Here is a 55,037-nt window from a genome sequence, read left to right as displayed (position 1 = left end):
GGTACTAATAGGCCGAGGGCTTGTCCCAACCACGTACAAAACCACACACGTGACAACACACGTGCCACGTACGTACACCCGCGCAACCAACGAACACACACACTGTTCGCGTCCACTAAGCAGTTCCCAACCAACAAACCCAACCCACACCAGTGGTGGGGGTTTGAACAGGTTGAAAGAGTTACGGCGGCCATAGCGAAACGGGAAACACCCGGTCCCATACCGAACCCGGAAGTTAAGCCTTTCAGCGCCGATGGTACTGCAACCGAGAGGTTGTGGGAGAGTAGGACGCCGCCGGACAAACATTGTGGAAGTGGGGTCACCTTCGGGTGGCCCCACTTCTGCATTTCCGGACGTCTTCATGCTCGAGCCAAGCCCGTGGGCCGGGGTCGCAATCTGGCCGCTCATCGTCCACAGGGCGCGCCTGTCCGGGGCTTTCCACAGGCCGGGACCGGCTGGGCGGCGAGCTGTCGCACCGAGCCGGGACAGTCGTGTCCAGGAGGTGCACTGTGACCACAACGGACACGACGACTGACACGAACAAGCGCCCGGCGACGGCGCGCAACCGGCGGTCGCGCGACGACTCGACCCGCGAGCGTCGCGCCGGACCGCCTGCCGACGAGGGCGACGAGGGTGCCAACGAGGTGCGGCTCGTGGGTCGGGTCACGAGCGTCCCGATCGTCGTCGACCTGCCGAGCGGAGACGCCCTCGTGAGCTTCCGGATCTCCGTGCCGCGCAGTCCCGGCGCGGCGAGGACGGTGACGACGACGAGCCAGCGCGTCGACTCGATCCCGTGCTCCGCCTGGAGTGCCGCACTGCGCCGGCGGATCGCCGCCTGGAGGCCCGGCGACACGGTCGAGGTCACCGGCGCTGTGTGCTGCCGGTTCTACCAGGCAGGGGGAGCGACACGGTCGCGCGTCGAGGTGGTGGCGTCGTCCGCGCGGATCATCCGTCGTTCACCGGCCGCATGATGACGCCGAGGCTCGGCTTCGGCTGGAACGAGGTGGCCTTCTCGGGCAGGAGCCCCCCGGACTCGACGAGGGCCTTGACCTGCGCAAAGTCCGGGCTCGGGAGGAGCACCGCGGGTGCTGCGGACGAGGTGGCACTCAGTGCGTCCTTCACCGTGTGGTGGTGCTCGAGGCGGGGCGGCGGCTCTGGCAGCCGGGGAAGCACGTGGTCGTGCAGCCACGACACGGCAGCCTCGCGGTCGAGGCCGTGAGGCGCGACGGCGTACCACGTCTCCCCGTCCGTCAGCACCAGGTGCGTGCTGTCGAGGGCGCCGAGCGCCTGCGTCCGTGAACGCTGGGTCACCTCGGCGCCCGCCGCACGCGTCGCCTCGACGAGCACGTCGAGACGCACGGTCGGCAGCGTCCGGTGGATGGCGCCGAGGAACAGGGGAGTGTCGGCCTGGTCGACCAGCATCGCCAGCCCAGCGTCCCACGGCGTTCCCGGGTGTTCCTCTTGGAGGCGCAGGTAGGCGGCGTACCGGTGGTGGCCGTCGGCGAGGAGGCACTGGCTGCCGGAGATGAGCTGCCCGATGCGGGTGATGTCCTTCTCGTCCCGCACGGCCCAGAGCCGCTGTCGCTGTCCCGTCCGGTCGAGGTAGCGCCAGTCCGGCTCGGCGCTCGCGACCTCGTCGACGAGGTCCCGGAGCTCCTGGCTGCCGTGGTGCACCAGGAGGATGGGTGCCGGGTTGAGGTCCATCTGCAGCATCCGCTCGGCCAGCTCGCCGGCCTGCTCAGGATGGATCGCCTCGTGCGGCCAGACCGCGCGCTCGGCCAGCGTGTCGGCGCGCTCGGACATGCGCAGGGCACCGACGAGTCCCCGGACGGTGAGGCCGCCGGCGGTGTACTCGTGGAGGTAGAGGGCGGGTGCGCGGTCAGCACGCGCGTCGCCGCGGTCGATCCACTGGGTGAGGCGCTCGGCGACGTCGCGGTAGGGTCGCGCCAGTGCTCGCGCGGAGGCGGGGTCGCCCACACGGGTCGGGGACAGCATCACCGCCCGGAACGGGAGCAGCTCGAGGGGCTTCGCCACGTACGGAGGCACGACGGTGGCGAGGTCCATCGGAGCATCGTAGGGGGACGCTCGTCACGATCCGGAAAGGGGTGGACCATGCTCGAGGAGTCTGCAGCTGCCCTCGTCGAGGCCCACGACCTGGTCATGTTCGACCTGGACGGCGTGGTCTACGTCGGGGGAGTGGCCATCGACGGTGTCGCGGCGGTGATCGACCGGGTGCGCGAGTCCGGCCGCCACGTGGCGTTCGTGACCAACAACGCCTCGCGCACGCCCGACCAGGTGGCGGCGAAGCTGACCAAGGTCGGCGTGTCGGCCGAGGCACACGACGTGGTCACCTCTGCCCAGGCCTCGGCACGGCTGCTCGCCGAGGAGCACGGCGCGGGTGCGCGGGTGCTGATGCTCGGAGGCGAGGGCCTGCGGGTCGCGCTGGTCGAGGCCGGCCTCGAGCCGGTGGACGACCCCGAGGGTGCGGTGGCGGTGGCGAGCGGCTACGGCCCCGACGTCCGCTGGCGCGACATCATGCGCGCCTCGACCCTCGTGCGGGACGGCCTGCCCTACGTCGCGAGCAACGCTGACCTGACGATCCCGACGCCCTACGGGCTCGCGCCCGGCCACGGCGTCCTCGTGCGGACCATCACCGGCTTCGCCGGCGTCGACGCGATCGTGGCCGGCAAGCCCGAGAGGCCGCTGATGGAGGAGACCGTCCTGCGGGTGGGTGGTGACCGGCCGCTCATGGTCGGCGACCGGCTCGACACCGACATCGAGGGTGCTCATGCGATCGACGCTCCCTCGCTGCTGGTGCTCACCGGCGTGACCTGGCTCGAGGAGCTCGCCGCAGCGCCGCCCCGGTTGCGGCCGACGTACATCTCCCCGACGCTGGCGGGCCTGTTCGAGACGCACCCGGTGCCGTCGGTCGCCGACGCGAGCGTCGAGCTCGGCGGCTGGACCGCGAGCGTCGTGGGCGGCCGGTTGACGGTCGAGGGCGAGGGCGGCGACGCCGACTGGTGGCGCGTCGTGGCGACCGCGTGCTGGCGCCACCTCGATGAGGCGGGCAGCGTGGCCGACGTCTCCGACACGACGCCTCCCGGACCGGTCCGACAGCTCGGCGCCGAGTAGGCTCGCGGCCATGAGCGAGCTGCCCGACCACGAGCCGACCGGCGTCGCGTCGGTCGACCGCGTGCTGGCGGAGGTGGCGGCCCTGGCCGACGCGCCGGTGGCCGAGCACGTCGCGGTTTTCGAGCGTGCCCACGAGCAGCTGCGTCGCGCCCTCGACGCCCGACCCGACGCGTCCGGCGACCAGCGGGGCGCCTGAACGACCGTGCCGCCCAGACGTCTACGGCTGGACCAGGAGCTCGTGCGGCGCGGCCTGGCCCGTTCGCGCGAGCACGCCAGCGAGCTGGTCGCCGCCGGTCGGGTGACGGTCTCGGGGGCGCGAGCGACGAAGCCGGCGACCGGCGTGACGACCGACGTCGCGATCGTGGTCAAGGACGATCCCACGTCGGTCGACTACGTCTCCCGCGGCGGGCACAAGCTCGCCGGGGCGCTGCAGGCGTTCGCCGATCACGGCCTCACCGTCAGCGGCAAGCGCTGCCTGGACGCCGGTGCGTCCACCGGCGGCTTCACCGACGTGCTCCTGCGGGCGGGGGCCCGCGAGGTCGTGGCGGTGGACGTCGGCTACGGACAGCTGGCCTGGTCGTTGCAGAGCGACGAGCGGGTCCAGGTGCACGACCGCACCAATATCCGCGAGCTCACCCTCGACGTCATCGGCGACCCGGTCGACCTCGTCGTGGGCGACCTCTCCTTCATCTCCCTCGCCCTGGTGCTCGACCCGCTGCTGTCCGTGACCCGCGACGACGGCGAGCTGGCGCTGATGGTCAAGCCGCAGTTCGAGGTCGGCAAGGAGCGCGTCGGCAAGGGCGGCGTGGTCCGTGACCTCGCGCTGCGGGCGGAGGCGGTCACCACGATCGCCGACCTCGCCGGCGAGCGCGGCTGGGGCGCGGTGGCCGTCACGGTGAGCCCGCTGCCCGGACCCTCCGGCAACGTCGAGTTCTTCCTCCTGCTGCGTCGGGGTCCGGCGTCGATCGGGGCGGACGCGATCCGCGCCGAGGTCGAGCGCGCCGGGTCGATGGGGGTGGCGGGTGAGAGGGTGGACCCGTGACCACCCCCACCGCCCGGCGCCGCGTCATGGTGCTCGCCCACACCGGTCGGGCCGAGGCGCGGGAGGTCGCTCGGGCCTGCGTCCAGAGCCTGACCGCCCACGGCATCGCCGTACGACTACTCGCCGACGAGGCAGCCGACCTGGGGCTGGCCGACGCCGACGGGCTCGTGGAGACCACGAGACCCGACGACGTGCCCGGTGAGGGGTGCGAGCTGGTGCTGGTCATCGGCGGCGACGGGTCGATCCTCCGCGCCGCCGAGCTGACCCACGCGACGAGCACACCCCTGCTCGGGGTCAACCTCGGGCACGTGGGGTTCCTCGCCGAGGCCGAGCAGGAGGACGTCGAGTCCACCATCGCCGCGATCGTGGCCCGTGACTACACCGCGGAGGACCGGCTCACGCTGGACGTCTGCGTGCTGGTGGGCAAGGAGGTGCGGTTCTCCACCTTCGCCCTCAACGAGGCGAGCGTGGAGAAGGCCGCACGCGAGCGCATGCTCGAGGTCGTCGTCGAGGTCGACGGGCGCCCGCTGTCCCGGTGGGGCTGCGACGGTGTCGTGTGCGCCACCCCGACGGGATCGACCGCCTACAACTTCAGCGCAGGCGGCCCGGTCGTCTGGCCCGAGGTCGAGGCCCTGCTGATGGTCCCGCTGAGCGCGCACGCACTGTTCGCGCGACCGATGGTGGTGGCGCCCACGTCGGTGCTCGCCGTCGAGGTGCTGTCCAACACCGAAGGCTCCGGCGTCCTGTGGTGCGACGGCCGCCGCACGGTCGACCTGCCCCCGGGCGCCCGCATCGAGGTGCGCCGCGGTGCCCGTCCGGTCCGTCTCGTCCGGCTCCAGCACGCACCGTTCACCGACCGGCTGGTGGCCAAGTTCGGCCTGCCCGTCGAGGGCTGGCGCGGGGCCGCCGAGCGTCGACGCCGCGAGAACGGAGACGCCGATGCTTGAGGAGCTCCGGATCAGCCAGCTGGGTGTCATCGAGTCCTCGACGCTCGAGCTCGGCCCCGGCCTGACCGTCATCACGGGCGAGACGGGCGCGGGCAAGACGATGGTCGTGACCGCCCTCGGGCTGCTGCTCGGCGGCCGGGCCGACTCGGGCGCCGTGCGCTCGGGCGCCAAGCAGGCCCGCGTCGAGGGAGTCGTCGCCGCCAGCGACCTCGACGGCTTCCGCACGGCGGTGGAGGACGCCGGCGGTCAGGTGGAGGAGGACCAGGTCGTCCTCGCCCGCAACGTCGCCGCGCAGGGCCGCTCTCGCGCCTGGGTCGGCGGCGCGTCGGTGCCGGTGACGACGCTGGCCGAGGTCGCCGAGCCCCTCGTGGCCGTGCACGGTCAGTCCGACCAGCACCGCCTGCTCCGGTCCGGTGCCCAGCGAGTCTCCCTCGACCGGTTCGGCGGCGAGGCCCTGGCCGCCACCTCGTCGTCGTACGCCGCGCTCTGGGCCGAGCTGGTCCACACCGAGCGGACCCTCGCCGAGGTGGTCGGCTCGGCCCGGGAGCGCGCGCGGGAGGCCGACCAGCTGCGGTTCGGCCTCGGTGAGGTCGAGGCGGTCGACCCGCGCTCCGGGGAGGACGCCGAGCTCGCCGCCGAGGAGACGCGCCTCGGTTTCGCCGACACGCTCCGCACGGCTGCCGAGACGGCCCGTGAGGCGCTCTCCAGCGAGGAGGGCGCACCCGATGCCCTGGCCACGACCAGCGCCGCGCGGCGGGCGCTCGACGGCGTCCGCGACCACGACCCGGCGGCGGGGGAGCTCGCCGACCGGCTCGCCGAGCTGAGCCACCTGCTCGTCGACCTCGCCGGCGACGTCGCGTCCTACGCCGCCTCGCTCGAGACCGACCCCGCCCGGCTCGCCGCCGTGTCGGAGCGACGGGCGGCGCTGACGGCGCTCACCCGCAAGTACGGCGAGACGATCGACGAGGTGCTCGCGTGGGCCGAGGACGGCGCCAAGCGGCTGCTCGACCTCGAGGACACCGACGGGCAGATCGCCGAGCTGGAGTCGCGCCGCGACCGCATCCGCAGCGAGCTCGGGGTCCTCGCCGGCACCCTCAGCGCCCAGCGTCACGACGCCGCGCGACGGCTCGGCCGGGCGGTGAGCGACGAGCTCACCTCGCTGGCCATGCCGCACGCGACGGTGACCATCGCGATCACCCAGCAGGACACACCGGCGCCGGAGACCCCGGCCGGACCACAGCTGCTGGTCGACGGCCGCTGGGTGCGTGCTGGTGTGCACGGCGTGGACGACGTGGAGTTCCTCCTCGCTGCCAACACGGGCGCCGACGCCCGCCCCCTGCACAAGGGTGCGTCCGGCGGTGAGCTCTCCCGCGTGATGCTCGCGCTCGAGGTCTCCCTGGCCGAGACCGGGTCTGTCCCGACGTTCGTCTTCGACGAGGTCGACGCCGGCGTCGGCGGCAAGGCGGCCATCGAGGTCGGGCGCCGCCTCGCCGCCCTGGCGCGCACATCGCAGGTGCTGGTCGTGACGCACCTGCCGCAGGTCGCGGCCTACGCCGACCGCCACGTAGTGGTCCACAAGTCCAGCGACGGCACCGTCACGACCTCGGGTCTCGTCTCGCTGACCGACGACGACCGCGAGCGCGAGCTGTCGCGCATGCTCGCCGGCGTGGAGGACTCCGACAGTGCGCGGGCCCACGCCCGGGAGCTGCTCGAGGCCGCCGCGCCCGAGCGGGCGTGCCTCCCCGAGAGGCCTGCCCGCGGCTGACACCATGGCGCGGTCATGAAGTTCGCAGTCCGCTCCCGCCAAGCCCCCGCCCTCCCCGGCGTGCACGGCCCCGCCCGGGTCCACCGCCGTACGGCCAGCGTCCTCGGCCGCCTGCACCCAGGGGACGTCGCCGTCCTCGACCACCTCGACATGGACCGCGCCAGCGCCCAGGCGCTCGTCGACGCCGGCGTCGTGGCCGTGGTCAACGCCAGCCCGATGATCTCGGGCCGCTTTCCCAACCTGGGCCCGCAGCTGCTCGTCGAGGCCGGGCTCACGGTCGTCGACAGCGTCGGTCCGGAGATCTTCGACCGGGTCCGCGACGGAGCCGTCCTCCGGGTCGACGGGGGCGCGGTGCACGCCGGCGGCACCCAGGTCGCCGACGGCCGGGAGCTGACCGTCGACCTCGTCGCCTCGGAGATGGACCGTGCCCGCTCCGGGCTCTCCGCGCAGCTCGAGAGCTTCACCCACAACAGCACCGAGTTCCTCCGCCGCGAGCAGGACCTCCTGCTCCACGGCCACGGCGTGCCGCGCACCGCCACCGAGATGGCCGGTCGGCCCGTCGTGGTGGCCGTGCGCTCCCACGGGTGGGAGCAGGAGCTGCGCGGCCTCAAGCCCTTCGTGCGTGAGCAGCGGCCGGTCCTCATCGGTGTCGACCGCGGCGCGGACGCCCTGGCCAGCGCCGGCCACCGCCCCGACGTGGTCGTGGTGACCGGCGGCTCCGACGACCTTCCCGCGGCCGCCGTCCTGCGTCGCGCCCGCGACGTGGTCGTCCTCGTCGAGCGTGGCGCTGCGCGCACCGTGACCGAGCCCTTCGAGCGGCTCGGCATCCGACCGCTGCGCTTCGAGACGTCCGCCACGACCGAGGACGCCGCCCTGCTGCTCGCCTCGGCGCACGAGGCCTCGCTGATCGTCGGGGTGGGCATGCACGCCACGCTCGCCGAGTTCCTGGACCGGCGTCGCAGCGGCCTGGCCAGCACCTTCCTGACCCGCCTCAAGCTCGGCCCCGACCTGGTGGACGCGGCGGCCCTGCCGCGGCTCTACGACGGTGCCGTCCGACCACGCCACCTCGTCGGCGCCCTGGTCGCCGGCGTGCTCGCCCTCGCCGCCGCCGTGAGCGTCACACCGGTCGGCCAGCAGTGGGTCGACGAGCTGTCGCCGTCCGTCACCAGCACCACGTCAGACCTGATCGACAACGTCCGAGGAATCCTTCCGTGATCACCCTGCGCCACCACCTGCTCACCATCGTCGCCGTCTTCCTCGCCCTGGCGGCCGGGATCGTCCTCGGCGGCGGCCCGCTCTCCGACGTCGGACCCACCGCGGCGACCTCGTCCGGGGAGACGGAGGCCGCCCCTGCCGCGGACCGGGCACAGACCGACTACACCGAGAGCGTCGTGTCCGCGCTGGGGCCCGCCACGGTCGGCGGGCGCCTCGCTGAACGATCGGTCGCGGTGGTGACCGTCCCCGGGGCCGACGAGCAGGTGGTCACCGCGCTCACCGAGCAGGTGACCGCCGCCGGCGGCACGGTCAGCGCCCGCTACGACCTCTCCGAGGACATCGTCGACCCCGGCCAGAAGTCGCTGGTCGACACGCTCGGCAGCCAGCTGCTGACCCAGCAGGCCGAGGGCGACGTCGCCGCCGAGGCGTCGACGTACGACCGGATCGGGCAGCTGCTCGGCCTCGCGATCGCGACGAAGGAAGCCGGTGGCCAGGACGTGAACGGCAAGGCCCGCGCCGTCGTCGACGCCGTCACCGGCGCCGGCCTGATGGCCGAGCCGGGCGAGGTCGCGCAGCGGTCGCCGCTCGTGCTGGTCGTGCTGGGCACGGACGCCGGGGACGAGGGCTCCGACGCGATCCTCGCCGGGCTCGCCCAGGGGCTTGCCGTCCAGGCGGCCGGGGTGGTCGTCGCAGGCGTCACCTCCGACGGCGGGGAGGGCCAGCTCGGCCGGCTCCGTGCCGACCCGGCCTCCGCCGCCGTGGCGACCCTCGACGGCGTGGACACCGCCGCCGGCCGGGTCGCGACGGTCCTCACCCTGCAGCGCGCGCTGACGACTCCGGGCGGGGCGTTCGGTGCGTCGGGTGCGGACGGACCCGTCCCCCTCGGGTAGGATAAAAGCCCGTGAAGAGCCGGACGCCGACCAAGCACGTATTCGTCACTGGAGGCGTCGCCTCCTCCCTCGGCAAGGGGCTCACCGCCTCGAGCCTGGGCAACCTGCTGAAGGCGCGCGGACTGCGCGTCACGATGCAGAAGCTGGATCCCTACCTCAACGTGGATCCCGGCACGATGAACCCGTTCCAGCACGGCGAGGTCTTCGTGACCAACGACGGCGCCGAGACCGACCTCGACATCGGTCACTACGAGCGGTTCCTCGACACCGACCTCAACCAGATCGCCAACGTCACGACCGGTCAGGTGTACTCGACCGTCATCGCCAAGGAGCGCCGCGGCGACTACCTCGGCGACACCGTGCAGGTCATCCCGCACATCACCAACGAGATCAAGGACCGCGTCCTCGCGATGGGCGGCCCGGACATCGACGTCGTGATCACCGAGGTCGGCGGCACCGTCGGTGACATCGAGTCGCTGCCCTTCCTCGAGGCCGCCCGCCAGACCCGGCACGAGATCGGTCGCGACAACTGCTTCTTCATCCACGTGTCCCTCGTTCCCTACATCGGTCCGTCCGGCGAGCTGAAGACCAAGCCGACCCAGCACTCGGTCGCCGCCCTGCGCTCCATCGGCATCCAGCCCGACGCCATCGTGTGCCGCTCCGACCGCGACCTGCCCGAGGGCATCAAGCGCAAGATCGCCCTCATGTGCGACGTGGACGACGAGGCCGTCGTGACCTGCGCGGACGCTCCCTCGATCTACGACATCCCCAAGGTGCTGCACCGTGAGGGCCTCGACGCCTACGTCGTACGCCGCCTCGACCTGCCGTTTCGCGACGTCAACTGGACCGACTGGGACGACCTGCTGCGCCGGGTGCACCACCCCTCCGAGGACGTCACCGTCGCGCTCGTCGGCAAGTACATCGACCTGCCCGACGCCTACCTCTCCGTCAGCGAGGCGCTGCGTGCCGGCGGCTTCGCCCACGACGCCAAGGTCCACATCCGGTGGGTCGCCTCCGACGAGTGCCAGACCGAGGCCGGCGCGGCCAAGCACCTCGCCGACGTCGACGCGGTGCTGGTGCCCGGCGGCTTCGGCGTGCGCGGCATCGAGGGCAAGCTCGGTGCGCTGCACTACACCCGCACCCACGGCATCCCGACGCTCGGGCTGTGCCTGGGACTGCAGTGCATGGTGATCGAGTACGCCCGCAACGTCGCGGGCCTGACCAAGGCGGGGTCGACGGAGTTCGACCCCGACACCGTCGAGCCGGTGATCTCCACCATCGAGGAGCAGAAGAAGTACGTCGAGGGCGCCGGCGACCTCGGCGGCACCATGCGCCTCGGTCTCCAGAAGGCCGACCTCGCCGAGGGCAGCATGGTGCGCGCGGCGTACGGCTCGGGCACCGTCGAGGAGCGCCACCGCCACCGCTACGAGTTCAACGACGCCTACCGCGAGCCCCTCGCACAGGCTGGCCTGGTGTTCTCGGGCGTGAACCCCGAGCTCGGGCTGGTGGAGTTCGTCGAGCTGCCGGCGGACGTGCACCCCTACTACGTCGCCACCCAGGCCCACCCCGAGCTGCGCTCACGGCCCACCCGGCCGCACCCGCTGTTCGCCGGCCTCGTCGGCGCGGCCATCGAGCGGCAGCGCTCCGAGCGCTTCCCGCTCGACGAGTCCGGCCTGCGTCGCAAGGACGAGGGCGCCGAGGACTGACCCCGCTGGAGCCGAGCCCGACGGAGGTCAGAGGCGGCGGGCCTGCAGGATCCGGCCGAGCACGAACGAGTTCGAGCGGAGCTGGTTGCGGGCGTAGGCCATCAGGGTGGTGTCGTCAGCCGCCGCCTCGGCAGCGGCGAGGAAGGACTCGTCGCCCGCACCGAGGGGGTACATCGCGCGGATGGTGAGCCCCTGGTTCAGGAGCCCGCCCTTGAGCGAGTGCAGCTCGTCGAGGTAGCGGTGAGCGAACGGCGCGAGGAGCTCGGCCTGGCCGGGGCGCCAGAACGTCGAGCCCAGCACGAGGGTCTCCCGGCTGGCCGGCACGGCGTAGTCGACGAAGAACGCCCGCCACACCTCCTCCTTGGCCTCGACGTCCGGACGGGCGGCGAGCACCCCGAGGCGACGCATGCCGGCGTCCGGGTCGGGGTCGGACTCGAGCAGACGGCGTACGACGTCCTCGTCGTAGTCGCCGAGCTCCGCGCGGCGCACGGCCATCCGCCAGGCCAGGTCGAGGTCGGTCGCCTGGTCGGCGGCCGCCTGCAGGACCGACCAGTGCTCGTCGGTGGAGGCGGACGCCGCGAGCGTTCGCAGCGCCGCCTGCCGGGCGTCGGGCACGTCGACGAGCCCGACCACGGCGTCGGCCAGCGCGGCCAGCAGGCCGGGGGACTCGTCGGCCGGCGCCCACCGGTCGGCGACCACGAGCGCCTGGCTCAGGAAGGGTTCGACGAGCGCCGCGCTGGTCTCCGTCGACAGGGCGCGGGCGAGCGCGCTCGACACGTCGCGGGGGGCGACGTCACCGAGCAGCAAGAGCTGGCCGGCGGTGGCGGCCACGAGGGCCCGGTCGAGCGGGTCGTCGAGCTGCTGGACGCGCTCGAGCATCAGCCGCAACGAGGTCGGGTCGGGCTTGACCGCGGCGAACGTGAAGTCGCCCGCGTTGACCAGGCGGAGGTCGCCCTCGGGGAGGTCGACCGGGGTACGCGGACCGGCCACCTCGTGCGAGGAGCGGCCAACCGGGACGAGGGAGTCGCCCGAGGCGTCGAAGACGGCCACGTCGAGGCAGTGGGGACGGGGGGCCTGGTCGTCGGTCGTCTCGACGACGAGCTCGCCGTCGACCAGCGAGATCACGTCGGTGCCGGCCTCGTCGAGCCACGACTTCGTCCAGGCCGAGAGGTCACGACCCGAGGCCCGCGCGTAGCAGTCCATCAGGTCGTCGAGACGGGTGTTGGAGAAGGCGTAGCGGCTGAAGTAGTCGCGCAGGCCCTCGACGAACGCGTCCTCGCCGATGTAGGCGACGAGCTGGTGCAGCACGCTCTGGCCCTTGACGTAGGTGATCGCGTCGAAGTTGGACATCGCCGACGACACGTCGGGCACGTCGCTGCGGATCGGGTGGCGAGCCGGGCTCATGTCCATCTCGTAGGCGGTGCGCTTGAAGGCGGCGAGGAAGGTGGCCCACTGCTCGGTGAACGCGCTCGCCCCCGCCATGCCCCAGTTGGCCGCCCAGGAGGCGAAGGCCTCGTTGAGCCAGAGGTCGTCCCACCACTGCATCGTGACGAGGTCGCCGAACCACATGTGCGCCATCTCGTGGAAGATGAACTCCGCCCGGACGGCGCGCTGCGCGTGGGTCGGGGGAGTGCGGAAGAGCTGGCCGTCGCCGTAGGTGACGCAGCCCCAGTTCTCCATCGCGCCCCCGAGGTTGGGCACGAAGACCTGGTCGTAGCGCTCCTGCGGGAACGGGTAGCCGAAGCGCTCGCCGAAGAACGCGAGGCCCTGCCGGGTGAGGGTGACCAGCTCGTCGAGGTCGCGCTCGAGGATCGGCACGAGCGACTGGCGGCAGTAGAAGCCCAGGTCGTGGCCGTCGTGCTGCTGCCGCACCTCGTGGAACGGGCCCGCGTTGACCACGACGACGTACGTCGAGAGGCGGGGCGTGTCGGGGAAGGTCCACACCCGGACGTCGTCGGTCGCCGCGTCCTCGACCGACTCGGGCGCGCCGTTGGAGGTGACCCGCCACGACGACGGCGCGGTCACGACGAAGCGGTGGGGTGCCTTCAGGTCCGGCTGGTCGAAGCAGGCCCACACGCGGCGGGCCTCATCGGGCTCGAGGCTGGTCCAGACGTAGACGAGCTTGTCGGTGGGGTCGACCGTGCGCAGGATGCCCTCGCCCGTGGCGGTGTTGGTGGTGCTCGCCTCGACGACCAGGACGTTGTCGGCCGCGAGCGCGGGAAGCGGCAGGCGACCGTCGGCCGCGGCGGAGACGTCGACGTCCGCGCCGTTGAGGGTCGCGCGCACGACGTCCATCGCGACGTCGACGAAGGTGGTCGCGCCGGGCTCGGAGCACGTGAAGGCGATGGTGCTGGTGGAGCGCCACACCTCCCCCTCGAGGAGGCCGGTCATGTCCACGTCGATGTCGTAGCGCTCGACCTCGAGGAGGTCGGACCGGGTCTTCGCTTCGTGCTTGGTGAGGGTCGACAACGTCATGGGGCCGAACCTAACTCACCCCGTCCATCGGCAGGTGCCTCTCGGCTAGCGTCGGGGCATGACCGACGCGAGCACCCACGACCGAACGGACGACCGACCGCACGAGCGTCAGGACGAGCTCGCCGACAGGCCGATGGCGTGGCCCGTGGTGTCGAGCCAGGACCTGCACCGCGACGACTGGGTGGTCGCGCTGCGGGAGGACCGGATCACCCGTCCGGGCCACCCCGGGGAGTTCAGCCGGCTCAGCTTGGAGCACCCCGGCGCCGTGGTGGTGCTTGCGGTCGACGACGACGAACGGGTGATGTGCCTGCGGCAGTACCGCCACACCAGCGGGCACGAGTTCGTCGAGCTCCCCGCCGGCCTGCGGGACGCGGGCGACGAGCCGGCCGTCGAGACGGCGAAGCGTGAGCTGCGCGAGGAGGTCGAGCTCGACGCCACGGACTGGCGGCTGCTCCTGAGCACCTTCCCCAGCGCGGGGATCACCGACGAGGTCCACGAGATCTTCCTGGCCCGCGGGCTGACCCACGCAGCGCGGGGAGACTTCGAGATGGAGCACGAGGAGGCCGAGATGGAGCACTTCTGGGTGCCCATGGCCGAGCTGCTCGAGGCCGTCCTCGAGGGACGGGTGCGACAGGGACCGCTCGCGCAGGCGGTGCTGGCGTACGACGTGCTCAAGCGCCGCGGGGCCCTTGACGACCGGTAGGACCTCCCGGGAGTAGTCTCGCCCTCGCTGTGAGGCGGGCCACACCGTGGTGGCCCCCGGGAACACTTGAGGAGCAAGGCATGAAGGTCGGCGTACCCAAGGAAGTCAAGAACCGCGAGTACCGCGTGGCCCTGACCCCGATCGGCGTGCACGAGCTCGTCCAGCACGGCCACGAGGTCGTGGTGCAGAAGACCGCCGGCGAGGGCTCGCAGATCCCCGACGAGGAGTACGCCGCCGCGGGAGCCACGCTGCTCGACACGGCCGACGACGTGTGGGGCACCGCCGACATGATCCTCAAGGTCAAGGAGCCCATCGCCGAGGAGTACGAGCGGATGCGGGAGGGCCAGACCCTCTTCACCTACCTCCACCTCGCCGCCGACAAGCCGCTGACCGAGCAGCTCATGCAGCGCAAGGTCACCGCCATCGCCTACGAGACGGTGCAGCTGCCGTCCGGCGGGCTGCCGCTGCTCTACCCGATGTCGGAGGTGGCGGGCTGCCTCGCACCGCAGGTCGGCGCCCACTCGCTGCTCAAGGCCAACGGCGGCCGTGGCGTCCTCATGGGTGGCGTCGGCGGCGTGGCCAACGCCAAGGTCGTCATCATCGGCGCCGGTGTCTCGGGCCAGAACGCCGCCAACATCGCGCTCGGCATGGGCGCCGACGTGACGCTCCTCGACACCGACCTGGACAAGCTGCGGATGTCGTTCTGGCGCTACAACAACCGGGTGCACGGCCTCGCGTCGTCCAAGCTGGCCATCGAGCAGCAGGTGATGGAGGCGGACATGGTGATCGGTGCCGTCCTGATCCCGGGCGCGGCGGCGCCCAAGCTGGTGAGCAACGAGCTGGTCTCGCGGATGAAGCCGGGCTCGGTCCTGGTCGACATCGCCATCGACCAGGGCGGCTGCTTCGAGGACTCCCACGCCACGACGCACGACGACCCGACCTACGAGGTGCACGACTCGGTGTTCTACTGCGTGGCCAACATGCCCGGCGCGGTGCCCAACACCTCGACGTACGCCCTCACCAACGCGACGCTGCCGTACGCGGTGGCGCTCGCCGACAAGGGGTGGCAGCAGGCGCTGCGCGAGGACAGGAGCCTGGCCCTCGGCCTCAACACCCACGCCGGCGAGCTCACCAACGGTCCGGTCGGGGAAGCCGTGGGCATCGAGTCGGTGGAACTCGATACCGTCCTCGGGTGAGCTCTGGGGCGACCCTGGACCGGGCGGTCCGCACGTACCTCGACCACCTGGCGGTCGAGCGAGGGCTGGCGGTCAACACGCTGAGCTCCTACCGCCGTGACCTGGCCCGCTACGACGAGTTCCTCAGCGGCGAGGGCATCGACGACCTGGACGCGGTCACCGAGGCGACGGTGGCCGCGTTCCTGGTCAGCCTGCGCGAGGGGAGCGATGCCCATCCGCCGCTGAGCGCGACGTCGGCGGCGCGGACGGTCGTGGCCGTGCGCGGCTTCCACAAGTTCGCCGTCTCCGACGGCCTGGCGACGGCCGATCCGGCCGCCGCGGTCAAGCCGCCCACGCCCGCGAAGCGGCTCCCCAAGGCGCTGCCGCTGTCCGACGTGGAAGCGATCCTCGAGGCCGCGGGAGCTCCCGACACGGTCCTCGCCCTGCGGGACCGGGCCCTGCTCGAGCTGCTCTACGGCACCGGGGCGCGCATCTCCGAGGCGGTCGGGCTGGACGTCGACGACCTCGACCAGGTCGACGGCACGGTGCTGCTGCGCGGCAAGGGCGGCAAGGAGCGGCTGGTGCCGGTCGGCGGCTACGCCCGCGACGCCGTGGCCGCCTACCTCACCCGCGCACGGCCCGAGCTGGTCGGCGCCGGCAAGGGCGGCCCGGCGATGTTCCTCAACTCCCGCGGAGGCCGGTTGTCGCGGCAGAGCGCGTGGGCGGTGCTGGTCAAGGCCGCCGAGCGGGCCGGGGTGACCGCGTCGGTCTCGCCGCACACGTTGCGGCACTCGTTCGCCACCCACCTGCTCGACGGGGGCGCCGACGTGCGCGTCGTCCAGGAGCTCCTCGGGCACGCGTCCGTCACCACCACGCAGGTCTACACCCTCGTCACGGTCGACAACCTGCGCGAGGTCTTCGCCACCGCCCACCCGCGGGCCCGGGAGTAGTCGTGCTGCGGCTGCTCGACGGGGTCTCGTGGGACGGCGTGCCGCTGCCCGGCGAGCGGGTGGGCGCGCTGCTCGCCGTGCTGGTCGCCGAGCCGGCGGGGGTCAGCGACGGTCGGCTCGTGCGGGAGATCTGGCCCGACGCCGAGCCCGTGCACCCGGCCAAGGCCCTGCAGGTGCTGGTCTCCCGCACCCGCGCGTCCACCTCAGCGGGCGCCGTCCAGCGGGTCGAGGGCGGCTACCGGCTCGGCCTGACCGAGGAGGACGTCGACGCCCGCGTCCAGGCAGCCCGCCTCACCGCAGCGCGTGCGTCGCTGGCGTCCGGCGACGCCACGGAGGCCTTCCGCCTCGCCTCCTCGGCGGCGGTGATGGCGGTCGGCGTGCCCGGGGTCGGACCGCTCGGCGACCTGCGGCACGCCGCGGAGCAGCGACGGACGACCGCGCGGGAGGTCGCGGCACTGGCCGCCGCCCGGTTGGGCAGGCACGCCGAGGCGATCGACGACCTGGCGGCCGCGCACCAGCGTCGCCCCGACGACGGGGAGGTCCTCCTCGCGCTGCTGCGCGCCGAGGCCGCCACCGCCGGCCCGGCCGCGGCGCTGGCGCGCTACGAGACCTACCGGGCCGACCTGGCCGAACGGCTCGGCATCGACCCGGAGGCCGCCCTGCAGCGGCTGCACGCCGAGCTCCTGGCCGCCGACGACCCGGTGCGCACCGGGGTGAGGTACGACGCGACCGGGTTGCTGGGCCGCGAGCAGGACCTCGACCGGCTGCGCTCGGCCCTCTCCGCGTCCCGGCTGGTCACGGTGCTCGGTCCGGGCGGGATCGGCAAGACGAGCATCGCCCAGGTGCTGGCGCGCGAGTCGATGCTGCCCCGCGTCCACGTGGTCGAGCTCGTCGGCGTCGGCGCGGGCGACGACGTCGTGGTCGCGGTCGGCGCGGCCCTCGGCGTCCGGGGCTCGGTGACGACCCGGCTCGCGCTCACGGCGACCCAGCAGGCCGACGTACGCAGCCGGCTGGCGCAGGAGCTCGACGCGGGACCGACCCTGCTGGTCCTCGACAACTGCGAGCACGTCCTGGAGCCGGTGGCCGCGCTGGTGGCCTTCCTCCTCGCGACGACCCGGGACCTCCAGGTGCTGACCACCAGCAGGGCGCCGCTGCGGCTGGCCGCCGAGCGCGCAGTTCCCCTGAGCCAGCTCACCGAGGTCGACGCCGGGCTGCTGTTCGCGCAGCGCGCCGCGGCGACGCGACCTGACGCCGTGCTCGAGCCCAGCGCGGTGCGCGACGTCGTCGACCGGCTCGACGGGCTGCCCCTCGCCGTCGAGCTGGCTGCCGCGCGCGTCCGGACGATGACGGTCACGGAGGTGGCCGCTGCGCTCGACGACCGGTTCGCCGCGTTGCGCAGCCGCGACCGCACCACCCCGGACCGGCACCGCACGCTGGAGGCGGTCATTGCCTGGTCCTGGGACCTGCTGAGCGCCGACGAGCAGCGGGCGCTGGCGTGGCTCTCGGTCTTCCAGGACGGGTTCGACCGGGCGACGGCCGTGTCGATGCTGGGCGCCGACGGCTCCGACCTGGTCGACGCGCTCGTCGAGCAGTCCCTGCTGGTGGTCACCGAGGACGGCGGCACCGCGCGCTTCCGGGCGCTGGAGACGATCCGCGAGTACGCCGCCGCCCGCCTGGCGCTCAGCGGCGAGGAGGAGGCCGCCGGCGAGGCGCTGCGAAGGTGGGCGCGCGACCTGGCCGAGCGCTCCCAGGACCTCGTCGTCACCGACGACCAGGTCGCGCTGGTCGACCTGCTCGTGCGTGACCAGAACAACCTCACCGACGTGCTCCGGCACGCCCTCGGGACCGGCGACCGCGAGACGGTCGCGCGACTCGTGGCCCTGCTCGGCAGCCTGTGGACCGTCACCGGCGACCAGCCGAGGATCTTCGCCGTCTGCGACGCCGCGACCGAGCTGCTCTCCGGCTGGGACGTGCCGCCGGACCTGTTGCGGCCCACCCAGGAGGCTGCCGGCGTCCTGATGCTCCACCTCAGCTGGATGCCGGGGGCCGACCTCGGCGGCTTGCGCGACCTCCTCCTGCAGGGGGACCGGCCCGTCGGCGTGTGGGGGCTGATCGGCCACACGGTCCATGTCGCCGACGGACCGGCGCCCGTCCGCCTCGCCGAGGTGGCCGCGCACCAGTCGAGACCTGCGATGGCTGGCGCGCTGCTGCTGTGGGCGGCGATCGTCTCCGAGAACGACGGTGACGTGGACGCCGCGCGGACGTACGCCGAGGCGGCCCTGGACGGGCCGTTGCCGCCCTACCTCCGCGCCTCGCTCCACGCCGAGCTGGGCCAGCTCGCGATGGCCGTCGGCGACCACCACCGGGCGGCGAGCCACGCGGAGGTGGCGTGGCCGCTGCTGGAGCGCATCCACTCGCTGACCGACGCCTACAGCCTCCAGGTGGCGACCGCCATCGCGCCGCTGCTGGACGGCGACGTCGACGAGGCGGCGGCCCTGCTCGAGCGGTTCGGCCCGCCGGACGGCGAGACCGCCCAGGTCGGCGCCCGCCTGACGTGGCAGACCGCCCAGGCCGAGCTCGCGCTGGCGCGCGGCCACCACGCGGAGGCGGTCCGCCGCTACGACGCCGTCGTCGAGCTGGTGACCGACGGCGACGTCCCGGGTGGGGGACCGGCCGCCTCGCCGTGGGTGGCCCTGGCGGCGTCAGCTGCCCTCGTCAGCCGGGTCCGCTACGGCACGAGCTCGCCCGACGCCCGCGCCGACGAGCTGCGCGACCTCGTCGCCGGTCCGCCGGGCCGCTCGCCCGAGGGCACGCTGTGGTTCACCGACCTCCCGCTCAACGGCATGCTGCTGGTGGCGCTGGCCGCGTGGGTCCTGAGGTTCGGTCCGGCCGAGCAGCACGCGGACGCCGTGGACCTGCTCGCGGTGGCGCACCGCTGGGCCTACAACCGCAGCGTCCCGGTGATGGCGTGGGAGCCGATGGTGGCGCTCGCGGACGCGGCCCAGCCCGGACGGCTCGGCCCGCTCGTCGAGGAGCTGGCCGACCGTCCGGGCCCTGACCTGGTGCCCGGCGCGGCCGCGACGCTGGACCGTCTGCAGCGCGCCTGGCAGGTCACATCCGCCGGTTGAACGCCCGGACCGACAGCGGGGCGAAGACCGCGATGACCACGGCGCAGCCGAGCAGCGCCCAGCCGACGCCCGCGGTGACGTCACCGTCGTTGGCGAGGTCGCGCAGTGCGGTGATCACCAACGAGACCGGGTTGATCTCGGCGAACGTCTGGAGCGGCTCGGGCATGGTGTCGGTCGGGACGAACGCGTTGGACAGGAACGTCAGCGGGAACATCACGAGCAGGGAGATGGCCTGCACGCCCTGCGCGTTGCGGCCCAGGATCCCGAACAGCGTGAAGATCCAGGCCAGGGACCAGCCCGCCAGCATGGCCAGGAACACGGCACCGGCGACACCGGGGACGCCACCGCCCGGGCGGTAGCCGATCGCGATGCCGACGGCGAAGGTGAGGACCGACGCGATGAAGTAGCGCAGCAGGTCGGCCACCATCGGTCCGGCGAGCGGCGCGATGCGTGAGATGGGCAGCACCTTGAACCGGTCGAAGACGCCGGTGTCCATGTCGGTGCGGAGCTGGACGCCGGTGGCGACGCATGCCGTCAGCACGGTCTGGCCGATGAGGCCGGGGATGATGAGCGGCAGGTAGCTCTGGACGTCGCCCGAGATCGCGCCGCCGAAGATGTAGGCGAACATGCCGGTGAAGATCAGCGGCTGGATGGTGACGTCGAACATCACCTCCATGCTGCGGCGCATCTTCATCGTCGCCCGCCAGGCCAGGGTCATCGTCTGGCTGACGGTGTCGGCCAGCCCGACGCGGTCGGTGCCGATGTCGGCGGGGTGGGCGGCGGCGGGGCCGGTGGCGGTCGTGGCGCTCATCGGGCGTCCTCCATCTGCAGGTCGTGGTCGTCGACGACGTCGGCGGGCGTGCCGTCGTGGGTGTCGTGGCCGGTCAGCGCGAGGAAGACCTCGTCGAGCGACGGCTTCTGGACGGTCACCGACTCGATAGCGATCCCGCGGTCGCGGAGCGCGAGGAGGACGTCGACGGCCTGGTCGGTGCGGGTCAGCGGCACGTTGGCTCGTCGTGCCTCGGGCGTGAGGACCGCCTCCTCGCCCACCAGCCGCCGGGCCTCGTCCGCCACGACCGGCAGGTCGGCGGGGTCCGCCAGCTGGAGCTGCAGGGCGGACTGGCCGACGGACGACTTGAGCTCGTCGGCGGTGCCCTCGGCCACCTTGCGACCGCGGTCGATGACGGCGATCCGGTCGGCGAGCTGGTCGGCCTCGTCGAGGTACTGCGTGGTGAGCAGGACCGTGCACCCGGTGCGGACGAGGTCACGGATCGTGTCCCACATCTGGCCACGGGTGCGGGGGTCGAGGCCCGTGGTGGGCTCGTCGAGGAAGATCAGCGGCGGCCGGGTGAGCAGGCTGGCGGCGAGGTCGAGGCGTCGGCGCATGCCGCCGGAGAAGGCGGAGATGGGCTTCTTCGCCGCCTCGGAGAGGTCGAACTGCTCGAGCAGCTCGGCGCCGCGGGTGCGGGCCTCGGTGCGCCCGAGGCCCTGGAGCCGCGCGAAGAGCCAGAGGTTCTCGGTGGCGGTGAGGTTCTCGTCGACCGAGGCGAACTGCCCGGTGACGCCCAGCAGCCGTCGTACGGCGTGGGGTTCGGCGTGCACGTCGTGGCCGAAGATCTCGGCCCGCCCCTCGTCGATGCGGATCAGGGTGGCGAGCATGCTGAGCATCGTCGTCTTGCCCGCGCCGTTGGGGCCGAGGACGCCGAACACCTCGCCCTGGTGGACCTCGAGGTCGATCCCGTCGACGGCGCGCTGGTCGCCGTACGTCTTGACGAGGCCGGAGGCCCGGACTGCGAGTCCTGGATGTGTGGTCATGGGAGGAACTGTCCGCGTCCGCGGTTTCACCGCGGTTCCACTCCGCCTGCGGCGTTGAAACCGGTGGGTGGTTGGATCGACGCATGCCGGATCCAGTGCGCCTCGACACGCGGGTCCCGACGGGGGCCGACCCGGACGCGGTCTACGACGCCTTCACCGGTTGGGTGGCCGACCAGGGGCTCGACCTCTACCCGCACCAGGACGAGGCCGTCATCGAGCTGCTCGGCGGCAACCACGTCGTCCTCGCGACGCCGACCGGCTCGGGGAAGTCGATGGTCGCGATCGGGGCCCACGTCGCGGCGCTCGCCCGGGACCAGGTGAGCTTCTACACCGCCCCGATCAAGGCGCTGGTGAGCGAGAAGTTCTTCGCGCTCATCGAGGTCTTCGGCGCCGACAACGTCGGGATGCTCACCGGCGACGCCGCGGTGAACCCGGACGCGCCGATCATCTGCTGCACCGCCGAGGTGCTGGCCAACATCGCGCTGCGCGAGGGTCGCTCCACCGACGTCGGTCTCGTGGTGATGGACGAGTTCCACTTCTACTCCGAGCACGACCGCGGCTGGGCCTGGCAGGTGCCGCTGCTGGAGCTCGTCGACGCCCAGTTCCTGCTGATGTCGGCCACCCTCGGCGACGTGTCCTTCTTCGTCGAGGACCTGAAGAGGCGCACCGGCCGCGACACCGCCGTCGTCGACGACGCGGAGCGCCCGGTGCCGTTGAGCTTCCGGTGGTCGGTCGAGCCCTTGGACGACACGCTCGAGGAGCTGGTGACCACCGGGCAGGACCCCGTCTACGTCGTGCACTTCACGCAGGCAGCGGCCGTCGAGCACGCGAGCAACCTGCTGAAGTCGCGGCTCGTCTCGGCGAGCGGCGGCCTCAAGGTCGACAAGGAGGCGATCGCCGCGCGGATCGGAGCGTTCCGGTTCGGCGCCGGCTTCGGCAAGACGCTGTCCCGCCTGGTCCGCAACGGCATCGGGGTGCACCACGCCGGCATGCTGCCCAAGTACCGCCGGCTGGTGGAGACGCTGGCCCAGGCCGGGCTCCTGCGCGTCATCTGCGGCACCGACACCCTCGGGGTCGGCATCAACGTGCCGATCCGCACCGTGCTCTTCACCGGGCTCGCCAAGTTCGACGGCACCAAGCAGCGGGTGCTCCGGACGCGGGAGTTCCTGCAGATCGCCGGCCGGGCCGGGCGCGCGGGCTACGACACGGCCGGCTACGTCGTCGTCCAGGCTCCGGAGCACGTCATCGAGAACGAGCTGGCCAAGGCGAAGATCGCCGCCCGGCAGGCCGCGGGGAAGAAGAAGTCCAAGGTGCAGCTCAGGAAGCCGCCCGAGGGCACCGTGGTGTGGACCGAGCAGACCTTCGACAAGCTGGTCGCAGGGGTCCCGGAGCGGCTGACGAGCCGGATGAAGGTCGACAACGCGATGCTCGTCAACGTCATCTCCCGCGAGGAGGACGCCTTCGCCGTGATGCAACGCCTGGTCACCGACAACCACGAGGACCGGCGCGGTCAGCTGCGGCTGGCCCGTCGGGCGCTGCGCCTGAGCCGCTCCTTGGTCCGCACCGGCATCGTGACCAGGTTGCCGGAGGTGGACCGCTTCGGACGCCGCTACGTACTGGCGGTCGACCTGCCCGAGGACTTCGCGATCAACCAGCCGCTCGCGCACTTCGCGCTCGCCGCCTTCGACGTGCTCGACCCCGAGTCGGAGACCTACGGCCTCGACGTGGTGTCGATCGTCGAGGCCGTCCTCGAGGCGCCGCGGCAGATCCTGATGGCGCAGCAGCACGCCGCCCGCGGCGTCGCGATCGGCGAGATGAAGGCCGACGGCATCGAGTACGACGAGCGGATGGCGCTGCTGGAGGAGATCACCTGGCCGCAGCCGCTGCGCGAGCTCCTCGAGGCGCTCTACGAGACCTACCGGCAGACCCACCCGTGGCTCCCCGACGACGCGCTCGGACCGAAGTCGGTGGTGCGCGAGATGTGGGAGCAGGGGATGGGGTTCACCGACTTCGTCGGTCGCTACCAGCTGGCGCGCTCCGAGGGCCTGGTGCTGCGCTACCTCACCGACGCCTACCGCACCCTGCGGCAGACCGTCCCCGAGTCGCACCGCGCCCCCGAGGTGGAGGACGTCATCGAGTGGCTGGGCGAGACCGTCCGCCAGACCGACTCCTCGCTGCTCGACGAGTGGGAGGCGCTGTCGGACCCCGACCACGCGTCCTCCGCCGTCGCGCACCACGAGCCGCCGCCCCCGCCGCGTCCGCTCTCCAAGCAGGAGCGCCCCTTCCGGGTGATGGTGCGCAACGCGATGTGGGCGCGCGTGGACGCCGTCTCGAGGGACGACCTCGACACCCTGGTCCGCCTCGAGCGGGCCGCCGCCGACCGCACGGACCCGCCGCGACAGGTGGTCGTCGGACGCTCGGTGTGGGACGCGGCGCTGGAGGGCTACTACGCCGAGCACGACCGCGTCCTGACCGACGCCGACGCCCGCGGGCCGGACCTGCTGGCGGTGGGGGAGGAGCGGACCGGCGAGCCCGTCGGCGCCGAGGAGGGCACCACGGCCCGGCTGCGCGACGTACGCCAGACGATCCACGACCCCGAGGACCACCACGACTGGGTCATCGAGGCGGTGGTGGACTGCGACGCCACCGACAGCGCCGGTGAGCTGGTGCTGGCGACCGTGGCGATGCGGCGGTTGTGAAGTCGGTCGGGACGTCGGCCGTGAGGCCGGTTGCGGGGCGGGTGCCACGCTGCGCGTAGAGTCCCGCGCGGTGCAGGGGCGGGAACCGGTCCGCGACCTCTCGTCCTGCTCGCAACTGGTGCAGGAACTGTCGACGTGTCGACAAAGTCCGAGGCTTCCGGCGTGGTCCAATCGAGGTCCAGGCCGATGCACGACGGGTGCACGACAGGTGCGACGAGGAGCAGACATGAGCGGTGCGGGATTCCCCGGTCACGACACGGGCAGTAGTGCCCCGCAGATGCCGCCCCTCGTGCGACCACCGCACCCGCACCAGACCCCCCAGCCCGGCCCGACCCCGCGAGACGAGCAGACAGTGACCCAGCCGATCCCCTTCGAGCGCCCGCTCGAGACACGCGCCACGACGACGCTCGAGGCGGAGACGCCCCTCGGTCCGACCGGGCGTCCCATGCCGGTGTTCCCCGAGCCGCGGCCGCTGACCGAGCACGGTGGCGCCCGCGTGATCTCGATGTGCAACCAGAAGGGCGGGGTCGGCAAGACCACGACCACGATCAACCTGGGCGCGTCGCTCGCCGAGCTCGGGCGCAAGGTGCTGCTCGTCGACTTCGACCCCCAGGGCTCGCTGTCGGTGGGGCTCGGCCTCAACCCGCACGAGATGGACCTGACCATCTACAACCTGCTGATGGACCGCGAGACCGTGCTCGACGAGGTCGTGGTCCCGTCCGGCATCGAGGGCATGGACCTGCTGCCCTCCAACATCGACCTGTCGGCCGCCGAGGTGCAGCTGGTCCACGAGGTGGCGCGCGAGCAGACGCTGCAGCGGGTGCTCGCCCCGGCCCTCGAGCACTACGACGTCATCCTGATCGACTGCCAGCCCTCGCTCGGCCTGCTGACCGTCAACGCGCTGACCGCCTCGGACGGGGTCATCGTGCCCTTGGAGTGCGAGTACTTCGCGCTGCGCGGCGTGGCCCTGCTGAAGACGACCATCGACAAGGTGCGCGAGCGGCTCAACCCCAAGCTCGAGATCGAGGGCGTCCTCGGCACGATGTTCGACGGGCGCACGCTCCACAGCCGCGAGGTCATGGAGCGTCTGGTGTCGGCGTGGGGTGACAAGGTCTTCCACACCGTCATCCGCCGGACCGTGAAGTTCTCCGACGCGACCGTCGCCGGCGAGCCGATCACGGCCTACGCGTCGTCCTCGACGGGCGCCGACGCCTACCGCCAGCTGGCGAAGGAGGTGGTGACCCGGTGGCCCGCCGAGTGAGCATGCCGGCCGCGGACGACCTGTTCCGGCCGACCTCCGAGACCGCGGACCCTGCTCCCGAGCAGCGGCAGCGCCGGGTCCGGGCCGTGGCCGACGACGCCGAGCCCGCCGGCCAGCGCAGGCCCAGCGGCCGCGTGCGGCACGACGAGAAGATGACGGTCTACGTCACCTCCGACGAGCTCCTCGACATCGAGCACGCCCGCCTGACGCTGCGCCGCGAGCACGGCCTCGCCGTCGACCGCGGCCGCCTGGTCCGCGAGGCGCTGGCGATCGTGCTCGCCGACCTCGAGGCCCAGGGCGCCGACAGCCCGCTGGTGCAGCGGCTGCTCGACGAGTGAGCACCGCCCGCCCCGCTGCTCCGGACCTCTCGCCCGATGGCACGCTCGAGCCGGGCAGCGAGGCCCCGGCGTTCGCCGTACGCCTGGACAACTTCGAGGGTCCCTTCGACCTGCTGCTCGGCCTGATCGCCAAGCACAAGCTCGACATCACGGAGGTCGCGCTCTCCCAGGTCACCGACGAGTTCATCGCCCACGTGAAGAACCTCGGCGGCGCCTGGGACCTCGAGCAGACCACGTCCTTCCTGGTGGTGGCGGCGACCCTGCTCGACCTCAAGGCGGCCCGCCTGCTGCCGCAGGGCGACGTGGAGGACGAGGAGGACCTCGCGCTGCTCGAGGCGCGCGACCTGCTCTTCGCCCGTCTCATGCAGTACCGCGCCTTCAAGCAGGTGGCCTCGGTCCTCGAGGAGCGACTGTCCTCGGAGTCGCGCCGGCACCCGCGCGCAGTGGGGCTCGAGGAGCAGTTCGCGACGCTGCTGCCCGAGGTGCTGATCGGCATCGGGCTCGAGGAGTTCGCCCGGCTGGCGGCGAGGGCGATGGAGCCCAAGCCGGTGCTCGAGGTGTCCCTGCAGCACATCCACGCCGCCAAGGTGAGCGTCCGCGAGCAGGGCCAGCTCGTCGTCGACCGGCTGCGCCGCAGCGGCACGATGACCTTCCGGGCGCTGTGCGGTGACTCCCCGGACCGGCTCACCACCGTGGCCCGCTTCCTCTCGCTGCTCGAGCTGTTCCGCGAGGGGGCGGTGTCCTTCGACCAGGTGACCCCGCTGGGCGAGCTCACCGTGCGCTGGACCGGCGCCGAGGACGGCGAGGTCGACATCCACGACGAGTTCGACGGCGCCCCGCCGGGCGACGATGATGCACCCATGCCGTCGGCAGCCGCCGACGAGCCCGAGGAGGACCAGTGAGCGAGCAGTCCGACAGCACCCAGCCGGACCCGGGTCCCGTCGAGGACGCCGACACCGGGAGCGACACCGGGACCGACACCGGGGTCGACATGCTGGACGTGGCGGGCGCCGAGCTGCGCCCGGCCCTCGAGGCGATCCTGATGGTCTCCGACGAGCCCCTCAGCACGGTGCGGCTGGCCTCGGTGGTCGGACACCCGGTCGAGGACGTCGAGGCCGCCCTCGAGGCCCTGGCGGGCGAGTACGCCGAGCAGGGGCGCGGCTTCGACCTACGCTCGGTGGCGGGCGGGTGGCGGTTCTACTCCCGCCCGGAGTTCGCCGGGGTCGTCGAGTCGTTCGTGCTCGAGGGACAGCAGGCGCGGCTCACCCGGGCGGCGCTCGAGACGCTGTCGGTGGTCGCCTACAAGCAGCCGGTGTCGCGCGCGCGGGTGTCGGCGATCCGCGGCGTCAATGTCGACGGCGTCATGCGCACGCTCCTCACCCGGGGACTCGTGGAGGAGGCCGGCCAGGACGAGCTGAGCGGCGCCAACCTCTACCGGACCACGTCCTACTTCCTCGAGCGCATCGGCGTCACCTCGCTCGACGAGCTGCCCGAGCTCGCGCCCTACCTGCCCGACATGGACGACCTCGAGGACGAGCTGGCCAGCGTCGCCGGGCTCGACGCCCCGGCCGAGCCCGCGCCGGAGCCGGCCGGCGAGCCCGCTCCCGTCGACGTACCGCCCGCTCCCGAGCAGCCGCAGCAGGCTCCGCGCCACGCCTCGCCGCACTCCGGCGACGGCACCGAGCCCGACGGCGGGACCGAGATCGCATGAAGCCCCACGACGCACCCGACAACGACCAGCCCGCCTCGCAGCGCCCCGACACCGACGAGGACGGCCTGATCCGGCTGCAGAAGCTGCTCGCGCAGTCCGGCGTCGCTAGCCGCCGCAAGTGCGAGGAGCTCATGCTCGACGGCCTCGTCGAGGTCGACGGCGAGGTCGTCACCCGGCTCGGCACCAAGGTCGACCCGCGCACCGCCGTGATCCGGGTCGACGGCAAGCGCCTGCCGCCGATCAGCGACAAGGTCTACCTCGTGCTCAACAAGCCCCGCGGCGTCGTCTCGACGATGTCGGACCCCGAGGGCCGGCGCACCCTGGGCGACCTGGTCGCGGAGCGGCCCGAGCGGCTCTTCCACGTCGGCCGGCTCGACACCGACACCGAGGGCCTGATCATCCTCACCAACGACGGCGACTTCGCGCAGCACCTCGCCCACCCGTCGCACGAGGTCGACAAGACCTACGTCGCCGAGGTCGACGGCGAGGTTCACGTCCGGACGATCCGCGAGCTGCTCGCCGGCGTGACGCTGGAGGACGGTCCGGTCACGGTCACGCAGGCCCGGGTGGTCGGCGGCGACCCACGACGTGAGGGCAGCAACCGCTCGATCGTCGAGCTCACCATCCACGAGGGGCGCAACCGCATCGTGCGGCGCCTGCTCGCGCACGTCGGCCACCCGGTGCGCCGGCTCACCCGCACCCAGATCGGACCGGTCACCCTCGCCCGGCTGCGGTCGGGGGAGATGCGGGAGCTGTCCGTGGCCGAGCTGGGCGAGCTGATGGACAGCGCGCAGCTCTGAGTCCGGACGCGGCTAGGCTCGGCGCGTGGCAGTGAGAGCAGTGCGTGGGGCGACCCAGCTCGAGGAGGACACCCGCGAGCACATGCTGGACCGGGTCGCCGAGCTGGTGACCGACGTGATGGAGGCCAACCACCTCGCGGTCGACGACTTCATCTCGATCATCTTCACCGCGACCAGCGACCTGACCAGCGAGTTCCCGGCCTATGCCGCGCGGCAGCTCGGCTTCTCCGACGTCCCCCTGGTCTGCGCCCGCGAGCTGGAGATCGACGGCTCGATGCCGCGGGTGGTCCGGTTGATGGCGCACGTCGAGACCGACCTGGCGCGCTCGGAGATCACCCACGCCTACCTCCACGGCGCGGCCAACCTGCGACGCGACCTCGCCCGGACCACCAGCCATGACTGACGACGACCTGCCGGCCCTGACCGGGCCGGTGGAGGTCGTCGGGGCCGGCCTGATCGGCACGTCGATCGCCCTGGTGTGCAGCCGGCTCGGCATCGAGGTCGTGCTCCGCGACACCTCCGAGGAGAACCTCCGCACCGCGCACGGCCTCGGGGCGGGGCGCGCGGCCAGGCCGGACGACCGACCGCAGCTGGTCGTGGTGGCCGTGCCGCCCGCCTCGGTGGGTGACGCCATCGTGGACGCCCTGAGCCGCACCGGTGCCGTCGTCACCGATGTCGGCAGCGTCAAGGCCGCCCCCTTCGAGGAGGTGGCCGGCCGGGTCGGACCGGACGACCTCGGACGCTACGTCGGCTCGCACCCGATGGCCGGCAGCGAGCGCTCCGGACCCCTCGCCGCCAGCGCTGCCCTCTTCGACGGACGCCCCTGGGCGGTCACCCCGCATCCGTACGCACGCCCCGACGCCGTACGCCTCGTCGAGTCACTGGTGCTGGAGTGCGGGGCCGCTCCGCTGGTCATGGAGCCTGGCGAGCACGACCGCGCGGTCGCCCGCATCTCGCACCTGCCCCACCTCGCCGCCGTGCTCGTCGCCGGACGGCTGGCGGCGGCCCCGGCCGAGCACCTCGCCCTCTCCGGGCAGGGCGTCCGTGACGTCACGCGCGTCGCGGCGAGCGACCCGGCGCTGTGGCAGCAGATCCTGGAGGCCAACTCCGAGGCGGTTCTCGACCTCCTCGCCGAGGTCCGCGCGGACCTCGACGCACTCATGGCGGCGGTGGCCTCGGACACGGCCCCGGACCTCGTCGAGATCCTCACCCGTGGCAACGCGGGGACGGCGGCCATCCCCGGCAAGCACGGCGGCCCGGCGCGACCGACGCGCTCGGTCTTTGTCGCGGTGCCCGACCACCCGGGCGAGCTCGCCCGCCTCTTCGGCGACGCCGGCGAGATCGGCATCAACATCGAGGACGTCCACATCGACCACGACCCGGCACGCCCCGTCGGCCTCACCGAGCTCGTCGTCGAGCGCGGCAGCGCGGAGCAGCTGCTGGCCGCTCTCGAATCCCGCGGGTGGACGACCCACCGGTAACCTTCTCGCCCGTGAGCACCGTCGACAGCACCGCGCAGACCGGGTCCCTCGTCATCGCCGTCGACGGCACGTCCGGCTCGGGGAAGTCGAGCACCTCACGCGGGGTGGCCGACCGGCTGGGCCTGCGCTACCTCGACACCGGCGCGATGTTCCGGGCCATGACGTGGTGGCTGCTGCGTGAGGGCGTCGACGTACGCGACACGGCGGCGGTCGCGGCCGCCGCGGGACGTCCCACGATCGAGTCCGGCACCGACCCGCTGGCCCCGACCATCACCGTCGACGGCACCGACGTGTCGGTCGAGATCCGCTCCGACGAGGTCAACGCCGCCGTCAGCCCCGTCAGTGCCGTGCCGGAGGTCCGCGCCCGCCTGCTCGAGCTCCAGCGCGAGGCCATCGGTGGTGGCGGCATCGTCGTCGAGGGCCGCGACATCGGGTCCGTCGTGTGGCCGCAGGCCGGGGTGAAGGTCTACCTCAGCGCCGACCCCGACGCCCGCGCGCAGCGTCGTACGGCCGAGCAGGGCGGCACGGACGTCGCCAGCACCCAGCAGTCCCTCCTCGAGCGCGACCGCATCGACTCCGGGCGGACCACCGCGCCGTTGACCATGGCCGAGGGTGCGGTCCACGTCGACAGCACGCACCTGACGCTCGCCGAGGTCATCGACCGGATCGTCGCGCTGGCGGAGGCACGGCGAGCGTGACCCGGGCGGACCTGCCGGCCAGCGCCGACGAGCACCCCGCCACCCGACTGCTGCGCCTGGTGCGTCCTCCGGCCGCGCGGCTGGTCCGCTCGCGGTGGCCGGTGGTCGTGCACCACGCCGACCGCGTGCCGGAGGCGGGCGGCGTGATCCTGGCGAGCAACCACATCGGGATCATCGACGGGCCGCTCCTCGCGGTCTTCTCGCCCCGCCCCGTCCACGCGCTGACCAAGCAGGAGATGTTCGAGGGACGACTCGGACGTTTCCTGCGGGCCTCCGGCCAGATCCCGCTCGACCGCTTCCACGCCGACCCGGGTGCGATCCGCTCGTGCCTGCGCGTGGTCCGCGACGGGGGAGTCGCGGGCATCTTCCCCGAGGGCACCCGCGGCGACGGCGAGCTGCACCGCTTCCACCACGGTGGCGCCTACCTCGCCCTCGTCACCGGCGCCCCGGTCGTGCCGGTCACGATGCTCGGCACCCGCCCGCCCGGCGGTGGGGCAAACGCCCTCCCGGCACGCGGTGACACCGTCGACCTGGTGTTCGGGCGGCCGTGGCGGACGACACAGCAACCCTGGCCCCGCACCCGGGAACAGGTGGCGGCCACGTCGGTGTTGCTCCGAGGGCACCTGCTGTCCGAGCTGGCCACCGCGCTCGCCGACACGCGCCGATCCTTGCCCGGGCCGCTTCCTGCGGGACAATCCGAGGACGACCCCGACACCGGGCTCGTCGAGCCATCCAGAGAGCTGTGATCACCCATGACTGAGTACGACGCCGGCGTCGACGCCGCGTCCACCGACGAGCCGACCGGGCCCACCCCGGTCCTGGCCGTGGTCGGGCGACCCAACGTGGGCAAGTCCACCCTCGTCAACCGGATCATCGGGCGCCGCGAGGCCGTCGTCGAGGACCGCCCGGGCGTGACCCGGGACCGCGTGTCCTACGACGCCAACTGGAGCGGCCGCGCCTTCACCGTGGTCGACACCGGCGGCTGGGACCCCGATGCCCGCGGCATGGCCGAGAGCATCCGTGCCCAGGCCGAGGTGGCCGTCACCCTGGCCGACGCCGTGCTCTTCGTCGTCGACGCGACCGTGGGCATCACCGACCACGACGAGGCCGTCGTACGCATCCTGCGCAAGTCGGGCAAGCCCGTCGTCCTGGCCGCCAACAAGGTCGACGACCAGCGCACCGAGGCCGAGGCCTACGGCCTGTGGAACCTCGGCCTGGGCGAGCCGTTCGCGGTGTCCGCGCTGCACGGCCGCGGGTCCGGCGACATGCTCGACGCGATCCTCGCGGCACTCCCGGAGACGCCGAATGAGTCCTTCGAGGAGGTCGGCGGCCCACGCCGTATCGCGATCGTCGGCAAGCCCAACGTCGGCAAGTCGTCCCTGCTCAACATGCTGGCCAAGGAGGACCGCGTCGTCGTCGACAACGCCGCCGGCACCACGGTCGACCCCGTCGACGAGCTGATCCAGCTCGGTGACCGCACCTGGCGCTTCATCGACACCGCCGGCATCCGCAAGCGCGTCAACCAGGCGTCCGGCCACGAGTACTACGCCTCGCTGCGCACCACGACCGCGATCGACCGCGCCGAGGTGGCCGTGCTCGTGCTCGACGCCAGCGAGACGGTCTCCGAGCAGGACATGCGGATCATCCAGACGATCCGCGACGCCGGCCGCGCCATGGTCATCGCCTTCAACAAGTGGGACCTCGTCGACGAGGAGCGCCGCTACTACCTCGAGCGCGAGATCGAGCGCGACCTCGTCCAGCTGAAGTGGGCTCCGCGGATCAACTTCACCGCCCGCACCGGTTGGCACGTCGACCGCCTGGTCCCGGCGATCGACAAGGCTCTCGAGGGCTGGGAGACCCGCATCGGCACCGGCGCCCTCAACACGTTCCTCGGGCGTCTGGTCGCCGAGCACCCGCACCCGGTGCGCAGCGGCAAGCAGGCCAAGATCCTGTTCGCTACCCAGCCGTCCGTCGCCCCGCCCACGTTCGTGCTCTTCACCACCGGAAAGCTCGACGCCTCCTACGAGCGCTTCATCGAGCGGCGGCTGCGCGAGGAGTTCGGCTTCGTCGGCACGCCGATCGTCATCGAGCAGAAGCCGCGCGAGAAGCGCAAGCGCTGACCGCGCGGCTGCTCAGGGATCGAGGCCCTGGGCCCGCAGCCACTCCATCGGGTCGACGGGACTGCCAGCGGCCGGGCGCACCTCGAGGTGGAGGTGCGGGCCGGTGGAGTTGCCGGTGGAGCCCACGCTGCCGATGACGTCGGTGATGCCGACCTGCTGGCCGGCGACGACGGTCGTGTCGGTCTGGTGGCAGTACCAGACCTCGGTGCCGTCGGGGAGCGTGAGGATCGTACGCAGGCCGTACGGCCCGGCGTAGGCGACCTCGGTGACGATGCCGTCGGCGACCGCGACCAGCGGCTCGCCGGCGTACGCGCTGAAGTCCTGGCCGCCGTGCTCGGCCTCCCACAGCGGGCCGGTCAGCCCGAAGCCGGCCGAGAGGTCGTACGACGCGAGCGGGAGCACGGCTCGCACCGCGTCCGGGTCGCCGTCGTAGCCGTAGCGGGACAGCACGGCGCGGTAGCCGATGAGCGCGCGGTCGCGGGCGTCGGCGGCCTGGTTGAGGGTCGCCAGGGTCCGCTGGCGCTCGGCGAGCTGCTCGGCGAGCTGATCGGCCAGGGCGACGGCCTCGGCCTCCCCGGTGTCCTCACGTACGACAGCCTCCGGTGCGGCTTGGGCGGCGGGCGCGACGAGACCCGTCCCGACGGTCGCCGCGATGGCGGCGAGCACCAGGCCGAGGCGTGGCACAACTGGCATTCCGAACCCCCACAGGTCGACGGCTCCATGGTCGGACGATGCGGGCCGGCGCTCACGGGGTTCGGCGACAAATGGCCCACTCGGACTAGTTCCGACGCGTGCATGGCGGGTCGATTCCGTGCCCGCGGAGGCCCTGCGGTAGTCTTCCCATCGCTCCGCAGGCCTCGTGCCAGGAGCACTCGGGCTGTGGCGCAGCTTGGTAGCGCACTTGACTGGGGGTCAAGGGGTCGCAGGTTCAAATCCTGTCAGCCCGACCGAGAAATAGCCCCTGACCTGCGGAAACGCGGGTCAGGGGCTTCTTTCATTTTGAGTCAGATCGGCTTGTGGCACGTTTATGGACCAAAAACCCTCGCGTTGCGCCTCGCTGGGTAGGATGTCGGGTCGACGGCTAAGTCGCTTCAGTGGTCGTGCTGGGTGCGGGAGGCCCCGCAGAGTCAGCCGTCCGACGCGACCGTCCTGGGGGCGCCGGCGAACGTCTGAAGGACATGCGTCACGTCAGGGGTGGTTCGGTCCTTCTCGATGTAGAACTCCTTGGTGATTGCGTCCGAGGAGTGGCCGAGAAGGCGGGCCGCGGTGTCCGAGTCGACCAGGCGGTCGATCAGTGTCGCGACTGTCTTGCGGAAGGTGTGTGGCGTCACCCAGTCGAACCCGGTGTCTGTGCGGATTGCGCGCCACCGCCGCTCGATGTTGCCGACTTGGTGCCAGGTGCCGTTCCGGGTGGCGAAGACCGCGTGGTGGTGGTTCGGCGGTTGTTCGATGCGCCGGCGCATCAGTACGTCGACAGCGAACGGCGGCAGCGCGATGGTGCGTTTCGAGGCGTCGGACTTCGGCTTGGGCTTTCGGTAGGTGCCCTTCCCAGTCTCGGTTTTGATGGTGCCGCTGATTGACACTGTCGGTGGGGCGGCGCTTAGGTCGATGTCTGTCCATCGGAGTGCGAGCACTTCGCCGATACGGCAGCCCGTCGCGAGCAGCAGGTCGACGATGTCGGGGATGTCCTGGGTGGGTTTGGGTCCGGGTCGCTTCTTGGTCATCCAGGCGTCCACCGCGGAGCGGAGGGCGTTGAGGTCCTCCACGGACAGCGCTTGAACGTCCTTCTTGTCAGCTCGGAGCCGCGAGGTTGAGGCGACCGGGTTGGTGAGGACCGCGCCGTCGATGACAGCGGCGTCGAACATCATCTTGAGGACCGTTTTCGTCTTCTTGCGGCGACTGTGCGAGTCCTGCGATCGGATCAGCCGTTCCAGCCGTCCAGCTGAGGCCTCGCGCAATCGGATGCTGCCTATGGCGGGGGTGATGACGTTCGCGATGATGCGTTGGTACTCGTTCGCCGTGCTTGGTTCGGAGCGTTGCTCGGCGCGGTACAGCGATAGCCAGACCTCCGCGACCTGGCTCATCCGCATGTCGGGACCGATGAGGTCGCCGGCGGGCGCGCTTCGGTCGGCGATCTTGGCTTTGAGCTCTCGCGTGGCCGCGGCGGCGCTGCGGCCAGTGGCCTTGACTTGCCGGCTGACGCCGTCGAGATCGCGGAACCGCGTGCGCGCACGGTAGATGCCAGGGCGGACCTCTTCGGTGGTGATACTTCCGAACGTTCCCAGGGGCAGTGCGGGCCGGGCCATCGGAGTTCCTTGCTGTTGAGAGTCAGCGACGCCGTGGAGCTGACCGTCGTGACAGGGAATCTAACGCGCGTGACGCGGCCGGGAAGCCGCGCTCAGCGTCGGGAACTACGTCCGCAGCAGGTTCGAGGTCAAGCGCCTCGGCGTGAGCCTCGATCCATGCATCGAGATCCGAACGGCGGTATCGCAGCGCACCGCCGGCCTTCACTGCGCGCGGTCCGAATCCCGGGCGTCGCGTGCGCCAGGTATAGAGCGTCGACTTCGCGATCCCGATGTAGACAGCCGCTTGAGCGATGTTCATCGTGGCCGGCATGAGTGCGGGCCGGCCGCCTCCTGTCGGAAGTGGCTCGACAGAAGGTGCGGTGGCTTGTTTGCTCGTGTCCACGCCTGTGTCCGCAGGCATGCGGTCGCGTTCTGGGGCAGCCAGCGTTCGGTTGCCACCGACGTTGATGACCTCTCTCGCCGTCTCCATCTCTCGTCTCCTCCGACCTGCTGTGGTGGGTCTCGTTGGCCGCGACCCACTTGGTGTCTGACGGTCACCTAAGTGGTCCCACGGGGGCCGAGCGATCAACGCCGCCCTCTGGCCTTCTGCACGCCGTCCCGCGATCCATCGAAGATGCCGGAGCGACGAGGCCAGCATGCCCCGCTCGCTTCGCGGCCGGGGGACGCAATGGGCGAAGGTCCCCGCAATTGGCGTGAGCGACCCCGGCGGCGGCTGCCGCGGTGGATGCCGCGGACGCGGTTGCGGTACTTGCCGAACGCAGCGCGTCGCGTACGGGCTGCGGCACCGGGACGGCGCGCCGGGCGAGAATATCGGCGGGTGAGACCCAGACGACGTCGCCCTCAGCCGGCGGCGTGGCCAGGCCGGCCTCGACGACGTTGTGCGCCCGGCGGGACAGGACTTGGGCTGGCCCCATGAGGTCGGGTGTGTCGGCCTTCTCGGCGACGACGTGCGCTAGTTCGGGGCCTGCCTCGATCGCGCGCAAGGTCGCCCCGGTGGCCTGTGGAAGTCCTAGCCGCGCAGCTATGACCTCGGTCGCCGCGAGGGTGGTGGTGTCGTGGGTGATCTGGCGGTAGGCCGCGCGGACTTCAGCGGTCGCCCGCACCAGAGACTCCTCGAGGCGGGCGCCCGGCGGTGCCAGGTCGCCCCAGCGGCTGGCAAGGTCGTTCCATGCGCGGCCAGCTTCGGCTATCGCGGGGACCAGTCGGTCCGACGGATCGAGGACGCCTGCGGTCGTGGCCGCGTCGACGAGCACCATGCTGGCGCCGGCGATGAGCCCTTGAGTGCGGGTGATGAGGAGGACGTCGGACGGTGCGGGGTCGCGAGCCAGGGCGCGGTGGCATTGGATGTCCCAGGCGGCCAGGGCGCGGGCCAGTCGGCCAGGATCGTCGCTGGGCGGGATCGCCTCGCCGGTGAGCGCTTGGAGCCGGCCAGTCAGGTAGCTGCGGGCGGTGTTTTCGCTAGCGGACATCCGGTCAATCCACGCCCCCATGGGTGCGACGGCGTAGGGGGAGTGGTGCATGGCGAGCTGAAGCGGGCGGCCGGCGTCGCGGGCGTCGTTGACGCGGTCGCGTCCGTGTTCGTGCAGGGCGACGGTGACGGCGTGGGCGGCGAGATGGAGGCCGTGCACGATCCTGGTCCGGGCAGCTTCGAGGTCGCGATGGGCCTCGCTGTGAGCGTGCGGGAGCTCGGCCCCGTAGCGGCGCACCAGCGTCGCTGCAGTCGCGAGGTTATGGGTCATCTGGTTGATGCGGGGGTCGGTCGGGCCTTGGCCCGGCCAGGCCTTCCGGCCGGAGAGGCTGGCCTCGACGGTTGCGGCCTGGGCGGAGAGGCGGGTGATGACGTGATCGGGCTCGTGCTCGTCGACGGCCGGTCGACCCGCGGGTAGCGAGGCCCACAGGTCGGCGGCCGCCGCGACCATCGTCGGCCAGCTTCGCAGCAGCGTGCCGGCGTCATCGCCGCGGACGTCCATCAGCAGCTGGCGGGCCATGCTGTCGACGTCGAAGAGCATCTCGCCGACGCTGCGCAGGTCGCGCGTGGTCATCGCAACCTGGTCCATGCCGAAGAGCTCCTCGTCGAAGTCGGCATACGTCAGACGCGGGTCAGTAGCCATTTCGGCGGGCTTCCCGGATGAGGTCGCACAGATCGAGGACCAGTTGCGAGCCGTGGACTGGTTCCGGCTGGTCCAGCGCTAGCGGGCGGGTCAGCTCTTCGGCTTCGGTGAGCAGCTGTAGCGGCGTGCGGTTGTCGAGGTCGGCGAGCGGCTCGATGTCCTCAGACAACTCGTAGTCGTTCGGCAGCAGGGCGCTGGCTTGGGAGTGCGCGAGGTAGACACCCAGACCGAGGTCGTGAAGCGGGGAGTCGGTGGCCGCTTCGTGTGCGTCGCTCCACACCTGCGTTGCGGCTTGGTGAAGCAGCTGGGCAATCCAGCCGAGGCGGTCCCAGGCGACGTCAGCGGTGAGGGGGTCCACGGGGGCTCCTTTCGGTTCGCGGCCTTGGCCCATGAATCCACGTCCTGGCCGCGGCGCGCTGCGCCGACGGCGGGCTGTGGATAACTCCCGGCACTGTCGGCACTTGCGCACAAACTGGTCTCGTTCGCCTATGTCGGTCGGCGGTCGCCTGACGATCACTGCGAGCAACGTGGCGAGACCCGCACTAGTTCTGAGAGGTGATTCCGGATGGGGTTCGCGATGATCGTGCTGAGAGTGGTGACGTTGGGGCCGGCGCTCCTGACGAGCTTGGTCCTCACCGTGGTCGTGTGCGCACTGCTCCCGCCGACGCTGGGACTGGTGATGTTCCTGGCCGCGGGCGGCCTGCTGGTCGCGCTGGCGCTGGGGCACCTGCGGGTGCTGGCGATCGCGGCGTTCACTGGGGCGCGGCTGGCGACGGAGGCGGAATTGCATGTGATGGCTCCGGCGCTGAAGGAGCTGGGCGGCCGCGGCGTCGACGTCGATGCGCTGTTCGTGCGCCGGGTGCACCGATCGAGCACCCCGGTCGCGGTGGCGATCGGCCCTCACTCCGTAGCGGTCAGCCGTGGTCTGGTCGCGGCCACGCACCGCCGCGACGTGACCGGCGCGGAGGCGGCCGCCACGCTGGCTCATGCTGTCGGAAGGCACCGGGCACTTCGGCCCCGGCTGGAGCTGGCCATGCTTGCGGCGACGACGCCGTGGCGGTTGATGGTGGGGATGCTCTGCGGGGTGGGCCAGGCCTTCGACTGGCTGCCCTTCATACGGTTGGCCTGGACGCTTCGGGGCGTCGTGGGGGTCATCTGCGTGGTGCAGTCGGTCGCCGAGGGTCGCGCCGCGCCCGGTGGGCTCGGGGGCGTGGTGATCGCGTTGACCTACCTGGTGCCCGCCGCTGGCCGGCGGATCGCGCACCTCATCGAGGCCGAGGCCGACAGGTTCGTGCTCGACCTCGGCCTCGGCACCGTGCTAGCAGGCCTGCTGCGGCGCAACGGGCAACCGATGACGCTCGAGCGGACGCAGCGCTTGGAGGCGGCCCCGCCGCCGCCGTTGCCGCGGCTGCGCCTGGTGCACGGCTGAGGCTGCTCTCCCGCGCCGGTCCGTCGCGGCGAAGAGTGTGGGCTACTCCTCGTCCCGGAAGCCGGACGTGGACAGGTGCACGCATCCACGGCCATCGCCTTCGTGCGGCTGGTGATTCATGCAGGGCAGCGAACCCAGGGTGTGGCAGCACTCGACCCAACGCACCGTCGATGTGCAGCTTGTCGGCGCGAGGGCGGCAGTCATCGCAGCCTCCTGCCGGCGGCGGGCGGCGTCGCCGAGCTGGGGCAGCTGTAGGCGTCGGCGTCGGTCTGAGCGTGCTGGCGGGCGGACCACTGACCTTGCGCGATCGTGCGGTCGGGGAGGCAGCCGCCTGTCGTGCTGGCTCCGAGTCGACGACGGGCGGCCTCGTCTGGGCTCTCGACCACTGGAGCGATCTCGTGGATGCCGTGACCAAGTGGATCGACGTCCGGTTGAGTCGTGTCTCTGAGGCATTCGGCTAGGTCCTCGACTGGGGTGTCCAAGACCCGTTCGAGGATGTCGGCGATGCCGTCTGGGGAGCCGTCACACCCGGCCACGAGGGCGTCGGCCAAGCGTTCGAGGGCGGCATCGCCGCGCTCGGTGAAGGTGACGATGCCGAAGACGCGGTTCTCAGTAGGGGAAGTGTTCATGGTCCACCTCGCTTTCTGGTCACCTAGGTGCGTAGAAGCTGGGTAAGCGATCAGCCGGGACGCGGCGCCAGGAACTCCGGCGCCCCCAGCGCGTGAGACACACGGCAGGTGTGTTGCTCGCTGCGGCTGCCGGCGGGGCAGCCGTCGACGACGCCGAAGCTTGAGTGCATCTCCCTTCCCAGGTCGTCGCGGGGAGAGTTCCCCGTCCCGAGAGGCGTCCTCGATGGAGAGCCGGACGGGAGTCACGGTCCTAGAGAGTCCTTCGAGGGGCGGCCTGGAGTGACCGATTCTGCAGATGACTCATCACCGCCTAAGGGCGCAACTACATCGCCGGCGCACCCAGAGAGCTCTAGCCCGAGTCAGTTCGTAGGCACGGGCAGCATGACGGTTATCCACAGGCAAAAATAGTTCCGTCGACCCCGACGATTCTGTGGTCCCATGGACTTCGGAGCAATCGGAGGCGTTGCCGCTTTGGTCCCACCGGGGGGATCGACCCGCACGACTCTCCGGTCAGGACTGGGCAATGGCATCTCGGAGTTGGCCGCATAAGGCCCACGAGACATTCGATAGACGCGCACTTGTGCTCAAGTGTCGAATTCGGCGAGCGTTGATCGCCCGGGCCATGTCCTGACACGTAGGTGACCAAGACGGGGAAGGACTCGGGATCCATGTCGCAGAACACCGCTCAAGGCCTTTCGGTCGGGGCAAGGCCCGACAGCCCTCCCATGCCCCATCTCAACAACAGTCCGCGACCACGACCCAAGCGGCGCCGCAGGCCATGGCTGTTCGCACTCTGCGCGGCCCTGGTCGCCGCGGGAGCGCTCGGTAGCGCCTTCGCGTTCACCTCGGTCACAGACACCCAAGCGGTCCTCGTCGTCATCCGCGACATCAACCGGGGGGAAACCATCGAGGCCGGTGACCTCTCGGTTGTGCGGATAGGCGTCGACCCGACCCTGAACCCGGTCCCCGGCAGCCAGATGGCGAAGCTCGAAGGCAGCCGCGCCGCCGCCGACCTGTGGGCCGGCACCCTGCTGACCGAGGCTGCGGTCACCGACCAGTTGGTGCCGGGGCAAGGGGAGTCGCTCGTGGGCATCAGCCTCACCCCCGCTCAGATGCCGTCCGAGCCGCTCCGCGCCGGCGACACCGTTCGGATCGTCACCACCCCCGGCGACCAGGGCGAGGTCACCAACGAGGACCCGGTGACGGTGGAAGCGATCGTGGTTGGGGTGAGCCTCGTGCCGGAGACCGGCGAGACGGTCGTCGACGTCTCGGTCCCCGAAGGCGACGCCGCCGATCTGGCAGCCCGGGCTGCGACCAGGCGGGTCGCGCTGGTCCTGGACGCTCGGGAGCGCTGAGCGATGGCGCTGATCGTCCTTGCATCCGCCAGCGGTGCGCCCGGCGTCTCCACTACTGCGCTGGGGCTCACCCTCAACTGGCACCGTTCCGTGCTCCTGGTCGACGCCGACCCGACCGGTTCCTCCGCGGTCTTCGCCGGCTACTTCCAGGGAAGCCAGGAACCCCCCGGCGGGCTGATCAACCTCGCCATCGCGCTGCGCGAGGGGACACTGGCCGCCGTCCTTCCTCGCGAGACACTGCTGCTGGACCCCGAGGCCCCGGCCGAGCGCGCGCCCTGTTTCCTGCCCGGCATCCGCTCTCACGAGCAGGCCCCCAGCCTGCTGCCGCTGTGGGAGCCGCTGGCCGACCAACTGCGCGCGCTGGACCGCAACGGCCAAGACGTCATCGTTGACGCCGGTCGGCTCGGCCTCGCGGGCTGGCCGCAACCCCTCATCGCGGCCTCCGACCTGACCCTGCTCGTCACCCGCAGCTCACTGCCCGCGCTGGCCGGTGCACGCTCGTGGGCCAAGTCGCTGCGCGAGCAGTTCGCCGCCGTCGGTGGCCTCTCTCGACTCGGCCTCCTCCTCGTCGACGAGGACCGCCGCTGGCCGGCAATGCCGACCGGCGTCCCGCGAGTGCGTCCCTACACGCCGCGCCACATCGCCAAGGCGCTCCAGATCTCCGTCACAGCATCGGTGGACTGGGATCCCGGACCCGCGGAGGTCTACTCGCACGGCACCCGCAAACCCCGCAAGTTCGAGTCCTGCGACCTGGTGCGCAGCTACCGCACCGGAGCCTCGCTGATCCACTCCGTCCTCAGCTCCAACCAGGCCGCCCTCGCCAACCCGACCCCCGTCACCAGCGGAGGCCGCGCATGAGCGTCAACCGCGGCGAGCCCGGAGCCCAGGACCGCGAGCCGTTCCGCGCCGACGAATGGCTCGCGGCGCGACGCGCCGACCAGCCTGGTGGTCGTGGCTCGAGCTCCCCGTTTGCCCGCGCGCGTGGCACCGACGGCAGCCAGCCGCGCACGCAGACACCGCCGCCGGTACCGACCAGCGAGGACCACGACCCGACATCGCTCCCGCTCTTCGCCGGCGCCTGGACCAGTGACGATCAGCTGCCGGGCCGCACCCGCTCGGACTTCACCCTGCGCCCGCTCGTCGCCAGCGCCGACGACCAGCCTCACGCGATCGCCCCTACCAACGACGCCGACGCCGACGGCGCCGGCGTGGCAGAGGTCGAGCTCGACTGGGAGCTCATCGCCCAGTATCGAGCCGAGATCTCCTCCCGGCTGACCGCGCGGCTGGACAAGGAAGGCGGCCGGGTCACCGAGGACGACCGCGAGCAGATGGGCCTCGACGTCATCGACGAGTTCATCAAGTCCGAGGCCGAGACACTCGTCTCGACCGGCCGCCTGCCGTGGAGCCGTCAGCAGGAGGCCGCGCTCAAGGGCGCGCTCAAGGCAGCACTGTTCGGTCTGGGCAGGCTGCAGCCGCTGGTGGAGCGCGAGGACGTGGAGAACATCGTCGTCATCGCCCGCGGCTCCGAGTGCGCCGTATGGCTGGAGCTCGTCGACGGCACGTTGGTCGAAGCCGCCCCGATCGCCGATTCCGAGGACGAGCTGCGCGAGTTCCTCGCCGACCTCGGCTCTCGGCAGAACCGACCCTTCACCGAAGCGCGTCCACACCTGGACCTGCGCCTGCCCGGCGGCGCCCGGCTTGCGGCCGGATCTTGGGTAATGGCCTACACCTCGGTGGTGATCCGGCGACACGGGATGCGCGAGGTGTCGATGGACGAGATGGTCTACGACCGCGAGGCGTGCGGCGCGGTCCTGGCCGACTTCCTCGCCGCCTGCGTGCGGGCCGGCAAGAGCATCGTCGTCTCAGGCGTCCAAGGATCGGGCAAGACCACGTGGGTCCGCGCCCTGTGCTCGTGCATCCCGCCCTGGGAGATGATCGGCACCTTCGAGACCGAGTTCGAGCTGCACCTACATGAGCTCGTCGACCGGCACAAGATCGTCCACGCGTGGGAGCACCGGCCGGGATCCGGCGAGGTCGGCATCGACGGCCGCCAGGCTGGTGAGTTCAGCCTCGAGGAGGCGATCCACCACTCCTTCCGGTTCAACCTCGCTCGCCAGATCGTCGGCGAGGTCCGCGGCCCAGAGGTCTGGAACATGCTCAAGGCCATGGAGTCCGGCCCGGGCTCGATCAGCACCACCCACGCCCGCAGCGCCGAGCACACCATCGAGAAGCTCGTCTCCTGCGCCATGGAGAAGGGCCCGCAGGTCACTCGCGAGCTCGCGATCAGCAAGCTCGCCGCCGCCATCGACATCGTGATGTACCTACGCTCCGACGTCGTCCCGGGCCCGTGCGACGGAACCTTCCGCAAGCAGCGCTGGGTCGAGGAGATCCTGGTCGTCCAGCCGAGCATCGACGCGGCGCGGGGGTACGCGACCACCCCGATCTTCGCCCCGGACCAGCGCGGCCCGGCCGTCGCTACCGGGAAGCTCGACAACTTCCTCGCCCAAGAGCTCGCCCGCCACGGGTTCGACCTCGAGTCGTACAAGGCCGAGTCTGCCGTGCACGAGGGGGCAAACCGTGGGGTGGCGATCACATGACCGCCCTCCTGCCGGCCGTGTTCGGCGCGCTCATCGTCATCGGCCTGATCGGCATGGCGTACGCGCTCATCCCGGCACCCCTGAAGCCCCCGCGGCCCGTCCGGACCCTCACGCCGGTCGGCCGGGCGGGTCGCTGGTTCACCCGACTCGACGCGCGCACCCGGATGCTGCTCATCGGCGGCATTGTCGCCGGTCTCCTGGTCGCGCTGCTCACCGGATGGGTGATTGCGATCGTGCTCCTCCCCGCTGCGACCGTCGGCGTCCCGCTGCTGCTCACGCCCCCACCGGCGGCTGCGAGCGTCGAGAAGCTCGAGGCGCTGGAGGAGTGGACCCGGTCGCTGTCCGGCAAGCTCACGGCCGGACAGTCGCTGCGCTCCGCTCTCATCAAGTCGCTGCAATCGGTGCCAGCGCCCATCGAGCGCGAGGTTGGCCTGATGGTCTCCCGGCTCTGGAACAACACCGCGACCACCGAAGACGTCTTGCGCGCCTTCGCCGAGGACCTCAACGACTCCACGGGCGACGTGGTGGCCAGCCAGCTCATCCTCGCCGCCAGCGGTCGTGGCCAGGCGGGGTTAGCCAAGGCTCTGGACGCCCTGGCCGAGACGGTCGCCGCCGACGTGCGGGCCCGGCGCCAGATCGCCGCCGACCAAGCCAAGCCGCGCACCACCGCCCGCACGGTCACCGTAATCACCCTCGGCGTTCTGGGCATGCTCGCCCTCACCGGCGACTACATCGAGCCCTACGGCAGCCCCCTCGGCCAGGTCATCCTCGCCGTCCTGCTGACCGCCTACGTGGCCACGCTTCTGTGGATGCGCCGAATGGCAGTCGCCAAACCGCTCCCGCGCTTCCTCGACCTCCCAGCCCGCAAGGCGCATCGAGCGGCGCGCCGAGCGGCGCAAAAGGAGAAGGAAGGAGCGCTCGCATGACCGGCCTCCAGGTCGCGCTCGCCAGCGGGACCCTCTTCGGGCTCGCCGTTGCCCTGCTCGTGTGGCGCCTGGCTCCGTCCGACCCCGACCTCACCGACGCCCTGAACCGGCTCTCGCCGAACCACGTCGTACCCAGCCGCAGCGCCGCGCTCGACGTCGAGGGCAGCACAGAAGCCCTATCGCTGGTCGACCGGATCGGCGCGTGGGCAATCAAGAACCTGCCTGGGGGAGCGTGGGCACACACGCCCCGCAAGGATCTGGCCATCCTGCAGATCAGCGAGACCAGGTTCTACGGCGAGAAGGTCGTCTGGGCGCTGCTGGGCTTGGCCATGCCCCCGGTGTTCGCGGCGTTCTTCGGGCTGATCGGGCTCTCGCTCCCGTTTGCAATCCCCGTCCTCGGGTCGCTCGGGCTCGCCGCATTGTTCTGGTTCATGCCCAACTACAACGCCTCCGACGACGCCAAGAAGGCGCGCATCGAGTTCAACCGGGCGCTGGGTGCCTACATCGACATGGTCGCCACCGGAGTCCGCGACGGCTCCAGCGGCCAGCAAGCGCTGCGTGCTGCGGCCGAGGTCGGCGACACCTGGGTGTTCAAGCGGATCGAGAGCGAGCTGCGCCGCGCCCGCTACATGACCCGCGCCCCCTGGGACGCGCTGCATGGGCTCGCCGATGACCTCGGCGTCCCCGACCTCGACGACCTCGCCGACATCATGCAGCAGTCCGGCCAGGACGGCGCCCAGATCTACAACAACCTCCGAGCCCGCGCCGCCGCACTCCGCTCGGCGATGCTCAGCGCCGAGCTCGGGAAAGCCAACGCCGTCTCCGAGCGCATGTACATCCCCGCCAGCCTGCTCGGCATCGTCTTCGTGGCGATCCTCGTGACCCCGTCGATGCTCCGACTCGCGACCTGACACCGACAGCAATCCGGGACACCACGAACTCCACCACCAGAAAGGAAACAACCCGATGTTGAAGCTCTTCATCACCCTCCAGGTGACGGCCCTCGCCGTGATCACCTGCGTGGAGGACCGCATCGTCAAGCACCGACGCGACGAGCGAGGCTCTGTCACCATCGAGCAGGTCATCTGGGCCGGCGCGGTCATCCTCATCGTCGGCATCGTCGTCGCCGCGATCACCGCATACGTCACCAGTGAGGCCGGGAAGATCAAGTAGGCCCGCCATGCTGCCCAGCTCTCCAGGCCGACACCGGGACGAACGCGGCTCAGTGGCCATCCAGATGGTGTTCCTGATGCCGGCGCTCTTCGCGGTGATGTTCCTCGGTGTCCAGGGCGCGTTGTACTACCACGCTCGCGAAGTAGCGCTCGCGGCCGCGCAGGAGGGCGCCCGCGAGGCGGGCAGCCAGAACGGCACCCGCGAGTCCGGACTGGCGACCGCACACGGCTTCCTCCAGGACGCCGGCGGATCCGACGTGATGACGGCGACCAGCGTCTCCGGGTCACGAACCACGACAACGGCCACGATCACCGTCACCGGCCAGTCCATGAGCGTGTTCCCCGGCTGGCACGTGACCGTCCGCCAGAGCGCCAGCGCCCCGGTCGAGAGGCTCACCGAATGATGGCGCAGAGCGTCTGGGCACGCGCCTTCAACCGCAGCCGGCACGAGCGCGGATCGGTGGCCATCGAGGCCGCGATCGCCGTCCCGGCCTTCGGGCTGTTCGTGGCGATGATCGTCCTCGGCGGCCGCGTCGAGATCGCCAAGCAGTCCTTGGAAGCAGCCGCGTACGAGGCAGCACGGGCAGCCTCAATCGAGCGAACCCAGAGCGAGGCGATCGCCGCAGGCAGGTCCTCGGCCGCAAACAGCCTGCACGACCAGGACGTGAACTGCACCAGCACGACCATCACCGTCAACGCGGCGGCGTTCAACGCCCCGATCGGGAACACCGCCCAGGTGAACGTAACGGTGACCTGCACGGTCCCCCTGTCGGACCTGAGCATCCCCGGCATACCCGGCACCCGCACGGTCACCACAACCGCGAGCAGCCCCGTCGACGCCTACCGGGAGCGCCGATGATGAGGCACCCGCGCCAGAGATTCTCGCCGCGGCAGCGCGACGAGCGCGGCGCCATCAGCGTCTGGTTCGCCACCGCGTCACTGGTGATGATCATCCTCGTCGGGATGACGGTCGACGTCGGCGGCAAGGTGCACGCCCAGCAGCAGGCCCGCAGTGCCGCGGCCCAGGCCGCCCGCACCGGCGCCCAGGAAGTGGGCTCGACCGCTATCCGCGGCGAGGAGCTCCGCGTCGACATCAACGCCGCCAAGTCCGCCGCGCAGGGCTACCTCAACGCCGCCGGCGTGCAGGGCAGCGTCACCGTCGTCAACGGCGACACCCTGATCGTGCGCACCACCGACACCTACTACAGCAAGTTCCTCGGGATCATCGGGCTCGACTCGATGAGGGTCACCGGGGAGGCGTCTGCACGGCTCATCCGCGCCCAAGGAGGCATCGAACAGTGATTTCTGCGCAGAGCACGCCCACCGGTCCCACTGCCGGCCAGCGGCTGACCGGGCTACTCGCCACGATCGCCGTTCTCAGCATCATCATCGGCCTGCCGGCTCTCTTCCTCGCCATTGGAGCCAGCCCGGTCCCCGACCAGGCGCCGAGCTGGGAGAGAGTCAAGGACGCACTGCTCGCACCCGACGACGGCACCCTGATCCTGGGCCTGTTCCAGGTGATCGGCTGGGCCGCGTGGGCGTTCATGACGCTCAGCCTCGTGGTGGAGACGATCGCCCGCCTCCGCAGGGTCGAGGCCCCCAAACTGCCGGGTCTTGGTCGCCCGCAGGCCGCGGCCCACGGGCTGATCGGACTCGCTGCCCTGCTGTTCATCGCAGCGCCGATCGCTGCGCAGGCCGCCAACGCCGGCCCGGCCGCCGCGTCCGCGCCGGCGGTCGTGGGCCATGTGCACGCCGGGATCGTCGATCAGACTCCGGCCCAGCACGGCGCGAAGGTCGAGGCTAAGCCGGAGCGTGCGACGGTCGATCACTCGGTCAAGCCGGGGGAGAGCCTGTGGTCGATCGCTGAGGACCACTTCGATGACGGTGCGCGCTACAAGGAGATCGCCGAGCTCAACCGCGACCTCATCGGCTCCTTGCCCAGCTTCCTCGAGCCCGGCTGGGTGCTCAAGCTGCCAGCCCCGGACAGCCGAGCGTCCTCCAACACGAACCGGCACGCCTACACCGTGCAACCCAACGACACACTCAGCGACATCGCCCACGACGAGCTCGGCGACGCCGACCGGTGGCCGGAGATCTACCAGGCCTCCACCGGCATTACCCAGCCCGGCGGCGCCCACCTCGCCGACCCCGACGTGATCGACGTCGGCTGGAAGCTCAACATCCCCGGAGCCCAGACACCCGCCCGGCACGACGACCGGCAGCAGCAGTCCCAGCCTCGCGAGGACAAGCCCGGGACCCCCGCCGAACCCAAGACCGAGCAGCAGCCGATCAATCCGCCGGCCGAGGAGACTCCGCCAGTCCCCGAGACCGAGGTCCCCGAGACCGAGGCCCCGGAGACTGCCGCGCCCGAGGTCCCGCAGGCCGAGGGGCCGACGGCGCCGGCCGCCGACGTCGACGAGGTCGACGAAGCCGACGACTCGATCCTCGAGGCGCCCTGGGTCCTGGCCGGTCTCACCGGCGGGGGCGTGCTGCTGTCCGGGGCCCTGCTGACGGCGCTGCGGTCCCGTCGGCGCTCCGCTTACCGGAACCGGCCGCCGGGCCGAGCGATCGCCGCCCCGCCCCCCGAGCTGGCGCCGGTGGAGATGACGCTGGCGGCTACCGGTGCTGCCGCGGCCCCCACCGTGGAGTTCGCCGACGAGGCCCTGCAGCGCCTCGCAGCCGCGGTCGCAGCTCAGGGCATCGCGATGCCGCCGCTGGCGGCCCTCGAGCTCGCGAAGGGCAAGCTGATGCTGCACCTCAGCGCCCCGGCCGCCGTCCCGGGCCCCTGGGTGGGCAGCCCCGACCAGACCCACTGGCACGTCAGCAGGGACACCGTGGTGGAGGACCTCGGCCCCGACACCGGCCACGTCGAGCCGCCCTACCCGCTGCTGGCCACCATCGGCATGAGCGACACCGGCGAGACCTGGCTGCTGAATTGCGAGGAGCTCTCCACGCTGACCATCAGCGGCGACCCCACCTACGGCCGCGACTTCGCCCGCCACCTCGCTGCTCAGCTGGCCGTCAACCCGTGGTCGCGCCGCGTCCAAGTCGACTGCATCGGGGTAGCGGAGGAGACCGTCGCCATGGACGAGCGGATCACCTACTACCCGACCGGTGAGGCCGGGACGCCCGCGGCCGCGGAGATCCTCGCCGCCGCGGTGACCACGGTCGACCGAGCGAAGCGACACGACACCGACGTGTCCACGGCCCGCACCGGCAGCGTCGACGACGACACCTGGCCCGCCAGGATGCTGCTCCTCGACGCCGCAGCCGGAGACCCCGACGACCTCGAGCAGCTGCTGCAGCTGGTCAATGACCACGTCGGCCAGTCCGCGACCTCCATCGTCGTTGCCGGCGAACGCCCGAACACGCCCGGCGCGGTGCTGCACTTGACCAACACCGGTCGCGTCGTCCTCGAGAACGTCGGCCTCAACCTCATCGCCGTCGGCCTCACCAGCGACGAGGCCAGCGGCTGCGCTCTGGTCTACGCCCAGAGCGAGACCCCGGAGTACGTCGACACGCCCGTGGACGAGACCGCCACCGACGGCTGGGAGGCCTACACCGACTCCTCCGGAGCTCTGCGTTGCGAGTACACCTTGCCCCGCAACACCCCTGAGGGAGTCGTCGACGAGCCGCTGTCCTCCCTGCTCGAGGGCACCGACGAGGATTACATCCGCGAAAGCGCGATCGTGCAGGAGGACCTAGAGGCTCTGGCGCCGAAGGTGCCCGCCCACGTCCGCGCCGAGGTCGAGGACAAGGACCCCACCCTCGACCAGGACATCGCCGACTGGTTCTCGCCCAACTGCGACCGCCCGCGGCTCACCCTGCTCGGCGCGGTCGCTGCACGCACTCAAGGCAAGGCACTCGCCAAGCGCAAGCCGTACTTCACCGAGCTCCTGGCGTTCCTCGCCCTGCACCGCAAGTACGGCGCCACCCGCGAGCAGATCCGCGAGGCCTTCTCGATCTCCGACGGCAAGGTGCGTGACTACACCAACATCGTTCGCGACTGGCTCGGTCCAAACTCCCGCACCGGCGAGGACCATCTGCCCTACGCGGACAAGGCACCGGCCGCCAAGCTCACCGGGATCAACGTCTACCAGGTCGACGACGGCCTGCTCGTCGACCTGGACCTGTTCATCCGCCTCCGCAAGCGCGGGCACAGTCGAGGAGGCGCCGACGGTGTCGCCGACCTCTGCACCGCGCTCGAGCTCGTCGGGGAGGCACGGCCGTTCAGCCAGCTGCGCGAGGAAGGATGGGCATGGCTCGCCAACGAGCCTGACCGCGTCGACCTCATGGCGGGCGGGTGGATCGCCGACGTCGCCCTCATCGTCCTCACCGAGGCGCTCGCGGCCGGCGACCTGGCTAAGGCCCGCTCCGCCGCCTACGTCGCGAAGCGCGCAGACCCCGACGGCGAGAGCACCCGACTGTGCCTTGCCCACGTCATGAAGGCCGAGGGCGACCAGCTCGAGGCCGACCGGATCCTGCGCGAGGAGATCTGCAACCGGTCCGACGACGGCGACGCACCCATGGAACTGTCGGAGCGCACGAAGACCATCATCCGTACACACGGCTGGCTCGCGAGCTGACTCGGGAAGGAAGCACCAGCACATGACAACGTTCGACCAGGAACTCGCCGGCCGATACGTCGCGGCCGGCGGTGAACGCCCCGACCTCGACGCCCGCCGCGTCCCGCGGGCCGCGTTCGTGCGCGTCACCATCCGCACGCTCCACAACGCCGACAAGAAGTTCGGCATCGGCCCCACAAACAACGGCTCACTGGCCGAAGTTCGTCGACGCAGCCGAAGAACACCTCGAGCAAATCGCCAACGACGTCAGCCAGCGGTCCGTCATGGCGTCGCCCACCACAGGAGGAGACACCACATGAGGAAGCACCACTCCGCACTCGGGGGAGTGGCCCTCTCCCTCGCCCTGATTCTCACGGGCTGCGGCGGCGACGACACCGAGCCCACGGTCCAGGAGACCCCGAGCCAGGCCCCCTCGCCGACACCCGCCAGCACGCCGACTCCGAAGACGCCGGAGGAAAGGGCGGCTCGTCAACTGGTCAAGTACCTCAGCGTTCGCGATGACGCGTTGCGTGCCATGAAATTCGACGCCAAGCGTTTCGACAGCGTGGCTGCGGGCCAGGAGTTCGTGACACTCCAGCAGCGGATCATCGAGTACTCGTCCAACAGGTTCACCTTGAGAGGCGAGTACGAACACACTCTCCGCGGGCCTCGACAACGCAGCGACAGCACCATGGTGGTGGAGGTCTGTGAGGACGAGTCGGGCATCGAGTTCCTGACTGAGGCTGGGAACCCGGTGAAGCGAAGTCTCGGTGGAGCGCCGATCCCGGTGGCGCGGTCCGTTAAGTACACGCTCAATCTGACGAAGGGACGATGGCTCGTGACAGCGTCCACTTACGTTCTCGACGCGGATGGCCTGGCGCAGCCATGTTGAGCGTTCTTCGTCGCCTTGTTGTGGTCACTTTGGTGGCTCTTACGCTCGCGCTTGTCGGGCATGCACCTGCATTCGCAGGCTCCTGTCCGGATGGATCTGACCCTGTTCCAATTGAGCAGTGCGACGCTCAGGGCAACTGCTCCGTACAGCTGACCTGCCCGGGTGACGTTGGCGGAGGTGGCGAGGATCCGGGCAATGGTGGTGGTTCGTCCACGTGCACCCACCAAGGCAAGCCGATCCCGTGCCAGCTACCTGGAGTAGGCACTTGGAACGGAGAGTGTTACGTGACGCCGACTCAATTGGAGGTGCAGCCACCACCACCTGCAGGTCAGACCGAGGATGATGGTGCCTGGCACTACTGCATCTTTCCAAGCGGCGGCGGCACCTATGCCGGCACGGCCTGGGTGGAAGATGGGAGGACGTTCATCGACCCAGTGGTCCTTGCACAACGCGCCATCGCCGCAATGGATCTTGACCCCATCAGTATCGGCATCGTTCCCGAGTCTGGTCCGAACCGAGTTGGCCTGGTCGGGCTGCCGGTGTGGATGTGGGTCGACGGCCCGACGGACGACACGTTCGGCCCGGTCACTGCATCGGCCAGCGAGGGGTCGGTGTCGGTCACTGCCACCGGCAGCGTCTCGAACATCGTCTGGAACATGGGCGACGGCACCACCGTGACTTGCACAGGCGAGGGCACCCCGTACGCCGACCACTACGGCAAGCAGGACTCGCCGACGTGTGGGCACCGCTACGAGCAGATGTCGACGGACCAGCCCGATGGGGCCTACCAGGTCACCGCCACGAGCCACTGGGTCGTCGAGTGGACCGGCGGAGGTCAGTCCGGAACCATCGAGTTCGACCTGACCACCGACGCGCTGCCGATCCGCATCGGTGAGGCGCAGGTGTTGGCGCAGTGAGTGTTCGGTAGGCACTCAGCGACCACGAGAGACAGATCCCCGTTCCTCAGAGCGGGACGGGGACTTGCTCTGTTGCCAACGGCGTCTGGCTCCGCGCGGCGCGCATTCGAAGGATCGCGGCATATCAGATGCGGCGCGCGCTGTACTCCCGGATGAGCTCCACGGTGTCGGTTGCCTTGACGACACATTCGACGCGGTTGCTGCACGCCGCCCAGAATGGGCTACCCGGGACGTGCGACCCCGCGCCCAGTCTGTTGCAGACCGTCCGACTTCGCTACGCAGCCGGCACGCCGCGTGATGGCGTCTGCACCTCAGCGAATCCAAGGCGCGCCGCACCTCAGGGCTCACGTCTGATCCCGAGTCCGCGCGTTTCACCGCACGCGAGACCAGCACACGCGAGCGATGGCTCGAATCGAACTGGATCCGTCCCCCGAGAATCCCGGTCAATTCGGGACTGCAGCCCCAAGCGGGACCGCGGATAGCCGAGCAGACTCGCAGCACCGCTTGCGGGGGACGGACTATCTGCCATTTGTAGGCCAGCAGACGACCGCATCGGTCTGCAACCCTGTGGACCGCCACGCCCTGCAGGCGCATCCTCGTACTAGGTTCGGAGATAGGGGAGATCGATGCTCGGGATACCGGTTCGATCGATGCGGCGGCTGCTACGGCGGTTCAAGCGAGAGAAGCGGTGGGGGACCGCATTCATTCAGCTCCTCTATGCCAGTGGAGTTCTCCTAGTTCTCCTGCTCCTCGCTTGGCTTTGGTCGTTACTACGGCCCTGGCGGGTCGCGCTGAGCAACAGCGACACGACCTCCGCGATTGAGATCGTTCCGGCGATCGTCATCGCCGTGCTCCTCTTCGGAGTGGGGATAACGTTCGTCGTGGCGCAGGTAGTTCCCTCAGCCCGAGGCACTCGCGCCGCCGCTTTGCTCACCGATGTGCGTGTCGACCTCACAATCGGACCAGCCATCGGCCTGCTAATTGGGGTAGCCCTCCTTCTGATTTTCCACAACGTGCCACACCAAGGTCACTGGTGGTGGATCGACGCACCCGCGATGACATTGGTGCTCACCTTCCTCACACTCGTCTACGTCGTGGTAGCAACGGTTTCACTAGCCGCGATCTACCGCGACGCCACGAATCCTGAGGAGTTTCGCGTACGAGTGACCTCCGCGGTTACAGCGACGAGCCGGGAGGACGGCCAAGATCGCGTCGACGAGATGTACGGCGCTGTTCGCACGCTGCGCGGTTGGGCCCGGACTGCGGCGATGAGCGGAGACAGCCGCGAGTTGCACGAGGCGCTAAGTGGCTTCCTTCAGTTGTGCTGTCACGTCGCTGACGGTCTTCCCGCAGACGACAGGGACGAACTAGTTCCGCGGGCCTACTCGGCGAACCGCTCGTTGACCAACCCGATGCTGGGTCCGTCGAGAGTTCCTGCCGTGCCCACGCCAACTGACTATGTGACGTGGCAGGAGCCACGGACGTGGCCGAGGGACTCCGTCAAGGAGATCGGCTTCGCCGCGGACCCGCTCGCGCGGGCGAAGGCTGGCGTACAGCCGCAAGCGGCGAGCCGTGCGAGTAACGGTAGCGGTGTACCGCTGTCTGAATCGTCGGTCTGGTTCGCCAATGAGGTCGCCCGGGCAATCGTCCGCGTGGTGGAAATCGGGTTCGACAACCACTCCCTCTTGGATCGAGACCTCTACAGACTGCTGAACAGCCTGGGGAATGCAGCGCGGATCTTCCTCGATTCGCAGAAATCGCCAGCAAGGGACGAGGCACGGGCAGGAGCGGACCAGCTTGCCGACCGAGACGCGGCACACGAGAACAGTTCGCAGTTGACGAGACGTCGAGCGTGCGCGGGGGTGATGATCCGGAGCCTCGCCGGCGCCGGGCTGGCCGCCGGTTCTGTCATAGACAAGAAGCCGGAATGGTTTTACGAGCCGGCGGCTCAGCTTGGCTGTCTTTGGAGGGAGTTCGCGGACGACAGCGGTCAGCAAAAGGATTCGTTGCTTGTTGACGGCTGCGCGGCTGGCTTAGTCGCTGTGCTCTGCGCACTTGAGGCGGCCTTTCCCAAACATCATCTTGAAAGATCGATCGAAGCGGTGCGCAGTGAAATTGGTGGCCTACCAAGAATCGAAGACCTTGAGCGTGTCTGCGAGATCGCACAATCGGGATTGTTCGAAAGTCCGCATCACCCGCGGGTGATTGATGTGGCGGAATCCCGCTACCGGGAGGCCATCAACGTCATTAATAAGAAGCAGAGGCGGTTGTGAAGCGAGATGGACGAAACGAGTGGCGCCGACGCCCACTTTGTCTACTAAGGTACAGACTGTTGAGATGAACCTTTCCCGCCGGCGACCGATCGGCGCCGCACGCCGCACGCCGCACGCCGCACGCGATAACTCGCTGCTTGTGTCCGACGCCAATGACGTCGGAGACGGGATCTCGACACGTGAAAGGGAGCGCCGGCCGGATGTCTGAGTGGGGAGGCGGCCCGGTCTTGCTAAGCGCGGCTTGTCTAGCTGGCCCGCTCTTGGGCGATGTGGCGGGCCGCGCTGGAGGCCGGTCTTCTACACGCCCCAGAGCCCGAATCAGCGACCCGGGGTGACCTCGGTCCAGAGGTGGCCATCCGTGGAGACCGCCACCGATTGCATGCCGGTGCGGGCGACGATCCTCCCGCCGGAGACGTCGATGCCCACGTACCCGAAGTGACCGCGGAGGTCCCTTCCTTTGGCCTGGGCGACGTGACGCTGGCCTAGCCGCACGCTGACAACAGCCAGCTATCGCCGCGGGTCCGTGCGTTCATCCCTACTTTTCGGCGATGCGCTGGAGTAGGCCGGGACTCAGAATGACGAGGCGAGCGCACCATGCTCGCAACACCTGCCAATCTCGATCATCGGGCTCCAGACGCTCAAACACCCCTCGCGGCCACGCCGTGGCCCCACCGTCGCATCTCCGTCCCGCGCCACTCGATAACCTTGACGAGTTCCGCTCGTCGATAGCCAGCCACCGCTTCCGGCACAACGGCGAGACTCCCGTAGTCCTTCGCGACCTGGGCCATCGAGGCATCCGAATCACGAAAGACCCGGATCACGTCCTGCGGAATCCTTGGGGGAACGCCTTGGGCATAGTGCACATCCTTCCAGTGCGACTCACATTGACGCAGATCAGATGTCACCTATCCGTGTAGCAGACCCAGGAGTGGTCTGGGCCAGATAGACCTTTCCTACGCGAAAGCGCATGCTGAAGCTAGGTGCCGGAATGGATTTGAACACTGCTCCCTCGAGGCGTGGTGCCAGGTCGCTCCTGCAGTTCTCGGAGGTTCGCATGCCCATCCTCAGTCCCATGGACCTTCCAGCGCGGCTGGACCGAACCGAGTCTGATGTCTGTTGCGTCGAAGCTGACCTCGTTGGCCGTGCCAGAGGCAGAAGAAGTCCTCTCCCCCCGGTTGCCGGAACCCGGGTCGAGCAGGCGTCACCACTCTTGACGTAGCTAGCCGCTCAGGGCCGGGAGTGCTCACGGGTTGGACCGGCCAGGCACGGAAACCGGTGGCATCAGATCGAGGCTTGAGGAGGGACATGAACAGCACGAACAACTTGGATGTGGCTGCGGACCTGACGCGGCAGCTTTCGGCCATCGTGCCGGTGAATGACGGGGACTTCGACGCGGTGTGGTTAGCGAGCGAAGGCGCACTTCAACGGCTCCAGACCGATGGGTACGCGCCGGATGAGTTCCTGCCGGATGAGGTTTCGGACCAGATGAACTTCAACCTTCCTGGCCGAGACCTCGCCTTGCGGTTCTACCGGGCTTACGTCCGTGAAGTACGCAAGGCTGTGTGCGGCGGCGACCAGGAGTTCCGTAGCAGCATCGACAACGCGTTGACCGCCGGGGCCGGCGCCCTGCTGACCGTGCTCGCTGGTGGTCTCGCCGTGCCAGCGGCTGCAGTCGTCCTTCTCGCACCTATCGGGGCGGTGCTCCTGGTCAAAGGCGTCGACGCGTTCTGCGCTTTGGAGCCATTGCCGGATGAAGCCGATGAGCACTGAGTCAGACGGGGCCCCTCTGCAGGTTGTTCGTGAGCACCTCACTT

Annotated in this window: 50 protein-coding genes, 1 tRNA gene and 1 rRNA gene (1 of these 52 only partly in view); 42 read left to right on the top strand and 10 right to left on the bottom strand. The window is 70.8% G+C overall.

Features of this window, described 5'->3' with window-relative positions; translation table 11 throughout:
* Window positions 1-182 precede the first annotated feature (182 nt).
* Both rrf and ACFQW6_RS07610 read left to right on the top strand, forming a co-directional pair.
* Window positions 183-300, top strand: a 5S ribosomal RNA gene (rrf, locus tag ACFQW6_RS07615).
* A 209-nt stretch (window positions 301-509) separates the two neighbouring features.
* A complete protein-coding gene (locus tag ACFQW6_RS07610; RefSeq protein WP_378542920.1) occupies window positions 510-971 on the top strand; it encodes a single-stranded DNA-binding protein in 462 nt (153 codons plus the stop codon).
* Here ACFQW6_RS07610 and ACFQW6_RS07605 read toward each other — a convergent pair.
* A complete protein-coding gene (locus tag ACFQW6_RS07605; protein WP_378542918.1) occupies window positions 946-2,064 on the bottom strand; it encodes a DUF1015 family protein in 1,119 nt (372 codons plus the stop codon). The genes ACFQW6_RS07610 and ACFQW6_RS07605 overlap by 26 nt on opposite strands.
* 48 nt (window positions 2,065-2,112) lie before the next feature.
* Here ACFQW6_RS07605 and ACFQW6_RS07600 point away from each other — a divergent pair, with 48 nt between their 5' ends.
* Genes ACFQW6_RS07600 through ACFQW6_RS07565 form a run of 8 tightly spaced genes read left to right on the top strand, consistent with a single transcriptional unit; the run spans window position 2,113 to window position 10,697 of the window.
* Window positions 2,113-3,132 carry an HAD-IIA family hydrolase gene (locus ACFQW6_RS07600; RefSeq protein ID WP_378542916.1) on the top strand — a complete coding sequence of 340 codons (1,020 nt, stop codon included), beginning with the start codon at window positions 2,113-2,115 and terminating at the stop codon, window positions 3,130-3,132.
* 10 nt (window positions 3,133-3,142) lie between these two features.
* The gene (locus ACFQW6_RS07595) at window positions 3,143-3,328 is read left to right on the top strand and encodes a hypothetical protein (protein WP_378542915.1); all 186 of its coding nucleotides are present in this window, start codon (window positions 3,143-3,145) and stop codon (window positions 3,326-3,328) included.
* A gap of 6 nt (window positions 3,329-3,334) precedes the next feature.
* Window positions 3,335-4,174: a TlyA family RNA methyltransferase gene (locus ACFQW6_RS07590; RefSeq protein WP_378542913.1), complete on the top strand. Its 840-nt coding sequence runs from the start codon at window positions 3,335-3,337 to the stop codon at window positions 4,172-4,174.
* A complete protein-coding gene (locus ACFQW6_RS07585; RefSeq protein ID WP_378542911.1) occupies window positions 4,171-5,121 on the top strand; it encodes an NAD kinase in 951 nt (316 codons plus the stop codon). The genes ACFQW6_RS07590 and ACFQW6_RS07585 overlap by 4 nt, the downstream gene beginning before the upstream one ends.
* Window positions 5,114-6,886 carry a DNA repair protein RecN gene (gene recN, locus ACFQW6_RS07580; RefSeq protein ID WP_378542909.1) on the top strand — a complete coding sequence of 591 codons (1,773 nt, stop codon included), beginning with the start codon at window positions 5,114-5,116 and terminating at the stop codon, window positions 6,884-6,886. The genes ACFQW6_RS07585 and recN overlap by 8 nt, the downstream gene beginning before the upstream one ends.
* Before the next feature lie 15 nt (window positions 6,887-6,901).
* Window positions 6,902-8,101 (top strand): putative cytokinetic ring protein SteA, encoded by a 1,200-nt coding sequence (steA, locus tag ACFQW6_RS07575; protein WP_378542907.1) that lies wholly within the window; start codon window positions 6,902-6,904, stop codon window positions 8,099-8,101.
* Entirely contained in the window at window positions 8,098-8,991 is an 894-nt protein-coding gene (locus ACFQW6_RS07570; protein ID WP_378542905.1) for a copper transporter, read from the top strand. Before steA ends, ACFQW6_RS07570 begins: the two co-directional genes overlap by 4 nt.
* A gap of 11 nt (window positions 8,992-9,002) precedes the next feature.
* Window positions 9,003-10,697 (top strand): CTP synthase, encoded by a 1,695-nt coding sequence (locus ACFQW6_RS07565; protein ID WP_378542903.1) that lies wholly within the window; start codon window positions 9,003-9,005, stop codon window positions 10,695-10,697.
* A gap of 27 nt (window positions 10,698-10,724) precedes the next feature.
* Here ACFQW6_RS07565 and pepN read toward each other — a convergent pair whose 3' ends face one another.
* Window positions 10,725-13,172 (bottom strand): aminopeptidase N, encoded by a 2,448-nt coding sequence (gene pepN, locus ACFQW6_RS07560; protein ID WP_378542901.1) that lies wholly within the window; start codon window positions 13,170-13,172, stop codon window positions 10,725-10,727.
* A 58-nt stretch (window positions 13,173-13,230) separates the two neighbouring features.
* Here pepN and ACFQW6_RS07555 point away from each other — a divergent pair, with 58 nt between their 5' ends.
* The 4 genes from ACFQW6_RS07555 to ACFQW6_RS07540 all read left to right on the top strand — a co-directional run bounded on the left by ACFQW6_RS07555 (window position 13,231) and on the right by ACFQW6_RS07540 (window position 19,128).
* Window positions 13,231-13,875: an NUDIX domain-containing protein gene (locus ACFQW6_RS07555; RefSeq protein ID WP_378542899.1), complete on the top strand. Its 645-nt coding sequence runs from the start codon at window positions 13,231-13,233 to the stop codon at window positions 13,873-13,875.
* A gap of 80 nt (window positions 13,876-13,955) precedes the next feature.
* Complete coding sequence (gene ald, locus ACFQW6_RS07550; RefSeq protein WP_378542898.1) at window positions 13,956-15,071, top strand: alanine dehydrogenase; 1,116 nt, start codon at window positions 13,956-13,958, stop codon at window positions 15,069-15,071.
* Window positions 15,068-16,000 carry a site-specific tyrosine recombinase XerD gene (gene xerD, locus ACFQW6_RS07545; RefSeq protein WP_378542896.1) on the top strand — a complete coding sequence of 311 codons (933 nt, stop codon included), beginning with the start codon at window positions 15,068-15,070 and terminating at the stop codon, window positions 15,998-16,000. Before ald ends, xerD begins: the two co-directional genes overlap by 4 nt.
* A gap of 2 nt (window positions 16,001-16,002) precedes the next feature.
* Window positions 16,003-19,128, top strand: coding sequence for an ATP-binding protein (locus ACFQW6_RS07540; protein ID WP_378542894.1), 3,126 nt, complete (start codon window positions 16,003-16,005; stop codon window positions 19,126-19,128).
* On the opposite strand, the gene ACFQW6_RS07535 is transcribed toward ACFQW6_RS07540, so the two are convergent.
* Together ACFQW6_RS07535 and ACFQW6_RS07530 are read right to left on the bottom strand one after the other, a co-directional pair.
* Window positions 19,112-19,939 carry an ABC transporter permease gene (locus ACFQW6_RS07535; RefSeq protein ID WP_378542892.1) on the bottom strand — a complete coding sequence of 276 codons (828 nt, stop codon included), beginning with the start codon at window positions 19,937-19,939 and terminating at the stop codon, window positions 19,112-19,114. The genes ACFQW6_RS07540 and ACFQW6_RS07535 overlap by 17 nt on opposite strands.
* Complete coding sequence (locus ACFQW6_RS07530) at window positions 19,936-20,943, bottom strand: ATP-binding cassette domain-containing protein (RefSeq protein ID WP_378542890.1); 1,008 nt, start codon at window positions 20,941-20,943, stop codon at window positions 19,936-19,938. The genes ACFQW6_RS07535 and ACFQW6_RS07530 overlap by 4 nt, the downstream gene beginning before the upstream one ends.
* Before the next feature lie 83 nt (window positions 20,944-21,026).
* On the opposite strand from ACFQW6_RS07530, the gene ACFQW6_RS07525 reads away from it, so the two are divergent.
* The 11 genes from ACFQW6_RS07525 to der all read left to right on the top strand — a co-directional run bounded on the left by ACFQW6_RS07525 (window position 21,027) and on the right by der (window position 32,051).
* Window positions 21,027-23,642 (top strand): DEAD/DEAH box helicase, encoded by a 2,616-nt coding sequence (locus ACFQW6_RS07525; protein WP_378542888.1) that lies wholly within the window; start codon window positions 21,027-21,029, stop codon window positions 23,640-23,642.
* A 352-nt stretch (window positions 23,643-23,994) separates the two neighbouring features.
* A complete protein-coding gene (locus tag ACFQW6_RS07520; RefSeq protein ID WP_378542886.1) occupies window positions 23,995-24,903 on the top strand; it encodes a ParA family protein in 909 nt (302 codons plus the stop codon).
* Between the two features lie 2 nt (window positions 24,904-24,905).
* On the top strand, window positions 24,906-25,241 hold the full coding sequence (locus ACFQW6_RS07515) for a hypothetical protein (protein WP_378542924.1): 336 nt from the start codon (window positions 24,906-24,908) through the stop codon (window positions 25,239-25,241).
* Window positions 25,238-26,143: a segregation and condensation protein A gene (locus ACFQW6_RS07510; protein WP_378542884.1), complete on the top strand. Its 906-nt coding sequence runs from the start codon at window positions 25,238-25,240 to the stop codon at window positions 26,141-26,143. The genes ACFQW6_RS07515 and ACFQW6_RS07510 overlap by 4 nt, the downstream gene beginning before the upstream one ends.
* Complete coding sequence (gene scpB / locus ACFQW6_RS07505; protein ID WP_378542882.1) at window positions 26,140-26,952, top strand: SMC-Scp complex subunit ScpB; 813 nt, start codon at window positions 26,140-26,142, stop codon at window positions 26,950-26,952. Before ACFQW6_RS07510 ends, scpB begins: the two co-directional genes overlap by 4 nt.
* Entirely contained in the window at window positions 26,949-27,752 is an 804-nt protein-coding gene (locus tag ACFQW6_RS07500; RefSeq protein ID WP_378542880.1) for a pseudouridine synthase, read from the top strand. Before scpB ends, ACFQW6_RS07500 begins: the two co-directional genes overlap by 4 nt.
* Window positions 27,753-27,777: 25 nt before the next feature.
* Window positions 27,778-28,155: a chorismate mutase gene (gene aroH / locus ACFQW6_RS07495; protein WP_378542878.1), complete on the top strand. Its 378-nt coding sequence runs from the start codon at window positions 27,778-27,780 to the stop codon at window positions 28,153-28,155.
* A complete protein-coding gene (locus tag ACFQW6_RS07490) occupies window positions 28,148-29,233 on the top strand; it encodes a prephenate dehydrogenase (RefSeq protein WP_378542876.1) in 1,086 nt (361 codons plus the stop codon). Before aroH ends, ACFQW6_RS07490 begins: the two co-directional genes overlap by 8 nt.
* A gap of 11 nt (window positions 29,234-29,244) precedes the next feature.
* Complete coding sequence (cmk, locus tag ACFQW6_RS07485; protein ID WP_378542874.1) at window positions 29,245-29,931, top strand: (d)CMP kinase; 687 nt, start codon at window positions 29,245-29,247, stop codon at window positions 29,929-29,931.
* Complete coding sequence (locus ACFQW6_RS07480) at window positions 29,928-30,677, top strand: lysophospholipid acyltransferase family protein (protein ID WP_378542872.1); 750 nt, start codon at window positions 29,928-29,930, stop codon at window positions 30,675-30,677. The genes cmk and ACFQW6_RS07480 overlap by 4 nt, the downstream gene beginning before the upstream one ends.
* Before the next feature lie 6 nt (window positions 30,678-30,683).
* Window positions 30,684-32,051 carry a ribosome biogenesis GTPase Der gene (der, locus tag ACFQW6_RS07475; RefSeq protein ID WP_378542870.1) on the top strand — a complete coding sequence of 456 codons (1,368 nt, stop codon included), beginning with the start codon at window positions 30,684-30,686 and terminating at the stop codon, window positions 32,049-32,051.
* Window positions 32,052-32,063: 12 nt separating this feature from the next.
* On the opposite strand, the gene ACFQW6_RS07470 is transcribed toward der, so the two are convergent.
* On the bottom strand, window positions 32,064-32,744 hold the full coding sequence (locus ACFQW6_RS07470; protein WP_378542869.1) for a M23 family metallopeptidase: 681 nt from the start codon (window positions 32,742-32,744) through the stop codon (window positions 32,064-32,066).
* Window positions 32,745-32,924: 180 nt separating this feature from the next.
* On the opposite strand from ACFQW6_RS07470, the gene ACFQW6_RS07465 reads away from it, so the two are divergent.
* Window positions 32,925-32,998, top strand: a tRNA-Pro gene (locus ACFQW6_RS07465).
* A gap of 180 nt (window positions 32,999-33,178) precedes the next feature.
* Here the strand turns inward: ACFQW6_RS07465 and ACFQW6_RS07460 are convergent.
* The 4 genes from ACFQW6_RS07460 to ACFQW6_RS07445 form a co-directional block, all read right to left on the bottom strand.
* On the bottom strand, window positions 33,179-34,357 hold the full coding sequence (locus tag ACFQW6_RS07460; protein WP_378542867.1) for a tyrosine-type recombinase/integrase: 1,179 nt from the start codon (window positions 34,355-34,357) through the stop codon (window positions 33,179-33,181).
* A 22-nt stretch (window positions 34,358-34,379) separates the two neighbouring features.
* Entirely contained in the window at window positions 34,380-34,655 is a 276-nt protein-coding gene (locus tag ACFQW6_RS07455) for a helix-turn-helix transcriptional regulator (RefSeq protein ID WP_378542922.1), read from the bottom strand.
* 235 nt (window positions 34,656-34,890) lie between these two features.
* Complete coding sequence (locus ACFQW6_RS07450) at window positions 34,891-36,366, bottom strand: hypothetical protein (RefSeq protein ID WP_378542865.1); 1,476 nt, start codon at window positions 36,364-36,366, stop codon at window positions 34,891-34,893.
* Between the two features lie 91 nt (window positions 36,367-36,457).
* A complete protein-coding gene (locus tag ACFQW6_RS07445) occupies window positions 36,458-36,826 on the bottom strand; it encodes a hypothetical protein (RefSeq protein ID WP_378542863.1) in 369 nt (122 codons plus the stop codon).
* A 318-nt stretch (window positions 36,827-37,144) separates the two neighbouring features.
* On the opposite strand from ACFQW6_RS07445, the gene ACFQW6_RS07440 reads away from it, so the two are divergent.
* Complete coding sequence (locus tag ACFQW6_RS07440; RefSeq protein WP_378542862.1) at window positions 37,145-37,897, top strand: hypothetical protein; 753 nt, start codon at window positions 37,145-37,147, stop codon at window positions 37,895-37,897.
* Between the two features lie 200 nt (window positions 37,898-38,097).
* Here ACFQW6_RS07440 and ACFQW6_RS07435 read toward each other — a convergent pair whose 3' ends face one another.
* Window positions 38,098-38,526, bottom strand: coding sequence for a hypothetical protein (locus ACFQW6_RS07435; protein WP_378542860.1), 429 nt, complete (start codon window positions 38,524-38,526; stop codon window positions 38,098-38,100).
* A 668-nt stretch (window positions 38,527-39,194) separates the two neighbouring features.
* Here ACFQW6_RS07435 and ACFQW6_RS07430 point away from each other — a divergent pair.
* From ACFQW6_RS07430 to ACFQW6_RS07360, 15 genes are all read left to right on the top strand, one after another.
* Entirely contained in the window at window positions 39,195-39,881 is a 687-nt protein-coding gene (locus ACFQW6_RS07430) for an SAF domain-containing protein (protein WP_378542858.1), read from the top strand.
* 3 nt (window positions 39,882-39,884) lie between these two features.
* Entirely contained in the window at window positions 39,885-40,739 is an 855-nt protein-coding gene (locus ACFQW6_RS07425; protein WP_378542856.1) for a hypothetical protein, read from the top strand.
* On the top strand, window positions 40,736-42,478 hold the full coding sequence (locus ACFQW6_RS07420; protein WP_378542854.1) for an ATPase, T2SS/T4P/T4SS family: 1,743 nt from the start codon (window positions 40,736-40,738) through the stop codon (window positions 42,476-42,478). Before ACFQW6_RS07425 ends, ACFQW6_RS07420 begins: the two co-directional genes overlap by 4 nt.
* A complete protein-coding gene (locus ACFQW6_RS07415; protein ID WP_378542852.1) occupies window positions 42,475-43,404 on the top strand; it encodes a type II secretion system F family protein in 930 nt (309 codons plus the stop codon). Before ACFQW6_RS07420 ends, ACFQW6_RS07415 begins: the two co-directional genes overlap by 4 nt.
* On the top strand, window positions 43,401-44,315 hold the full coding sequence (locus ACFQW6_RS07410; RefSeq protein WP_378542850.1) for a type II secretion system F family protein: 915 nt from the start codon (window positions 43,401-43,403) through the stop codon (window positions 44,313-44,315). The genes ACFQW6_RS07415 and ACFQW6_RS07410 overlap by 4 nt, the downstream gene beginning before the upstream one ends.
* A 55-nt stretch (window positions 44,316-44,370) precedes the next feature.
* Window positions 44,371-44,577: a hypothetical protein gene (locus ACFQW6_RS07405; RefSeq protein WP_378542848.1), complete on the top strand. Its 207-nt coding sequence runs from the start codon at window positions 44,371-44,373 to the stop codon at window positions 44,575-44,577.
* 52 nt (window positions 44,578-44,629) lie between these two features.
* A complete protein-coding gene (locus ACFQW6_RS07400; protein ID WP_378542846.1) occupies window positions 44,630-44,980 on the top strand; it encodes a TadE family protein in 351 nt (116 codons plus the stop codon).
* Complete coding sequence (locus ACFQW6_RS07395; protein WP_378542844.1) at window positions 44,977-45,435, top strand: TadE/TadG family type IV pilus assembly protein; 459 nt, start codon at window positions 44,977-44,979, stop codon at window positions 45,433-45,435. Before ACFQW6_RS07400 ends, ACFQW6_RS07395 begins: the two co-directional genes overlap by 4 nt.
* Window positions 45,432-45,878 carry a TadE/TadG family type IV pilus assembly protein gene (locus ACFQW6_RS07390; RefSeq protein ID WP_378542842.1) on the top strand — a complete coding sequence of 149 codons (447 nt, stop codon included), beginning with the start codon at window positions 45,432-45,434 and terminating at the stop codon, window positions 45,876-45,878. The genes ACFQW6_RS07395 and ACFQW6_RS07390 overlap by 4 nt, the downstream gene beginning before the upstream one ends.
* Window positions 45,875-49,162, top strand: coding sequence for a LysM peptidoglycan-binding domain-containing protein (locus ACFQW6_RS07385; protein WP_378542840.1), 3,288 nt, complete (start codon window positions 45,875-45,877; stop codon window positions 49,160-49,162). Before ACFQW6_RS07390 ends, ACFQW6_RS07385 begins: the two co-directional genes overlap by 4 nt.
* 22 nt (window positions 49,163-49,184) lie before the next feature.
* A complete protein-coding gene (locus tag ACFQW6_RS07380) occupies window positions 49,185-50,033 on the top strand; it encodes a hypothetical protein (RefSeq protein ID WP_378542839.1) in 849 nt (282 codons plus the stop codon).
* 284 nt (window positions 50,034-50,317) lie between these two features.
* A complete protein-coding gene (locus tag ACFQW6_RS07375) occupies window positions 50,318-50,950 on the top strand; it encodes a hypothetical protein (protein WP_378542837.1) in 633 nt (210 codons plus the stop codon).
* Between the two features lie 626 nt (window positions 50,951-51,576).
* Complete coding sequence (locus ACFQW6_RS07370; protein ID WP_378542835.1) at window positions 51,577-53,223, top strand: hypothetical protein; 1,647 nt, start codon at window positions 51,577-51,579, stop codon at window positions 53,221-53,223.
* 1,305 nt (window positions 53,224-54,528) lie between these two features.
* Entirely contained in the window at window positions 54,529-54,993 is a 465-nt protein-coding gene (locus ACFQW6_RS07365; protein WP_378542833.1) for a hypothetical protein, read from the top strand.
* Window positions 54,983-55,037, top strand: partial view of a hypothetical protein gene (locus ACFQW6_RS07360; protein ID WP_378542831.1) — the 5' portion only. 1,463 nt of this gene lie beyond the right edge of the window; 55 of the gene's 1,518 nt are visible here — the first part of the coding sequence; it begins with the start codon at window positions 54,983-54,985; its stop codon lies beyond the right edge, outside the window. The genes ACFQW6_RS07365 and ACFQW6_RS07360 overlap by 11 nt, the downstream gene beginning before the upstream one ends.

It is taken from the genome of Nocardioides sp. GCM10028917 (genome assembly GCF_042666175.1).
Lineage (GTDB): Bacteria > Actinomycetota > Actinomycetes > Propionibacteriales > Nocardioidaceae > Nocardioides.
The sequence above is the reverse complement of the archived record's forward strand: the minus strand, read 5'-3'. Positions and strand labels throughout refer to the sequence as shown.

Excerpts from the sequence above, each read along its gene's own strand:
- ACFQW6_RS07605 (WP_378542918.1), bottom strand. The coding sequence starts at position 2,064 with ATGGACCTCGCCACCGTCGTGCCTCCGTACGTGGCGAAGCCCCTCGAG.
- ACFQW6_RS07600 (WP_378542916.1), top strand. The coding sequence starts at position 2,113 with ATGCTCGAGGAGTCTGCAGCTGCCCTCGTCGAGGCCCACGACCTGGTC.
- ACFQW6_RS07595 (WP_378542915.1), top strand. The coding sequence starts at position 3,143 with ATGAGCGAGCTGCCCGACCACGAGCCGACCGGCGTCGCGTCGGTCGAC.
- recN (WP_378542909.1), top strand. The coding sequence starts at position 5,114 with ATGCTTGAGGAGCTCCGGATCAGCCAGCTGGGTGTCATCGAGTCCTCG.
- steA (WP_378542907.1), top strand. The coding sequence starts at position 6,902 with ATGAAGTTCGCAGTCCGCTCCCGCCAAGCCCCCGCCCTCCCCGGCGTG.
- pepN (WP_378542901.1), bottom strand. The coding sequence starts at position 13,172 with ATGACGTTGTCGACCCTCACCAAGCACGAAGCGAAGACCCGGTCCGAC.
- ACFQW6_RS07555 (WP_378542899.1), top strand. The coding sequence starts at position 13,231 with ATGACCGACGCGAGCACCCACGACCGAACGGACGACCGACCGCACGAG.
- ald (WP_378542898.1), top strand. The coding sequence starts at position 13,956 with ATGAAGGTCGGCGTACCCAAGGAAGTCAAGAACCGCGAGTACCGCGTG.
- ACFQW6_RS07535 (WP_378542892.1), bottom strand. The coding sequence starts at position 19,939 with ATGAGCGCCACGACCGCCACCGGCCCCGCCGCCGCCCACCCCGCCGAC.
- ACFQW6_RS07530 (WP_378542890.1), bottom strand. The coding sequence starts at position 20,943 with ATGACCACACATCCAGGACTCGCAGTCCGGGCCTCCGGCCTCGTCAAG.
- ACFQW6_RS07525 (WP_378542888.1), top strand. The coding sequence starts at position 21,027 with ATGCCGGATCCAGTGCGCCTCGACACGCGGGTCCCGACGGGGGCCGAC.
- ACFQW6_RS07515 (WP_378542924.1), top strand. The coding sequence starts at position 24,906 with ATGCCGGCCGCGGACGACCTGTTCCGGCCGACCTCCGAGACCGCGGAC.
- ACFQW6_RS07500 (WP_378542880.1), top strand. The coding sequence starts at position 26,949 with ATGAAGCCCCACGACGCACCCGACAACGACCAGCCCGCCTCGCAGCGC.
- ACFQW6_RS07490 (WP_378542876.1), top strand. The coding sequence starts at position 28,148 with ATGACTGACGACGACCTGCCGGCCCTGACCGGGCCGGTGGAGGTCGTC.
- der (WP_378542870.1), top strand. The coding sequence starts at position 30,684 with ATGACTGAGTACGACGCCGGCGTCGACGCCGCGTCCACCGACGAGCCG.
- ACFQW6_RS07470 (WP_378542869.1), bottom strand. The coding sequence starts at position 32,744 with ATGCCAGTTGTGCCACGCCTCGGCCTGGTGCTCGCCGCCATCGCGGCG.
- ACFQW6_RS07460 (WP_378542867.1), bottom strand. The coding sequence starts at position 34,357 with ATGGCCCGGCCCGCACTGCCCCTGGGAACGTTCGGAAGTATCACCACC.
- ACFQW6_RS07455 (WP_378542922.1), bottom strand. The coding sequence starts at position 34,655 with ATGAACATCGCTCAAGCGGCTGTCTACATCGGGATCGCGAAGTCGACG.
- ACFQW6_RS07450 (WP_378542865.1), bottom strand. The coding sequence starts at position 36,366 with ATGCTCTTCGACGTCGACAGCATGGCCCGCCAGCTGCTGATGGACGTC.
- ACFQW6_RS07435 (WP_378542860.1), bottom strand. The coding sequence starts at position 38,526 with ATGAACACTTCCCCTACTGAGAACCGCGTCTTCGGCATCGTCACCTTC.
- ACFQW6_RS07430 (WP_378542858.1), top strand. The coding sequence starts at position 39,195 with ATGTCGCAGAACACCGCTCAAGGCCTTTCGGTCGGGGCAAGGCCCGAC.
- ACFQW6_RS07425 (WP_378542856.1), top strand. The coding sequence starts at position 39,885 with ATGGCGCTGATCGTCCTTGCATCCGCCAGCGGTGCGCCCGGCGTCTCC.
- ACFQW6_RS07420 (WP_378542854.1), top strand. The coding sequence starts at position 40,736 with ATGAGCGTCAACCGCGGCGAGCCCGGAGCCCAGGACCGCGAGCCGTTC.
- ACFQW6_RS07415 (WP_378542852.1), top strand. The coding sequence starts at position 42,475 with ATGACCGCCCTCCTGCCGGCCGTGTTCGGCGCGCTCATCGTCATCGGC.
- ACFQW6_RS07410 (WP_378542850.1), top strand. The coding sequence starts at position 43,401 with ATGACCGGCCTCCAGGTCGCGCTCGCCAGCGGGACCCTCTTCGGGCTC.
- ACFQW6_RS07405 (WP_378542848.1), top strand. The coding sequence starts at position 44,371 with ATGTTGAAGCTCTTCATCACCCTCCAGGTGACGGCCCTCGCCGTGATC.
- ACFQW6_RS07395 (WP_378542844.1), top strand. The coding sequence starts at position 44,977 with ATGATGGCGCAGAGCGTCTGGGCACGCGCCTTCAACCGCAGCCGGCAC.
- ACFQW6_RS07390 (WP_378542842.1), top strand. The coding sequence starts at position 45,432 with ATGATGAGGCACCCGCGCCAGAGATTCTCGCCGCGGCAGCGCGACGAG.
- ACFQW6_RS07380 (WP_378542839.1), top strand. The coding sequence starts at position 49,185 with ATGACAACGTTCGACCAGGAACTCGCCGGCCGATACGTCGCGGCCGGC.
- ACFQW6_RS07370 (WP_378542835.1), top strand. The coding sequence starts at position 51,577 with ATGCTCGGGATACCGGTTCGATCGATGCGGCGGCTGCTACGGCGGTTC.
- ACFQW6_RS07365 (WP_378542833.1), top strand. The coding sequence starts at position 54,529 with ATGAACAGCACGAACAACTTGGATGTGGCTGCGGACCTGACGCGGCAG.